Source organism: Escherichia sp. WS1265, from assembly GCF_046487585.1.
Lineage (GTDB): Bacteria > Pseudomonadota > Gammaproteobacteria > Enterobacterales > Enterobacteriaceae > Escherichia > Escherichia coli.
On sequence record NZ_JBJQJE010000030.1, the window covers coordinates 1 to 41,398 of the forward strand.

The following is a 41,398-nucleotide window of genomic DNA, read 5'->3' on the forward strand; positions in this document are numbered from 1 at the left end:
GTCTGATAAATTGTTAAAGAGCAGTTGCGACGCGGCTTTCAGCTCACTGTCGCGAGGTGGCGTATATTACGCTTTCCTCTTTCAGAGTCAACCCTGAATTTCAGGATTTTTTCTCTTTGTTGTTACGACCATCTTATGAAGTGTTTCACGTTGTCGTCTCAACGGAGGCGCATTATAGGGATCCCAATTTTTTGCACAAGTACTTTTTTGATCTTTTTTTCTGTTTGTTGCTTTTTCACCCTTTTTGCTGCATTCGCACACAAAACGGTGCTTTTTTGCATGCTAAAAGACTTGCACAAGGCCAATAATGCACCCAAAGTCATTAGTAAATCATTTATTGTTGAGGTAATTATGTCTGATGTTTTACGCCCATACCGCGATCTTTTTCCACAAATCGGTCAGCGCGTAATGATCGACGATAGCAGCGTCGTGATTGGTGACGTTCGTCTGGCTGATGATGTGGGGATCTGGCCGCTCGTTGTGATTCGTGGAGATGTACATTATGTACAGATCGGAGCACGCACCAATATCCAGGATGGCAGTATGTTGCATGTCACTCATAAATCCTCGTACAACCCAGATGGCAACCCATTAACCATTGGCGAAGATGTCACTGTTGGTCACAAGGTGATGCTCCACGGCTGCACCATTGGCAATCGAGTTTTGGTTGGGATGGGCTCAATTTTACTTGATGGCGCAATAGTAGAAGATGATGTGATGATTGGTGCGGGTAGCCTGGTCCCACAAAATAAACGGCTGGAGAGCGGATATCTGTATCTCGGTAGCCCCGTCAAACAGATCCGCCCGTTAAGTGATGAAGAGAAGGCTGGGTTACGCTATTCCGCAAATAACTACGTGAAATGGAAGGACGAATATCTGGATCAAGGTAACCAGACCCAACCTTGATCATCTTCACTTTGTTCCTGAATTAAGTTTTCCGCTTCTTCTTCCAGGTCCCAGCGATGCTGACGAAAACTCGCTAACCACTGTTCTGGCGTATCTCCAGTAAAGCGATACGCCAGACTCTCGCCAGAGATCGCACATGTCAGTTGCATACCATTCACGAGAGCGGGAAAACATACACATCTTTTATTCTCGTCCCACTCTTCCCTATCCGGAAACTGGATGGCCTGATTCACGCTGACAATTCCTGTTGCAATAGTTTGATGACCGGTTCTACATCAGGCAGAACGCCATGCCAAAGAAGGAAGGCATGAGCCGCCTGTGCCACCAGCATTCCTAAACCATCAGCATTACGCTTTGAGCCTCGCTGCTCACACCATGCCAGAAAAGGAGTTTTTCCTTTCTGATAGAACATGTCATAGCAATAAATGCCTGGGTGAATGAGCGATGACGGGATCGCCGGAATATCACCACTGATGCCACTGGATGTTGCATTAATAATGAGATCAAACTCATGACCTTCCAGTTTGTCCATACCCAACGCCTGAATACTGCCAGTGTGCGCAAACAATTTAGTCAACTCTTCCGCGCGAGATACCGTCCGATTAGTGATTGTCACCGCACAGTCCAGGGAAAGGAGTGGCAGTAGTACGCCGCGAGATGCTCCACCAGCGCCAATGAGCAGAATACGTAAACCAGGACGGATAAAAGACAGACGTTCCAGATCGCTTAACAAACCTATACCATCGGTATTGTCACCCAGCAGGCGTCCATCTTCTAACCGCTTGAGGGTATTAACAGCACCAGCCAACGCTGCCCGTTCAGTAAGCTCATCCGCTCTGGCAAAAGCCTCTTCTTTAAAAGGTACCGTCACATTCGCACCTTTACCACCAGCACTAAAGAAAGCGTTCAGTGTGTTGATGAAATCATTGATGGGTGCCAACACGCGCCCATAGGGATGTTCAATATTCAGTTGCTGAGCAAACTGCTGATGAATGAATGGCGATTTGCTGTGGGCTATCGGATTACCAAAAACAGCATAGGTTTCCATTATGTTACCCCTGTCGAAACAGTTCACCCGTCAGGGCATCGCGGATTTCTGAAGGATTTAAACGCCCCCCCGTTTCACCAGGCACAACCGGGAACGCCGCGCCAAATTGTGCGCGAACTTCGTCTACTGTTCGACAAGGTGGCAATCCACTCAAGTTGGCACTGGTAGAAACCAGCGGTTTACCATAAGCCTTGCACAAAGCAACCACCAACGGATGGTCGGTGACTCGTACAGCAAGCGAATCAAAGCGGCCCGTCAACCAGCGCGGTGTTGTCGCAGGCGCGGGAAAAACAAAGGTGACAGGACCTGGCCAGCGAGAAAATATAGTTTCACGCTGCGCGTCAGTCAGCATGGTGTCATCAATATAGGGTTTAAGCTGCTCGTAATTTGCGGCGATTAGAATCAGCCCCTTATCAACCGGACGCTGTTTTAACTCCAACAGTCGCATCACTGCTGTTTCGCTATCAGGATCGCACCCGACACCGAAAACGGCTTCCGTTGGATAGGCGATGACACGTTCTTCATTGAGGACATCTATCGCAGCTGCGATAGTGTCTCCTTGCAGGTTATTATTCACGTTATTATTCCGCCGAAACCGGCTTTCCACATTGTTTACTGGCACAAAAGTGTTTTACACCCTGCGCGGTTTTCTTTTCGATGAGTAGCGGATAATGACACTCAGGGCATTCTCCAGCTATGGGTTTGAAGTTAATGGCAAATTGACACTCCGGGTAGCGATCACAGGAGTGAAACGTTTTGCCATAACGGGAGCGGCGCTGGACCAGATGGCCCGTCCGGCATTGGGGGCATGTAATTGCTGTTTCGTCCGGTTTATCGATAAGTTCGGTATGTTCGCATTCAGGGTAGTTACTGCAACCAATAAACATACCAAAGCGTCCCTGGCGTAATACCAGATTTGCGCCACATGCAGGGCAAACCTGCCCCTCCAGAACTTTGACAATATGTCCATCCGCTGAAGATTTCAGAGGACGGACGTAGTCACACGCCGGATACTGTGAGCATCCAAGAAACGGACCGTGTTTCCCGGATCGAATAACCAGTTCAGCCCCGCACTTTGGGCAGGACTCATTATTACGCACCGTGAACAGTGCTGATTTCGCCATAACAACTTATGCTGAATTAAAGAAATGATTAATGCAGCATACCTTCATTCACTTCAAAGAGTAATTCTTCCATTTGCTGGTACGCATTTTCGCAGCCCGGAATATTGAACAACACCATCAGGATTACCCATTTCAGGTCTTCCAGGTCGAACTCTGCGGTATCCAGCGCGAGCACTCGCTCTATCACCATTTCACGGGTTTCAAGGTTAAGCACCTGAATTTGCTCAAGGAAAAGCAAAAAACCACGACAGCTGGCATCCAGTCTTTCACACTCTTCAGGGGTATAAATACGCATGGAGAGTGGATCAGAGGCCAGTTGCATCGGTTCTGCCAGTCCTTCCTGATAATCCGCAAGCTTTTCCAGCCAAAGCAGGGCATTGTAGATATCTTCTCGATCAAATCCTGCGTCGGTAAGATCCTGTTCAAGTTTGTCTTGATCCACACGCAACTCAGCTTCTGTGTGAATATAGGTTTCAAACAAATACATTAGTACGTCGAACATGGCATGCCCTCCTCAATCGGACATAGCCGCCGGGTACAGCTGCGATCCATCCTGCTAACTCCAGTTCGAGTAGTTGAGTAACTACCTCTGGCACAGGTTGGCCGGCACGTTCAGCGACGACGTCAACAGGTGTTACCTCATCTCCTACGTTAGCCAGGAGCTCAGGAAATGGCAATGCCACGTCTTCCTGATCTGGTGAATAAAATGAATTTTCAGGGGCGTCTGGCAACCAGTGCAATCCAAATTGCAAGTTTTCCAGAATTTCTTCCGGTTCCGTCACAAGAATCGCACCTTGTTTTATTAACCAGTGAGGCCCTTCGCTTCCCGGATTCCCTATTGGTCCTGGCAAGGCAAAAACTTCACGCCCCTGCTCAAGCGCACAACGTGCTGTCACCAGCGAACCACTGCGCAAAGCCGCTTCCACCACTAGTACACCTTTACTTAAACCACTGATAATGCGATTTCTTCGTGGGAAATTGTAAGCAAGGGGTGGAACATCGAGGGGAAATTCCGAGACAAGAGCCCCACCATGTTCAAGCAAACTGGTAGCCAGTCGGGCATGGCGACGCGGATGAATGGTATTAAGTCCATTCCCCAATACAGCAATGCTGACGCCATTTACCTGTAAGGCCGCTTTATGCGCCACACCATCGATTCCACGCGCCAGTCCACTCGTAATTGTCACTCCACGCGTCGCCAGAGTTTCGCAAAATAATCGTCCCCATCGCTCGTCATACCATGAATGCGCCCGACTCCCCACTACGGCAAGCTGAAATGAATGCAACGCGTGCAGTTCTCCTGCAACAAACAGTGCGCCGGGGTAATCTGTCGTCGCCAGAAGTTGAGGAGGATAAAATTCGCTGTCCGCAGGGATTAAATGATGGTTGGGTTGCTCCAACCAACAAAGTGAGCTTTCGATACTCTTTCGCGGAAATGAAAGAAAGCGTTGTGCCTGCCGCAATGTAAGCCCTGTTTGCTGCAATACAACCGCATCAATATACGACTGTTTTGCCAGCCAGTGAGCTATACGGACCATATTATCGCCGTACAAGCTGCTGATGCTCATTAAACGCAGCCAAATTTCTGTATCGACCATCCTTATCTCCCTGCCATAAGCAGCCTTAGCAATCTTTGCGATTGGTCAGTGATGCTGTCAATCAGAGGGGGATTTGTCTAGAATAGAAGAAATAATCTTTCTAACTCCTGAACACATCTCTGGAGATTTATGTCAGTTTTGCAAGTGTTACATATTCCGGACGAGCGGCTTCGCAAAGTTGCTAAACCGGTAGAAGAAGTGAATGCAGAAATTCAGCGTATCGTCGATGATATGTTCGAGACGATGTACGCAGAAGAAGGTATTGGCCTGGCGGCAACCCAGGTTGATATCCATCAACGTATCATTGTTATTGATGTTTCGGAAAACCGTGACGAACGGCTGGTGTTAATCAATCCGGAGCTTTTAGAAAAAAGCGGCGAAACAGGCATTGAAGAAGGTTGCCTGTCGATCCCTGAACAACGTGCTTTAGTGCCACGCGCAGAGAAAGTTAAAATTCGCGCCCTGGACCGCGACGGTAAACCATTTGAACTGGAAGCAGACGGTCTGTTAGCCATCTGTATTCAGCATGAGATGGATCACCTAGTCGGCAAACTGTTTATGGATTATTTGTCACCGCTGAAACAACAACGTATTCGTCAGAAAGTTGAAAAACTGGATCGTCTGAAAGCCCGGGCTTAAGGATAAGAACTAACGTGTCAGAATCACTACGTATTATTTTTGCGGGTACACCTGACTTTGCAGCGCGTCATCTCGACGCGCTGTTGTCTTCTGGTCATAACGTCGTTGGCGTGTTCACCCAGCCAGACCGACCGGCAGGACGCGGTAAAAAACTGATGCCCAGCCCGGTTAAAGTTCTGGCTGAGGAAAAAGCTCTGCCCGTTTTTCAACCGGTTTCCCTGCGTCCACAAGAAAACCAGCAACTGGTCGCCGATCTACAGGCTGATGTTATGGTTGTCGTCGCCTATGGCTTAATTCTGCCTAAAGCAGTGCTGGAGATGCCGCGTCTTGGCTGTATCAACGTTCATGGTTCACTGCTGCCACGCTGGCGCGGTGCTGCACCAATCCAACGCTCACTATGGGCGGGTGATGCAGAAACTGGTGTGACCATTATGCAAATGGATGTTGGTTTAGACACCGGTGACATGCTCTATAAGCTCTCCTGCCCGATTACTGCAGAAGATACCAGTGGTACTCTGTACGACAAGCTGGCAGAGCTTGGCCCACAAGGGCTTATCACCACATTGAAACAACTGGCAGACGGCACGGCGAAACCAGAAGTTCAGGACGAAACTCTTGTCACTTACGCCGAAAAGTTGAGTAAAGAAGAAGCGCGTATTGACTGGTCGCTTTCGGCAGCGCAGCTTGAACGCTGCATTCGCGCTTTCAATCCATGGCCAATGAGCTGGCTGGAAATTGAAGGACAGCCGGTTAAAGTCTGGAAAGCGTCGGTCATTGATACGGCAACCAACGCTGCACCAGGAACGATCCTTGAAGCCAATAAACAAGGCATTCAGGTTGCGACTGGTGATGGCATCCTGAACCTGCTCTCGTTACAACCTGCGGGTAAGAAAGCGATGAGCGCGCAAGACCTCCTGAATTCTCGTCGGGAATGGTTTGTTCCGGGCAACCGTCTGGTCTGATAGTCCACTCTTCTAAGCCCGGTCTTGCCGGGCATTTTTATACTTATGAAAAAACAACGTAATTTACGTAGCATGGCGGCACAGGCCGTTGAACAAGTCGTCGAGCAAGGGCAATCATTAAGCAACATTCTGCCACCGCTCCAGCAAAAAGTTTCCGATAAAGACAAAGCACTTCTTCAAGAGTTGTGCTTTGGCGTACTGCGTACGCTTTCACAGTTAGACTGGCTGATTAATAAGTTAATGGCCCGTCCGATGACCGGCAAACAGCGCACTGTGCATTACCTGATTATGGTTGGTTTGTATCAACTGCTTTATACCCGCATACCACCTCATGCTGCGCTGGCTGAAACGGTTGAAGGCGCTATCGCAATTAAGCGCCCGCAACTTAAAGGGTTGATAAACGGTGTATTACGCCAGTTCCAGCGTCAGCAAGAAGAGTTATTAGCCGAGTTTAATGCCAGTGATGCACGTTATCTGCATCCTTCCTGGTTGCTGAAGCGTCTGCAAAAAGCGTATCCAGAGCAGTGGCAATCCATCGTCGAAGCCAATAACCAGCGTCCGCCAATGTGGCTGCGCGTTAATCGTACGCATCATTCCCGCGACAGCTGGCTTGCATTGCTGGATGAAGCAGGAATGAAAGGTTTCCCGCATGCGGATTACCCTGATGCTGTACGTCTGGAAACACCTGCACCTGTTCATGCGCTACCTGGTTTTGAAGACGGATGGGTTACCGTTCAGGATGCCTCAGCACAAGGTTGCATGACCTGGCTTGCGCCACAAAACGGTGAACACATTTTGGATCTTTGTGCCGCCCCCGGCGGTAAAACAACGCATATCCTTGAGGTGGCACCAGAAGCGCAGGTTGTTGCGGTTGATATTGACGAACAGCGCCTCTCTCGCGTTTACGACAATTTAAAACGCCTTGGTATGAAAGCGACCGTGAAACAAGGTGATGGCCGCTACCCTTCCCACTGGTGTGGCGAGCAACAGTTTGATCGCATTTTATTAGATGCGCCTTGTTCAGCAACGGGGGTGATTCGTCGCCATCCGGATATTAAATGGTTACGTCGCGATCGCGATATCCCGGAACTCGCGCAATTGCAGTCTGAAATTCTCGACGCCATTTGGCCGCATTTAAAATCCGGTGGAACCCTGGTCTATGCCACCTGTTCGGTGTTACCGGAAGAGAATAGCCTGCAGATTAAAGCCTTTTTGCAACGTACCGCTGATGCCGAACTTTGCGAAACAGGAACACCAGAGCAACCGGGTAAACAAAATCTGCCTGGTGCCGAAGAGGGCGACGGCTTCTTTTACGCTAAGCTAATCAAAAAGTGATGAGATAACGGGTCGCGACTGATGAAAATTATCATTCTGGGTGCCGGCCAGGTTGGCGGCACACTGGCGGAAAACCTGGTTGGCGAGAACAACGATATTACTGTTGTCGATACCAACGGTGAGCGTCTGCGGACCTTACAGGATAAATTTGACCTGCGAGTCGTGCAGGGGCATGGCTCTCATCCACGTGTATTGCGGGAGGCAGGTGCCGACGACGCCGATATGCTGGTTGCTGTAACCAGTTCAGATGAAACCAATATGGTTGCCTGCCAGGTAGCCTACTCACTTTTCAACACCCCTAATCGCATCGCTCGCATCCGCTCACCAGACTACGTGCGCGATGCCGATAAGCTATTTCATTCAGATGCTGTACCGATTGATCATCTGATCGCACCAGAGCAGTTGGTTATCGATAATATTTACCGACTGATTGAATATCCCGGCGCATTGCAGGTGGTGAACTTCGCTGAGGGTAAAGTCAGCCTGGCTGTGGTTAAAGCCTATTATGGCGGCCCGCTGATTGGTAATGCACTTTCGACCATGCGCGAGCATATGCCACATATCGATACTCGTGTGGCAGCAATTTTCCGCCATGATCGCCCCATTCGTCCGCAAGGTTCGACCATTGTTGAAGCGGGTGATGAAGTGTTCTTTATTGCCGCTTCACAGCATATCCGCGCGGTGATGAGTGAATTACAGCGACTGGAAAAACCGTATAAGCGGATCATGCTGGTTGGTGGTGGTAATATCGGTGCAGGGCTGGCGCGTCGTCTGGAAAAAGATTACAGCGTCAAACTCATCGAACGTAATCAGCAGCGCGCTGCCGAACTGGCGGAAAAATTGCAGAATACGATCGTCTTTTTTGGTGATGCGTCGGATCAAGAACTGCTGGCCGAAGAACATATCGATCAAGTTGATCTGTTTATTGCTGTCACCAACGATGACGAAGCCAATATCATGTCCGCCATGCTTGCCAAACGTATGGGTGCGAAAAAGGTGATGGTATTGATCCAGCGTCGCGCTTATGTAGATCTGGTTCAGGGGAGCGTGATCGATATTGCGATTTCACCGCAACAAGCAACTATTTCTGCGTTGCTTAGCCATGTGCGAAAAGCAGATATTGTTGGTGTTTCCTCACTGCGCCGCGGCGTAGCAGAAGCTATTGAAGCCGTTGCTCACGGTGATGAAAGCACCTCACGCGTTGTCGGCAGAGTCATTGATGAAATCAAGCTACCGCCAGGAACGATTATTGGAGCGGTGGTACGTGGAAACGACGTGATGATTGCCAATGACAATCTGCGCATTGAGCAAGGCGATCACGTAATTATGTTCCTCACAGATAAAAAGTTTATTACCGACGTCGAAAGACTCTTCCAGCCAAGTCCTTTCTTCTTGTAATTAATAAGGCGTCTAATGACGCCTTATCATTTCCCTTTGATTATCAAGGATTAATTAAATCCATTCCTGGCAGGAAAATAGCTTAACATTTGTTAGACTTATGATTGTCGGCTTCATAGGGAGAATAACATGAGCATTATTAAAGAATTTCGCGAATTTGCGATGCGCGGGAACGTGGTGGATTTGGCGGTGGGTGTCATTATCGGTGCGGCATTCGGGAAGATTGTATCTTCACTGGTTGCCGATATCATTATGCCACCTCTGGGCTTATTAATTGGCGGGATCGATTTCAAACAGTTTGCTGTCACGCTACGCGATGCGCAGGGGGATATCCCTGCTGTTGTGATGCATTACGGTGTCTTCATTCAAAACGTCTTTGATTTTCTGATTGTGGCCTTTGCCATCTTTATGGCGATTAAGCTAATCAACAAACTGAATCGGAAAAAAGAAGAACCAGCAGCCGCACCAGCACCAACTAAAGAAGAAGTATTACTGACAGAAATTCGTGATTTGCTGAAAGAGCAGAATAACCGCTCTTAACAAACGCCTGAAAGCAGAAGGCCAGTGGTAAAAAAGTGATTTACTTTCTTGCCACTGGCCTCCCAGTTCCCCCGATTGCCATGTTTTCCTTTTCGCATGTAACTGCCTTTCCCTTTCTTATTTTTCTCTACTCGCTGTCGGAATAAGGGATCATGTAGTAATGCTTCTATCGCATTATCCTTTATCTGCCCTTTAGTATGCTGATATCGGCTCATAAAAACTCCAGTTGGTTATTTAACGGCGCGAGTGTAATCCTGTCAGTGCAAAAAATCAACAGCCACTCTTAACGCCACTCGCCCCTTGTTCAAGAGCTTCAAGAATCGAGCAATAAACACTGCTATGGGCGGTCCCACAACAGGCATCGTTAAGGCGTTGCAAGGAACGCTGCATACTCTGCAACTCGGCTATCCGTGCTTCGACTTCCTGCAATCTTTCCTGCACAATGCCTTTTGACTCCTGACAGGTATGGTGTTCAGGATCGATACGGATCGACAGCAACTCGCGGATCGACTCTAGACTGAAACCTAGTTGTCTGGCATGGCGGATAAATTTCAATCGCTGGAGATCGCTTTCGGTATACAGGCGAAACCCACCTTCAGTACGCACTTCATGCTCCATCATCTGCTGTTTTTCGTAATAACGAATCGTGTCGGGTGTTACTTCCGCCATTTTTGCCAGCTCACCAATGCGATACATACATACTCCACTAGTTATCGTTGATTTTATTCAACAACTTGTCAGCATAATCGCCGCGTAAAAAATCGGTACTCAGTCCAGCTTGTCGCAGCTTCAATTCCAGTAATGACAATCGACGACTAACCTCTTGATATTGCGGATCATCGTGACGGATACCTTTGAGGATATCCAGAAGCTGAATTGCTTCCCTCCGCTGCTCAAGTTCTGGCGGTAAGCAACCAGCATTCTTCAGCAAGCGATACCCCGCACGTAATTCTGGTGGCACGTGTGAATCATCATCCAGAATCAATGGCTCGCCACTTCCCGGAAGATTATCAAACTCACCTTTGGATTGTGCCTCAGTAATATGACGCTCTGCCCACTGGTCAAGTAACCACATAAATACTCCAGGGGATGAACAAAAAGAGTACTGCTATTGTAGATAAGTGGGGATACTACGGGTATAAAAAAACCCGCCGGGGCGGGTTTTTTTACGTTGCTTCAGATTACTCTGCAGCAGCTTCTGCTTTCTCTGAACGATCAACCAGCTCGATGTAAGCCATCGGCGCGTTGTCGCCTGCACGGAAGCCACACTTCAGAATACGAGTGTAACCACCGGCACGGCTCGCGAAACGCGGGCCCAGTTCGTTAAACAGTTTTGCCACGATCTCGTTATCACGAGTACGGGCGAATGCCAGACGACGATTAGCAACGCTATCAGTCTTGGCAAGAGTAATCAGCGGCTCAACTACGCGGCGCAGCTCTTTCGCTTTAGGCAGAGTCGTCTTGATGATTTCATGACGAACCAGTGAACCTGCCATATTGCGGAACATAGCCTGGCGATGGCTGCTGTTGCGGTTCAGTTGACGACCACTCTTACGATGGCGCATGACCTTATCCTTCTCAGTAAAACCTTAACCTGTGATCCGGTTACTCGTCAGCGATGCTTGCCGGTGGCCAGTTTTCCAGGCGCATGCCCAGAGACAGTCCACGGGAAGCCAGCACGTCTTTAATCTCAGTAAGAGATTTTTTACCAAGGTTAGGCGTTTTAAGGAGCTCAACCTCGGTACGCTGTACCAGATCACCGATATAGTGGATAGCTTCTGCTTTAAGGCAGTTAGCAGAGCGGACAGTCAATTCCAGATCGTCAACAGGGCGCAGCAGGATCGGATCGAACTCTGGTTTCTCTTCTTTCACTTCAGGCTGACGTACATCACGTAAGTCAACGAAAGCTTCCAGTTGTTCAGCCAGAATGGTTGCCGCACGACGAATCGCCTCTTCAGGATCGATTGTGCCGTTGGTTTCCATTTCGATGACCAGCTTGTCCAGGTCGGTACGCTGTTCTACACGCGCTGCTTCAACATTGTAGGCAATACGCTCCACAGGGCTGTAGCATGCGTCGACCAGCAGACGGCCGATTGGGCGCTCATCTTCTTCCGAATGAATTCGGGTAGAAGCCGGCACATAACCACGACCGCGCTGAACTTTGATACGCATGCTAATAGACGCGTTCTCATCGGTCAGGTGGCAGATCACGTGCTGCGGCTTGACGATTTCGACATCACCGTCGTGGGTGATATCGGCTGCAGTCACAGGGCCAATGCCAGATTTATTCAAGGTAAGAATAACTTCATCTTTGCCCTGAACTCTCACCGCCAGCCCTTTCAGGTTGAGCAGGATTTCCAGGATATCTTCCTGAACGCCTTCTTTGGTGCTGTACTCATGTAGTACACCATCAATCTCAACCTCGGTCACCGCGCAACCCGGCATCGATGAGAGCAGAATACGGCGCAGTGCGTTACCCAGAGTATGGCCAAAGCCACGCTCTAAAGGCTCAAGGGTCACCTTGGCGTGCGTCGAACTCACTTGCTCGATATCAACCAGGCGCGGTTTTAGAAACTCTGTCACAGAACCCTGCATTGTGTCCTCTCTTTGGTACTAAGCTTTACTTGGAGTAAAGCTCGACGATCAGGTGTTCGTTAATGTCCGCAGACAGATCAGAACGCTCCGGCTTACGCTTAAACGTACCTTCCATCTTGCCAGCATCAACTTCCAGCCAGGTTGGCTTTTCACGCTGCTCAGCCAGCTCCAGAGCGGCTTTCACGCGAGACTGCTTCTTCGCTTTCTCACGAATGCTTACAACGTCATTCGGACTAACCTGATAAGAAGCGATGTTAACAACACGACCGTTTACCATAATTGCTTTATGGCTAACCAGCTGACGTGCTTCTGCACGAGTGGCACCGAAGCCCATACGGTATACAACGTTGTCCAGACGACCTTCCAGCAGAGCCAACAGGTTTTCACCGGTGTTGCCTTTCAGACGTGCTGCTTCTTTGTAGTAGTTACGGAACTGACGCTCCAGCACACCATAGATACGGCGAACTTTTTGCTTTTCACGCAACTGCACACCATAGTCAGACAGACGCGGTTTACGCGCACCGTGCTGGCCAGGAGCTTGTTCAATTTTACACTTGGTATCGATCGCGCGAACGCCAGACTTAAGGAATAAGTCGGTGCCCTCACGACGGCTCAGCTTGAGCTTAGGACCCAAATATCTTGCCATTTTCTTTCTCCAACAAACCTGGAAAACGAGGCGTTATACGCGACGTTTTTTCGGCGGACGACAACCGTTATGAGGGATCGGAGTCACATCAGTAATGTTAGTGATGCGGAAACCTGCGGCGTTCAGAGCACGAATAGTAGATTCGCGGCCTGGACCCGGACCTTTAACCATAACTTCCAGATTCTTGATGCCGTATTCTTTCACGGCGTCAGCGCAACGCTCTGCTGCAACCTGAGCTGCAAACGGAGTGGATTTGCGAGAACCACGGAAACCGGAACCACCGGCTGTTGCCCAACCCAACGCGTTACCCTGACGATCAGTGATAGTCACGATGGTGTTGTTGAAAGAAGCATGGATATGAGCCACGCCGTCAGAGACTTGTTTTCTTACACGTTTACGTGCACGAATTGGTGCCTTTGCCATTATTCAATCACCCCGATTATTTCTTGATCGGTTTGCGCGGACCCTTACGGGTACGTGCGTTGGTCTTGGTACGCTGACCGCGAACCGGGAGACCACGACGATGACGCAAACCGCGATAGCAACCAAGATCCATCAGGCGCTTGATGCTCATGCTGATTTCACGGCGCAGATCACCTTCAACGACAAATTTGGCAACTTCGTCACGCAGCGTGTCGATTTGTCCTTCAGACAGCTCACTGATCTTAACATCTTCAGCGATACCCGCTGCAGCCAGGATGGCTTTAGAACGGGTCTTGCCGACGCCATAAATCGAAGTTAATGCGATTACGGCATGCTTATGATCAGGAATGTTAATGCCTGCTATACGGGCCACTATGCACTCCTACTATTTAATATGTACGTTCCATGCTGAAAAGCCCGTTTTCAGGATACTCAAATGGAAACGCACAGACATACAAAAGATTGGCTGGCTAATCTAGCCAGCTCAACCCAACTTTGCAAGAAAAATATGCGAAAAAATCAGCCTTGGCGCTGTTTATGCTTCGGCTCGGCACTGCAAATCACACGGATGACACCATCACGCTTAACGATTTTGCAGTTACGGCATAATTTCTTGACGGAAGCACGAACTTTCATTTTTACTCTCCGTAACTTCTCGGGCGACCAATTATCGGCCGTAGCCTTTCAGGTTCGCCTTCTTCAATGCAGACTCATACTGACTGGACATCATCAGAGTTTGCACTTGAGCCATAAAGTCCATAATCACGACAACAACGATAAGCAGTGAGGTCCCACCGAAGTAGAACGGTACTTTCATTGCATCACGCATGAACTCCGGGATCAGGCAGATAAAGGTAATATACAGCGCACCAACCAGGGTCAGGCGGGTCATTACTTTATCGATATACTTCGCCGTTTGCTCTCCCGGACGAATTCCTGGTACAAATGCACCGGACTTCTTCAGGTTATCTGCTGTTTCACGCGGGTTGAAAACCAACGCCGTGTAGAAGAAACAGAAGAAGATGATTGCAGACGCATAGAGTAACACATAAAGCGGTTGCCCAGGCTGCAAATACAGCGAAATTGTTGTCAGCCAGTTCCAACCAGTACCGCCCCCGAACCATGACGCGATGGTCGCCGGGAACAGAATAATACTGGAAGCGAAGATTGCCGGGATTACCCCCGCCATATTCACTTTCAGCGGTAAATGTGTGCTCTGTGCAGCATAGACACGACGACCTTGCTGACGTTTCGCGTAGTTTACCACAATGCGGCGTTGACCACGCTCAACAAATACAACAAAGAACGTCACTGCAAATACTAATACTGCAACCAACAGCAACACGAGGAAGTGCAGGTCGCCTTGACGCGCTTGCTCGATAGTATGGGCAATGGCTGGCGGGAGTCCCGCGACAATACCGGCGAAGATAATGATTGAAATACCGTTGCCGATACCTCGTTCAGTGATCTGTTCGCCCAACCACATCAGGAACATGGTTCCTGTGACCAGACTTACAACAGCGGTGAAGTAGAATGCAAAGCCCGGGTTAATCACCAGGCCTTGCATACCAGGCATATTCGGCAGACCGGTAGCAATACCGATCGACTGGAATATTGCCAGCACCAGAGTACCGTAGCGGGTGTACTGGCTGATCTTACGACGACCAGACTCCCCTTCTTTCTTAATTTCTGCCAACGTTGGGTGAACCACCGTCAGCAGCTGGATAATGATCGACGCCGAAATATACGGCATGATCCCCAGAGCAAAGATAGAAGCACGGCTGAGAGCACCACCAGAGAACATGTTAAACATTTCAATGATGGTGCCCCGCTGTTGCTCAAGCAGTTTGGCAAGTACAGCGGCATCAATACCAGGGATCGGAATAAAAGAGCCAATACGGAACACAATCAGCGCACCGATAACAAACAGCAGTCTGCGTTTCAGCTCGCCTAAGCCACCTTTGGCACTTTGAAAATCTAATCCCGGTTGTTTAGCCATCTGCTACTTATTCCTCGATTTTACCGCCAGCAGCTTCGATAGCAGCACGAGCGCCTTTAGTAACACGCAGGCCACGAACAGTTACCGGAGTAGTTACTTCGCCAGCCAGGATCACTTTCGCGAACTCGATCTGGATACCGATAATGTTAGCCGCTTTCAGCGTGTTCAGGTCTACAACACCGCCTTCTACTTTAGCCAGGTCAGACAGACGAACTTCGGCTGTAATCGCTGCTTTACGAGAAGTGAAGCCGAATTTCGGCAGACGACGGTACAGAGGCATCTGACCACCCTCGAAACCGCGACGTACGCCACCGCCAGAACGAGACTTCTGACCTTTGTGACCACGACCACCGGTTTTACCGAGGCCAGAACCGATACCACGACCCAGGCGTTTACCCGCCTTTTTGGAGCCTTCGGCCGGAGACAGAGTATTTAAACGCATCTCTTACTCCTCAACTTTAACCATGAAGGAAACCGCGTTGATCATACCGCGAATAGCAGGAGTATCCTCGCGCTCTACGGTGTGACCAATACGACGCAGACCCAGGCCAAGCAGCGTTGCCTTGTGTTTCGGCAGACGACCGATTGCACTGCGGGTTTGAGTAATTTTAATAGTCTTTGCCATGGTTTATTTCCCCAGAATTTCTTCAACGGATTTACCACGCTTGGCAGCGACCATTTCTGGAGAATTCATATTTTCCAGGCCATCGATAGTTGCACGAACCACGTTAATCGGGTTGGTGGAACCATACGCTTTAGCCAGTACGTTATGAACCCCAGCGACTTCCAGAACGGCGCGCATTGCACCACCGGCGATGATACCGGTACCTTCGGAAGCCGGCTGCATGAATACGCGAGAACCCGTATGAACACCTTTAACAGGGTGTTGCAGAGTGCCGTTATTCAGCGCGACGTTAATCATATTGCGACGGGCTTTTTCCATCGCTTTCTGGATCGCTGCTGGAACTTCACGCGCTTTACCGTAACCAAAACCAACGCGACCGTTACCATCGCCAACTACAGTCAGAGCTGTGAAGGAGAAAATACGACCACCTTTAACGGTTTTAGATACGCGGTTTACCGCGATCAGCTTTTCCTGCAGTTCGCCAGCTTGTTTTTCGATGTGAGCCATCTTACACCTCTACCTTAGAACTGAAGGCCAGCTTCACGGGCAGCATCTGCCAGTGCCTGGACACGACCATGATATTGGAACCCGGAACGGTCAAAGGATACATCTTTGATGCCTTTTTCCAGAGCGCGTTCAGCGACAGCTTTACCCACAGCTGCAGCCGCGTCTTTGTTACCGGTGTACTTCAGTTGTTCAGCGATAGCTTTTTCTACAGTAGAAGCAGCTACCAGAACTTCAGAACCGTTCGGTGCAATTACCTGTGCGTAAATGTGACGCGGGGTACGATGTACCACCAGGCGAGTTGCGCCCAGCTCCTGGAGCTTGCGGCGTGCGCGGGTCGCACGACGGATACGAGCAGATTTCTTATCCATAGTGTTACCTTACTTCTTCTTAGCCTCTTTGGTACGCACGACTTCGTCGGCGTAACGAACACCCTTGCCTTTATAAGGCTCAGGACGACGGTAGGCGCGCAGATCCGCTGCAACCTGGCCGATCACCTGCTTATCAGCGCCTTTCAGCACGATTTCAGTCTGAGTCGGACATTCAGCAGTGATTCCCGCTGGCAGCTGATGGTCAACTGGGTGAGAGAAACCTAAAGACAGGTTTACTACGTTCCCTTTAACCGCTGCACGATAACCTACACCAACCAGCTGCAGCTTCTTAGTGAAGCCTTCGGTAACACCGATAACCATTGAGTTCAGCAGGGCACGCGCGGTACCAGCCTGTGCCCAACCGTCTGCGTAACCATCACGCGGACCGAAGGTCAGGGTATTATCTGCATGTTTAACTTCAACAGCATCGTTGAGAGTACGAGTCAGCTCGCCGTTTTTACCTTTGATCGTAATAACCTGACCGTTGATTTTTACGTCAACGCCGGCAGGAACAACGACCGGTGCTTTAGCAACACGAGACATTTTTTCCTCCGATTAGGCTACGTAGCAGATAATTTCGCCACCAAGACCAGCCTGGCGCGCTGCACGATCAGTCATAACACCTTTAGAGGTAGAAACAACTGCGATACCCAGACCCGCCATAACTTTCGGCAGCTCATCTTTACGTTTATAGATGCGCAGACCTGGGCGGCTGACACGCTGAATGCTTTCTACAACAGCTTTGCCCTGGAAATACTTCAGAGTAAGTTCCAGTTCAGGCTTGGTGTCGCCTTCAACTTTAAAATCTTCAATAAAACCTTCTTCCTTCAGCACGTTGGCGATTGCCACTTTCAGCTTGGAGGAAGGCATGGTGACCGCAGCTTTGTTCGCGGCCTGACCGTTACGGATACGGGTCAGCATATCCGCGATCGGATCTTGCATGCTCATCTGTCTTTACTCCCGTGATTCAATTGGTGACAATTACCAGCTAGCCTTTTTCAGACCCGGGATTTCACCGCGCATAGCGGCTTCACGGACCTTAATACGGCTCAACCCGAACTTCCGCAGGAAACCATGCGGACGACCTGTTTGACGGCAGCGGTTACGCTGACGAGACGGGCTGGAATCACGCGGCAGAGTCTGCAGCTTGAGAACAGCGTTCCAACGATCTTCGTCGGAAGCGTTCACATCAGAGATGATCGCTTTCAGTTCAGCGCGTTTCGCGAAGTATTTATCAGCTAAAGCTACGCGTTTTACTTCGCGTGCTTTCATTGATTGCTTAGCCATTTAGTAACCCTACCTTACTTGCGGAACGGGAAGTCAAAGGCAGCCAGCAGAGCGCGGCCTTCTTCGTCAGATTTCGCAGTAGTGGTAATGGTAATATCCAAACCACGAACGCGGTCGACTTTATCGTAGTCGATTTCTGGGAAGATGATCTGCTCACGGACACCCATGCTGTAGTTACCACGACCGTCGAAAGACTTAGCGGACAGGCCACGGAAGTCACGGATACGAGGTACAGCAATAGTGATCAGGCGCTCAAAGAACTCCCACATGCGTTCGCCACGCAGAGTTACTTTACAGCCGATCGGATAGCCCTGACGGATTTTGAAGCCTGCAACAGATTTGCGTGCTTTGGTGATCAGCGGTTTTTGACCGGAGATTGCTGCCAGGTCTGCTGCTGCGTTATCCAGCAGTTTTTTGTCAGCGATCGCCTCACCAACACCCATGTTCAGGGTGATCTTCTCGACCCGAGGGACTTGCATGACAGAATTGTAGTTAAACTCAGTCATGAGTTTTTTAACTACTTCGTCTTTGTAGTAATCATGCAGTTTCGCCATCGTACTACTCCAAATTACTTGATAGTTTCGCTGTTAGACTTGAAGAAACGGACTTTTTTACCGTCTTCGAATCTAAAGCCTACACGGTCAGCCTTGCCGGTTGCCGCATTGAAGATTGCTACGTTGGAAACCTGAATAGCGGCTTCTTTTTCAACGATGCCACCCGGTTGGTTCAGGGCCGGAACCGGCTTCTGATGTTTCTTAACCAGGTTGATACCTTCAACAATGACCTTGCCGGAAGACAGGACATTCTTAACTTTACCGCGTTTACCTTTATCTTTACCGGTTAACACGATAACTTCGTCATCACGACGGATTTTCGCTGCCATGATTCGCTCCTTAGAGTACTTCTGGTGCCAGAGAGATAATTTTCATGAACTTCTCACTACGAAGCTCACGAGTTACCGGCCCAAAAATACGCGTACCGATAGGCTGCTCGCTGTTGTTGTTCAGAAGAACACAAGCATTACCATCGAAGCGAATGACAGAACCGTCCGGGCGACGAACACCCTTCTTGGTGCGCACCACTACCGCCTTCAGCACATCACCTTTTTTGACCTTACCACGCGGAATTGCTTCTTTGATGGTGATCTTGATGATGTCGCCTACGCCTGCGTAGCGACGGTGCGAGCCACCCAGAACCTTGATACACATTACGCGACGTGCACCGGAGTTGTCGGCGACGTTCAGCATAGTCTGTTCTTGGATCATTTTAGTGCTCCGCTAATGTCAACTACTACTGAGACCCGAAAATCAGGTCGTTAAAAATCCCCATATCGAGGGCGCGGCATTATAACACCGCTTCAAGGATATGGGTAGAAAAAATAAACGGCTCATTTCTGAGCCGTTTATTCGTATCGAGAGAGTGTACTGTATTACAGAACCGCTTTCTCTACAACGCGAACCAGCGTCCAGGATTTAGTCTTGGACAGCGGACGGCATTCGCGGATTTCAACCACGTCACCGATACCGCATTCGTTGTTCTCGTCATGTACGTGCAGTTTGGTCGTACGCTTGATGAATTTACCGTAGATCGGGTGTTTCACAAAACGTTCGATAGCAACAACAATGGATTTCTCCATTTTGTCGCTAACAACGCGACCTTGCAGAGTACGGATTTTATCGGTCATTACGCACCCGCCTTCTCGTTCAGTAAAGTCTTAACGCGTGCGACATCGCGACGCACTTGCTTCAACAGGTGAGACTGTTGCAGCTGGCCACTTGCAGCCTGCATACGCAGGTTGAACTGCTCACGCAGCAGGTTCAGCAGCTCGGTGTTCAGCTCTTCAACGCTCTTCTCACGCAGCTCTTTTGCTTTCATTACATCACCGTCTTAGTTACAAAGGTGGTTTTAATCGGCAGTTTCGCTGCTGCCAGCTTGAATGCTTCACGGGCCAGCTCTTCCGGAACACCGTCCATTTCATACAGGACTTTACCCGGCTGAATCAAGGCAACCCAATACTCCACGTTACCTTTACCTTTACCCATACGCACTGCCAGCGGCTTTTCAGTGATCGGTTTGTCCGGGAACACACGGATCCAGATCTTACCTTGACGCTTAACTGCACGGGTCATAGCACGACGTGCTGCTTCGATCTGACGTGCAGTCAGACGACCACGGCCAACAGCTTTCAGACCGAAGCTGCCGAAGCTAACATCCGTACCCTGCGCCAGACCGCGGTTACGGCCTTTGTGCATTTTACGGAATTTTGTACGCTTTGGTTGTAACATCAGCGACGCTCCTTATTTACGGCCTTTACGCTGCTGCTTTTTAGGCTGAGCAGCCGGTTTTTCCGGTTGTTCAACAGCAGCCATACCACCCAGGATCTCGCCTTTGAAGATCCACACTTTAACGCCGATTACACCGTAAGTGGTGTGCGCTTCAGAGGTGTTGTAGTCGATGTCAGCACGCAGAGTGTGCAGCGGTACGCGACCTTCGCGGTACCATTCGGTACGTGCGATTTCCGCGCCGCCCAGACGGCCGCTAACTTCAACTTTGATACCTTTAGCGCCCAGACGCATTGCGTTCTGTACAGCACGCTTCATAGCACGACGGAACATAACGCGACGTTCCAGCTGAGAAGTGATGCTGTCAGCAACCAGTTTTGCGTCCAGTTCAGGCTTACGAACTTCGGCGATGTTGATCTGTGCAGGAACGCCAGCGATGTCCGCTACGACCTTACGCAGTTTTTCTACGTCTTCACCTTTTTTACCGATAACGATACCCGGGCGAGCAGTGTGAATGGTTACACGGATGCTCTTAGCCGGACGCTCGATAACGATACGAGATACGGACGCTTTAGCCAGTTCCTTAGTCAGGTACTGACGTACTTTAAAATCGCTGTCCAGGTTGTCAGCGAATTCTTTGGTGTTCGCAAACCAGGTAGAGTTCCATGGTTTTACAATACCCAGGCGAATACCATTAGGATGTACTTTCTGACCCATTGCTAGTCTCCAGAGTCTCAGCGATCGGACACAACCACAGTGATGTGGCTGGTGCGCTTCAGGATGCGATCTGCACGACCTTTTGCACGCGGCATAATGCGCTTCATGCTCGGGCCTTCGTCTACGAAAATTTTCGTAACTTTCAGATCGTCAATGTCAGCGCCATCGTTGTGTTCAGCGTTAGCAATGGCAGATTCCAGAACTTTCTTGACCAGTACAGCCGCTTTCTTGTTGGTGTAGGTCAAAATATCCAGAGCCTGCGACACTTTCTTACCGCGAATCAGGTCAGCAACAAGGCGAACCTTCTGAGCAGAAGAACGAGCATGGCGATGTTTAGCGATAGTTTCCATCTCTTCCTCCTACCTTATTTCTTCTTCGCTTTTTTATCAGCAGCGTGGCCGCGATAAGTACGAGTCGGTGCGAATTCACCCAGTTTGTGACCGACCATTTCGTCGGTTACAAATACCGGAACGTGCTGACGACCATTATGGACAGCGATGGTCAAACCGATCATGTTAGGAAAGATCGTTGAACGACGGGACCAAGTGCGCAGGGGCTTCTTGTCTCCGCTTTCCACCGCTTTCTCTACCTTCTTCAGCAAGTGCAGGTCAATAAAAGGACCTTTCTTGAGAGAACGTGGCATGGCTTATCCTCTAAAATTATTTGCTACGGCGACGTACGATGAATTTATCAGTACGCTTGTTGCTGCGGGTCTTCTTACCTTTGGTCTGAACGCCCCACGGAGTTACCGGGTGCTTACCAAAGTTACGACCTTCACCACCACCATGTGGGTGGTCTACCGGGTTCATCGCGGTACCGCGAACGGTCGGACGAACACCACGCCAGCGTGCAGCACCTGCTTTACCCAGAACGCGCAGCATATGCTCAGCATTGCCAACTTCGCCCAGAGTTGCACGGCAGTCTGCTTCTACTTTACGCATTTCACCAGAACGCAGACGCAGGGTGACATAAGCACCATCACGAGCAACGATCTGAACGTAAGTACCAGCGGAACGTGCCAGCTGACCGCCTTTACCTGGTTTCATTTCTACGTTATGAACAGTAGAACCAACCGGGATGTTGCGCATCGGCAGGGTGTTACCTGGTTTGATTGCAGCATCAACGCCAGACTGAATCTGGTCGCCAGCTTTTAGGCCTTTAGGGGCCAGGATGTAACGGCGTTCACCGTCTTTGTACAGAACCAGCGCGATGTTCGCGGAACGGTTCGGATCGTACTCAAGACGTTCAACAACTGCCGGGATACCGTCTTTGTTGCGTTTGAAGTCAACAATACGGTAAGCCTGCTTGTGGCCACCACCGATATGACGAGTGGTGATACGGCCATTGTTGTTACGACCACCGGATTTGCTGTTTTTTTCCAGCAACGGAGCAAAAGGTTTGCCCTTGTGCAGCTCAGGGTTAACCACTTTAACAACGTGGCGACGACCCGGAGATGTCGGTTTACATTTAACAACTGCCATTGTATTACTCCTCCGACTTACTCAGCGCCGCCAACGAAGTCCAGATTCTGGCCTTCTTTCAGGGTGACGTAAGCTTTTTTCCAGTCGCTACGACGACCGATACGCTGTCCGTGACGTTTAACTTTCCCTTTAACTACCAGGGTGTTAACGACTTCGACTTCGACTTCAAACAGTTTCTGCACAGCAGCTTTGATTTCTGCTTTGGTCGCGTCTTTAGCAACTTTGAGTACGATGGTGTTGGATTTTTCCATCGCAGTAGACGCTTTTTCAGAAACGTGCGGTGCACGCAGCACCTTCAGCAGACGTTCTTCACGAATCATGCCAGCATCTCCTCAACTTGCTTAACAGCATCAGCAGTCATTACGACTTTGTCGAAGGCGATCAGGCTAACCGGGTCGATACCAGTTGCATCGCGTACGTCAACCTTGTGCAGGTTGCGCGCAGCCAGGAACAGGTTTTCGTCCAGCTCACCGGTGATGATCAGCACATCTTCCAGAGCCATGTCTTTCAGTTTCTGTGCCAGCAGCTTAGTTTTCGGCGCTTCTACAGAGAACTTCTCGACAACGATCAGACGATCCTGACGTACCAGTTCGGACAGGATGCTTTTCAGCGCGCCGCGGTACATCTTCTTGTTAACTTTTTGACTGTGGTCCTGCGGACGAGCAGCAAAGGTCACGCCACCAGAACGCCAGATCGGGCTCTTGATAGAACCAGAACGCGCACGGCCGGTGCCTTTCTGGCGCCACGGTTTTTTACCGGAACCAGTTACTTCAGCACGAGTCTTCTGAGCACGAGTACCCTGACGAGCACCAGCTGCATAAGCAACAACAACCTGGTGAACCAGCGCTTCGTTGAAATCACGACCGAAGGTAGTTTCGGAAACAGTCAGCGCGCTCTGCGCGTCTTTCAATACTAATTCCATTGCTATCTCCTTACGCCTTCACAGCTGGTTTAACGATCAGGTCGCTACCGGTTGCACCCGGGACAGCACCTTTAACCAGCAGCAGGTTGCGCTCAGCGTCAACGCGTACTACGTCAAGGCTCTGAACGGTTACACGTTCGTTACCCATCTGACCTGCCATTTTCTTGCCTTTGAACACTTTGCCCGGAGTCTGGTTCTGACCGATAGAACCCGGAACGCGGTGAGACAAGGAGTTACCGTGAGTAGCGTCCTGGGTACGGAAGTTCCAGCGCTTAACGGTACCTGCGAAACCTTTACCTTTAGAGGTGCCAGTTACGTCAACTTTTTTAACGTCAGCAAACAGTTCAACGCTAATGCTCTGACCTACAGTGAACTCTTCGCCTTCAGCCAGGCGGAATTCCCACAGACCACGGCCAGCTTCTACGCCAGCTTTAGCGAAGTGGCCAGCTTCAGGCTTGGTCACACGGTTAGCTTTTTTAGCACCGGTGGTCACCTGAATAGCACGGTAGCCATCGTTAGCCAGGTCTTTAACCTGAGTAACGCGGTTTGCTTCAACTTCGATTACGGTTACTGGGATAGAAACGCCGTCTTCTGTGAAGATACGGGTCATACCCACTTTTTTACCGACTAAACCAATCATTGTTTCAACCTCTCAATCGCTCAATGACCTGATTAACCCAGGCTGATCTGCACGTCTACACCGGCAGCCAGATCCAGACGCATCAGAGCATCAACGGTTTTCTCGGTTGGCTCAACGATGTCAACCAGACGCAAGTGAGTACGGATTTCGTACTGATCGCGCGCGTCTTTGTTGACGTGCGGGGAGATCAGAACAGTGAAGCGCTCTTTGCGTGTCGGCAGCGGGATCGGACCACGGACCTGCGCACCAGTGCGCTTGGCAGTCTCGACGATTTCCGCGGTTGCTTGATCGATCAGACGATGATCAAACGCTTTCAGGCGGATACGGATTCTTTGGTTCTGCATGAGACCAGAGCTCCAATTATTTTATAAACGAAAATGATTACTCCTCAGACCCATTACGATTGATGGGAGAGTGTAACCGTTCTTACGTAGCTCCCCGATTGGGAGCATTGTTAGGTAGCCAAATTCGGCTAACTGAGGTTCAGATTGAACCTGCTGTCAACTACGACAAGCCCGCGCATTATACATACTTAACCACCGAACGCAAGCGTATTGCTAGTAAAGTAAACAGCCTTCGGGTTATCTCTCAAGTTCGTTCAGCGCATTTTTGACACGCTCTCTTAAACCGGCTTTCTCGTCGCTTTCTTCTACAGTATTTTCTTCGTCTTCAGAAGAAGAGGGGGCATTCTCAACCGCGACGCCTGGGTCATCTTCCTCCTCGACGGATTCGACGACGGGGAGTGGCTGTTTTTTGAAGAAATAGTGTTGTGTTGATTGTTTAAAAGCAGGCGTTTCAGCATCTACTGTGACTTCTGCTTTTACTATCCAAAGCGCCCATAGCTGCCTGGCATACCCACCAACCAACACCATTCCTGCAAACCACAGGCAAATCAGCAATAAACAAATGACATATATTATGGTGCTGTGTTTTTGTCGGGAGAAGATACCAGGGTGACCTGTTTCTTTCTGCTCACGCGCGGCGATATAGAATTCAAACATGTCATTTCCCCTTCACTGTTGTTTCCGGGGAAATATTTGCTTCATCCCGATATAAGTAGGCACTCTCCCCTGCCACCTGCCAGAGATGTACTAACGTTGAAAAGCCAACAACACCGTCAGTTTTCAAGTGGTGGCTTTTTTGAAATTGCTTTATTTTTTCTACCAACAAGGGACGCCACTCTGCCGAAGGTTCTGTCGAAATATGCAATGCGCGGTTTAACATCGTTTCCAGCCAGAGAATCTCTTCCTCGCTGCTATCACGCGTAATGGTACTCTCCCCTTCCGGCGACATTTTCCATAACAGAAGATAATCACCCGTCCATACCGACTCAAACCATTGATGTGTCAGCGTCCAGGTTTGCTGCCCTACGAGGACATCAACGGTAGCATCACCGACGCGAACGACCACAACAGGCAATTTTTTGTCCCCGACTTTAAGCGATGCGATCCAGGGCAAATTCTGATCTACCAATGTTTGTAAAGAAGCATTCCCACTTTTACATGCCAGCCCCGCTCTTACTGCCTGATCGCACCAGGCCGAATCAGCTGGGACCTCGTACCCCCATACGCCGTATAACACGCTTAGCGCCTCACTATCGCGCATCACTACATGAGCAATATCCTTAGTCATATCTTGTTTAACTACTGGCGTTACGGGTACCAGCCACGCAGGAACGGGGAACGGATCTGTGAAAGAGGACAGCAGTAGCCAACCACAGGTAAGTGCGATAATGGTTCCACTCATCACCACGGCAAGCTGCATTTTCCGGGGGCGGTTATCACCCAATATGCGGTAAATCATTCGCCATTGTTTTGCTGTGAAAACGCTGGTCTGCTCGGCTTGCTGTAATAAGCGAATTGTTTCGCCGGCAAGCGCCAGCTTTCTGCGATCGCCCCGACATAATAAAGCTATCCGTTTCAGAACTCTGGCGGTTAAAAGGAGATCGGGTTGGTCAATATTCTGACCTTCAAGGATGCTTGCCTTAAGTTCGTGCTCCGTCAGACGTCCTGTCGAGACAAGTTCAATGCCCTGTTTTTTAAAATCACGTTCGACTTTTCGATCGGGTCTGCCGATCAGCAAAAATTGACCGTCAGGAATAAGAGATATCGCGCGTTGGAGATCATCAAGTATGCGGCGGTGATTCAGGTGAGCATTTTCAATAATAATAAGAGGGCAGCGACTATCAGTTCGATGAAGCGCATGCAGTAATTGCCCCGCCATCTCATCTCGCGTCCAGGCGCTGTCACGGCAGCCCTGTTCAGCCGCGTTATCGTCGGTAACGATCCATGCGGCCTTACCTTGCCAGGAAACAACGAGGCTTAAAGTAATCACACGGCGATGTTTATCTTTTTGTAGTTGCTGCGCCAACCAGGTTTTTCCACTTCCAGCCTCACCCAACAAATAGCACAGACGCCAGGTCTGACGTTTCTCACGCAACCAGGAAAGAATAACTTCTCTTCTCGTAGACATAGAACTTCCTGTTTTAATTATTGATTATCCTTAATCATAAAAATAATGTATGCATTTATTAATTAAATACATATTACTAATATAAATAAATTTTGCTTGATTCATGCAAGCGGCATTAATACTATTTATACTAACGTCAATATACAACCCACCCAATCTATTTTATTAGAACATACATCGTGCCCACACTACGTTTCCCCTTCCATCTGGCGAATCATAATAAAGATGCTGCCATCAACATATTGATTATATTTATAAGCATAGGGCTGATTATTTTTAATGTGAATTATTTCCATACAACTATAGTTAAAAATGGACAGATCATTAATCAACCAACAAATGCATTTCAGTCTGAGTTCAGCCTTGCCGCTTTATGGCGCAACGATAATCATGCTGGGGTAAAAGATGCAAATCCCGTGGCAGTTAATCAGGAAACACCTAAGCTCTCTATAGCGCTTAATGGCATTGTACTCACATCGAATGATGAGACTTCTTTTGTCTTAATTAATGAGGGGAGCGAACAAAAGCGATACTCCCTCCACGAAGCCCTTGAGTCAGCGCCGGGAACGTTTATTAGAAAAATAAATAAAACCAGCGTTGTGTTTGAAACTCACGGGCATTACGAAAAAGTAACACTCCATCCAGGGCTACCTGATATCATCAAGCAGCCTGATTCGGAAAGTCAAAATGTACTCGCTGATTATATTATCGCCACGCCTATACGTGATGGAGAACAGATATACGGGCTTCGATTGAACCCTCGTCAGGGCCTCAACGCATTTACCACCAGCTTGCTACAACCAGGGGATATCGCCCTCAGGATCAATAATCTTTCGCTGACCCACCCTGATGAGGTTTCACAGGCATTAAGTTTACTGCTAACTCAACAAAGTGCTCAGTTTACAATTCGTCGCAACGGCGTACCCCGCTTGATAAATGTTTCCGTCGCGGAACTTACAGGAATGAATGGACAGCATCATGAAAGGACTCAATAAAATCACTTGCTGCTTGCTGGCAGCACTACTCATGCCTTGTGCAGGGCACGCTGAGAACGAACAATACGGCGCTAACTTCAATAACGCCGATATCCGCCAGTTCGTGGAAATAGTGGGTCAGCATCTTGGCAAAACGATCCTGATCGACCCTTCGGTACAGGGAACCATTTCCGTACGCAGTAATGATACGTTTAGCCAACAGGAGTACTACCAGTTCTTTTTAAGTATTCTTGATCTTTACGGTTATTCCGTGGTCACGCTGGACAATGGTTTTCTGAAAGTGGTGCGCTCAGCTAATGTAAAAACATCGCCAGGGATGATTGCTGACAGTTCTGGTCCAGGCGTAGGTGATGAGTTGGTCACCCGAATCGTACCGCTTGAGAACGTTCCTGCTCGTGACCTGGCTCCCCTGCTCCGCCAGATGATGGATGCGGGTAGCGTCGGTAATGTTGTGCATTATGAACCCTCCAACGTTCTTATTCTGACCGGTCGTGCCTCCACCATTAATAAACTGATTGAAGTCATAAAGCGCGTTGATGTCATCGGCACAGAGAAGCAGCAAATTATTCATCTGGAATATGCGTCAGCGGAAGATCTCGCAGAGATTCTTAATCAATTAATCAGCGAAAGCCATGGTAAAAGCCAGATGCCTGCCCTCCTTTCCGCGAAGATTGTGGCGGATAAGCGAACCAACTCTCTTATCATCAGCGGGCCGGAAAAAGCACGCCAGCGCATCACTTCATTACTGAAAAGCCTTGATGTAGAAGAGAGCGAGGAAGGAAATACCCGGGTCTATTACCTGAAATATGCTAAAGCCACGAATCTGGTGGAAGTGCTAACCGGTGTTTCCGAAAAGCTGAAAGATGAAAAAGGGAATGAGCGTAAGCCCTCCTCTTCTGGCGCGATGGATAACGTCGCCATTACCGCCGATGAACAGACTAACTCTCTGGTCATTACCGCTGACCAGTCCGTCCAGGAAAAACTCGCCACGGTAATTGCGCGTCTGGATATTCGCCGTGCACAGGTGCTGGTTGAGGCGATCATCGTCGAAGTTCAGGATGGAAATGGACTTAATCTGGGCGTGCAATGGGCGAATAAAAACGTTGGCGCACAGCAATTTACCAATACGGGATTACCGATTTTTAACGCTGCACAAGGTGTGGCTGATTATAAAAAGAATGGTGGGATCACCAGCGCGAATCCTGCCTGGGATATGTTTAGCGCCTACAATGGCATGGCCGCAGGCTTCTTCAATGGCGACTGGGGCGTATTGTTGACTGCGCTGGCCATTAACAATAAAAATGACATCCTCGCCACCCCGAGCATCGTAACGCTGGATAATAAACTCGCGTCCTTCAACGTTGGGCAGGATGTGCCGGTGCTATCCGGCTCCCAGACCACTTCTGGGGATAACGTCTTTAATACAGTCGAACGCAAAACGGTGGGGACAAAACTCAAAGTCACTCCGCAGGTCAATGAAGGCGACGCGGTGTTGCTCGAAATAGAGCAGGAAGTCTCCAGCGTTGACTCTTCGTCTAATTCGACGCTCGGCCCGACATTTAACACCCGAACTATTCAAAATGCCGTGCTGGTCAAAACCGGTGAAACGGTGGTCCTGGGCGGATTGCTGGATGATTTCTCTAAAGAACAAGTGTCAAAGGTTCCTCTGCTTGGCGATATTCCTTTAGTGGGGCAACTTTTCCGCTATACCTCGACCGAGCGCGCTAAACGCAACCTGATGGTGTTTATCCGCCCGACGATTATTCGTGACGATGATGTTTATCGCTCGCTATCGAAAGAGAAATACACCCGTTACCGTCAGGAGCAGCAACAGCGGATCGACGGGAAATCAAAAGCGCTGGTAGGCTCGGAAGATTTGCCGGTGCTGGATGAGAACACGTTCAACAGCCATACCCCTGCGCCATCGGCACGGTAAGGCATTCTTATGAGAATTCACTCACCGTACCCCGCCAGTTGGGCGCTGGCACAGCGAATTGGCTATCTCTATTCAGAGGGCGAGATTATTTATCTCGCCGGTACGCCATTCGAGCGGTTACTCGATATTCAGCGTCAGGTTGGTCAGTGCCAGACCATGACCAGTTTGTCACAGGCTGATTTCGAAGCCCGGCTGGAAGCGGTATTCCATCAGAATACCGGTGAGTCGCAACAGATTGCGCAGGATATCGATCAATCCGTCGATCTTCTCTCGCTTTCGGAAGAGATGCCCGCAAATGAAGATCTCCTGAATGAAGATTCAGCGGCACCGGTTATCCGCTTGATCAATGCGATTTTGAGTGAGGCCATCAAAGAAACCGCCTCCGATATCCACATTGAAACCTATGAAAAAACAATGTCGATCCGTTTTCGCATCGACGGCGTTTTGCGGACAATTTTACAGCCAAACAAAAAACTGGCGGCACTGCTTATCTCCCGAATTAAGGTCATGGCTCGTCTTGATATCGCCGAAAAACGTATTCCACAGGATGGACGTATTAGTTTGCGTATCGGGCGACGTAACATAGATGTCCGCGTATCCACACTGCCGTCCATCTATGGTGAACGCGCCGTGCTCCGTCTGCTGGATAAAAACAGCCTCCAGCTTTCATTGAACAACCTAGGGATGACGGCAGCGGATAAACAGGATTTAGAAAATCTCATCCAGCTTCCACACGGTATTATCCTGGTGACCGGACCGACAGGCTCCGGTAAAAGTACCATGCTCTACGCCATTCTTTCGGCGCTGAATACTCCCGGCCGCAATATTCTGACGGTAGAAGATCCCGTGGAATATGAACTGGAAGGCATAGGACAAACGCAGGTGAATACCCGTGTGGATATGTCTTTCGCTCGCGGCCTGCGCGCCATACTTCGCCAGGACCCGGATGTCGTCATGGTGGGGGAAATTCGTGATACAGAGACCGCACAGATTGCGGTTCAGGCCTCGCTCACCGGCCATCTGGTGCTCTCAACACTCCACACCAACAGTGCATCAGGCGCAGTCACCCGGCTCCGCGACATGGGCGTCGAATCATTCCTGCTTTCGTCTTCACTGGCAGGGATTATCGCGCAACGTCTGGTTCGTCGTCTGTGTCCGCAATGCCGACAATTCGCGCCCGTATCCCCTCAACAAGCGCAGATGTTTAAATATCATCAGCTCGCGGTGACAGCAATTGGCACTCCCGTAGGCTGCCCTCATTGCCATCAATCCGGCTATCAGGGGCGCATGGCGATCCACGAAATGATGGTGGTGACGCCGGAATTGCGGGCCGCTATTCATGAAAATGTGGATGAACAAGCACTGGAGCGACTGGTCCGGCAACAACACAATGCCTTAATCAAAAATGGCCTGCAAAAAGTGATAAGCGGTGACACCTCCTGGGATGAGGTTATGCGCGTCGCCAGTGCCACGCTGGAGAGCGAAGCATGAATTATCGCTATCGCGCCATGACCCAGGATGGTCAAAAATTGCAAGGGATCATTGATGCTAACGATGAACGTCAGGCACGACTGCGGCTGCGTGAAGAAGGGCTTTTCCTGCTGGATATTCGCCCCCAAAAAAGTTCGGGAGTAAAAACACGTCGCCCGAGGATCAGCCATAGTGAACTGACGCTTTTCACCCGGCAGTTGGCAACCTTAAGCGCAGCGGCATTACCCCTGGAAGAGAGCCTTGCCGTAATTGGTCAACAAAGCAGTAATAAACGACTGGCTGACGTGTTAAATCAGGTACGCAGCGCCATCCTTGAAGGGCATCCCCTTTCCGATGCATTACAGCATTTTCCCACGCTTTTCGATTCGCTCTATCGTACCCTGGTTAAAGCGGGCGAAAAGAGCGGGCTGCTGGCCCCGGTGTTGGAAAAGCTGGCTGATTACAATGAAAACCGGCAGAAAATCCGCAGCAAGCTTATTCAGTCACTGATCTACCCCTGCATGCTCACTACGGTGGCGATTGTGGTCGTGATTATTCTCCTCACTGCTGTCGTGCCCAAAATTACCGAACAGTTCGTGCATATGAAGCAGCAACTGCCGCTGAGTACACGCATTCTTTTAGGTCTGAGCGACACGTTGCAACGTACCGGCCCGACATTATTAGCGACGGTGTTTATTGTCGCTGTAGGTTTCTGGCTCTGGTTAAAACGCGGCAATAACCGCCACCGTTTTCATGCCATGTTGCTGCGCGTTGCGCTCATCGGCCCGCTGATTTGCGCCATTAACAGCGCACGCTATCTCCGCACTTTAAGTATTTTGCAATCCAGCGGCGTCCCTCTGCTGGATGGGATGAATTTGTCCACCGAAAGCCTCAACAACCTCGAAATTCGCCAGCGTCTGGCAAATGCAGCAGAGAACGTCCGCCAGGGTAACAGCATTCATCTTTCGCTGGAACAAACCGCAATTTTCCCGCCGATGATGCTCTACATGGTGGCCTCTGGCGAAAAAAGCGGGCAGCTCGGCACGTTAATGGTCAGAGCCGCAGATAACCAGGAGACACTCCAACAAAATCGGATCGCCTTAACGCTCTCCATCTTCGAGCCAGCACTCATTATTACGATGGCACTGATCGTCCTGTTTATTGTCGTCTCGGTACTCCAACCTCTTCTTCAACTTAACTCAATGATTAATTAAGGAAAGTATATGCGCGCAACGGATAAGCAACGCGGTTTTACATTACTGGAAATTATGGTGGTGATCGTCATTATCGGCGTACTTGCCAGCCTGGTGGTTCCCAACCTGATGGGCAATAAAGAAAAGGCGGATAAGCAAAAAGCCGTCAGCGATATTGTGGCGCTGGAAAACGCCCTGGATATGTACAAGCTCGTCAATCATCGCTATCCAACCACAAATCAGGGACTTGAATCCTTAGTCGAAGCACCGACACTACCACCGCTGGCCGCAAACTATAACAAAGAAGGTTATATCAAGCGTCTGCCTGCCGATCCCTGGGGCAATGATTATGTCCTCGTTAATCCTGGTGAACATGGTGCATACGATCTGCTTTCAGCAGGGCCCGATGGTGAAATGGGAACCGAGGACGACATCACCAACTGGGGTTTGAGCAAGAAGAAAAAGTAAGTCAGCGATGAATCAGCAACGCGGGTTTACCCTGCTGGAGATGATGCTGGTGCTGGCGCTGGTCGCTATCACGGCAAGTGTGGTGCTCTTCACATATGGTCGGGAAGATACCGCCAGCACTCGTGCGCGCGAAACAGCGGCGCGGTTTACCGCTGCACTTGAATTAGCCATCGACCGCGCCACGCTCAGTGGTCAGCCTGTCGGTATCCATTTCTCTGATTCAGCATGGCGCATTATGGTACCGGGCAAAACACCATCAGCCTGGCGCTGGGTTCCATTACAAGAAAATGCCGCAGACGAGAGCAAAAATGACTGGGGTGAAGAACTCTCAATTCAACTTCAGCCATTTAAACCTGATGACAGCAACCAACCGCAGGTGGTGATTCTGGCCGACGGACAAATCACGCCCTTCTCTTTGTTGATGGCTAATACCGGGACCGGTGAGCCGCTCCTGACGTTAGTCAGTTCAGGCTCATGGCCCCTGGATCAAACGCTCGCCAGAGATACCCGCCCATGAACAAACAATCAGGGATGACACTGCTTGAAGTCTTACTGGCGATGAGTATTTTCACCGCTGTTGCTCTGACTTTAATGAGCAGTATGCAAGGGCAACGAAATGCCATCGAGCGAATGCGCAACGAGACGCTGGCATTGTGGATAGCGGATAACCAGCTTCAGTCACAAGATTCATTCGGCGAGGAAAACACGTCCAGTTCTGGCAAAGAGTTAATAAATGGCGAAGAGTGGAACTGGCGCAGCGATATCCACTCAAGCAAAGACGGCACGCTTCTGGAACGCACCATAACGGTGACATTACCCAGCGGTCAGACAACCTCGCTTACGCGTTATCAAAGCATCGATAATAAATCCGGGCAGGCACAAGATGATTAATCGCCAGCAGGGTTTCACATTGCTGGAGGTCATGGCGGCGCTGGCGATTTTCTCAATGCTTAGCGTGCTGGCGTTTATGATTTTTTCGCAAGCTTCCGAGTTGCATCAACGTTCACAGAAAGAAATCCAGCAGTTCAATCAGCTACAGCGCACCATCACCATTCTTGATAACGATCTCCTGCAACTGGTCGCTCGCCGAAATCGGAGTACGGATAAAATCATGGTGTTGGGTGAAGAGGCTATTTTTACCACGCAAAGTCGCGATCCGCAGGCCCCGCTCAATGAAGCGCAAACCTTACAAACGGTTCACTGGTATCTGCGAAATCATACGCTTTACCGTGCTGTTCGTACTTCTGTGGATGGCAGGAAGGATCAACCTGCCCAGGCGATGCTGGAACATGTCGAGAGCTTTCTTCTGGAAAGTAACAGCGGGGAAAGCAAAGAACATCCTCTCTCAGTCACGCTACATCTGAAGACTCAGCAATATGGGGCACTACAGCGTCGTTTTGCATTACCTGAGCAATTAGCAAGAGAAGAGTCGCCAGCTCAGACTCAGGCCGGGAATAATAACCATGAATAATGAACAACGCGGCGTCGCGCTGCTCATTGTACTCATGTTACTGGCGCTCATGGCTGCTCTGGCAGCAGACATGACGCTCAGTTTTCACAGCCAGCTTCAGCGAACCCGCCAGGTAAACCATCATTTGCAACGGCAATATGATATTGAACTGGCGGAGAAACTTGCGCTTGCCAGCCTCACCCAGGACGTTAAAGATAACGACAGACAAACCACGTTGCAGCAGTACTGGGCACAACCGCAACAGTTGCAGCTGGAAAATGGCAATACAGTGAAGTGGCAGTTACGCGATGCCCAGCACTGTTTTAATCTCAATGCGTTAGCAAAAATCTCTGACGACCCGCTGGCTTCCCCTGATTTCCCCGCCCAGGTATTCAGTGCGCTGCTGATTAACGCCGGTATCGATCGCGGAAACACCGATGAGATCGTGCAATCAATCGCTGACTATATTGATGTCGATGACTCACCACGCTTTCACGGCGCAGAAGATAACTTTTACCAAAGCCAGACGCCGCCCCGGCATAGTGCCAATCAGATGCTTTTTCTGACCGGCGAATTGCGTCAGATAAAAGGCATAACCGAAAACATCTATCAGCGGCTTATCCCGTATGTCTGCGTTCTCCCGACCACGGAACTTAGGATCAATCTTAATATGCTAACGGAGAACGATATTCCGCTCTTCAGAGCGTTATTCCTCAATAACATCACGGATGCTGACGCTCGGGTCTTATTGCAAAAAAGGCCGAGGGAAGGCTGGCTAACCACGGATGCATTTCTTTACTGGGCGCAGCAGGATTTCTCCGGCGTGAAGCCTCTGGTAGCTCAGGTGAAAGGGCATCTTTTTCCCTATAGCCGCTATTTTACGCTGAGTACGGAAAGTATCAGCGACGAACAATCCCAGGGATGGCAAAGCCATATTTTTTTCAACCGTAAACAGCAGAGCGCCCAAATCTATCGGCGTACGCTGCAACTCTACTAATCATAAGGATCGTGATGCCTGAATCGTTGATGGTTATACGTTCTTCCTCGACGCTGCGTAAGCATTGGGAATGGATGACGTTCTCCGCAGATAGCGTATCTTCGGTACATACGCTCACAGACGATCTTCCGCTGGAGTCGCTGGCCGATCAGCCCGGTGCCGGAAATGTTCATCTTTTGATCCCACCAGAGGGTCTTTTATATCGTTCCCTCACGCTGCCCAACGTCAAATACAAACTCACCGCACAAACATTGCAATGGCTGGCAGAGGAGACGTTACCCGATAACACCCAGGACTGGCACTGGACGGTTGTCGATAAACAAAACGAAAGTGTCGAGGTGATAGGCATTCAGTCGGAGAAACTCAGTCGTTATCTTGAGCGTTTACATACTGCCGGACTCAACGTGACGCGGGTTTTGCCAGATGGCTGCTATCTTCCCTGGGAAGTAGATAGCTGGACTCTGGTTAACCAGCAAACAAGCTGGCTTATTCGCAGTGCCGCACATGCCTTCAACGAACTGGATGAACACTGGTTACAGCATCTTGCTGCCCAGTTTCCGCCTGAGAATATGCTTTGTTATGGTGTAGCACCTCATGGCGTTGCAGCGGCCAATCCACTTATCCAGCATCCTGAAATACCATCACTGAGTTTGTATTCTGCCGATATTGCATTCCAGCGCTATGACATGCTGCATGGTGTTTTTCGTAAACAGAAAACTGTAAGCAAATCGGGAAAATGGCTCGCCCGCCTGGCAGTAAGCTGTCTCGTTCTCACCATTCTTTCTTTTGTTGGCAGCCGGGGCATCGCGCTCTGGCAAACGCTTAAGATTGAAGATCAACTTCAGCATCAACAGCAAGAAACCTGGCAACGTTATTTCCCGCAGATCAAACGCACGCACAACTTTCGTTTTTACTTTAAGCAGCAACTCGCTCAGCAATATCCTGAAGCTGTGCCGTTGCTCTATCATTTACAAACACTTCTGCTGGAACACCCTGAACTGCAGTTAATGGAGGCTAACTATAGCCAGAAGCAAAAGTCGCTGACCTTAAAAATGAGTGCTAAGAGTGAAGCCAATATCGATCGTTTCTGTGAATTAACACAGTCCTGGCTTCCGATGCAAAAAACAGAAAAAGATCCGGTCAGTGGTGTATGGACAGTAAGGAGCTCAGGGAAATGATTAAATCATGGTGGGCAGAAAAATCCACATCGGAAAAACAGATCGTTGCGGCACTGGCGGTTCTCTCGCTCGGCGTTTTTTGTTGGCTTGGGGTGATAAAACCGATAGATACCTACATTGCAGAGCATCAGTCCCACGCGCAAAAAATTAAGAAGGACATCAAATGGATGCAGGATCAAGCGAGCACCCATGGTTTACTTGGTCATCCTGCGCTTACGCAGCCCATCAAAAATATCCTTCTCGAGGAAGCAAAACGTGAGAATTTGACTATCACGCTGGAAAACGGTCCGGACAATACTCTGACAATTCATCCTGTCACAGCTCCCCTCGAAAACGTCTCCCGCTGGCTCACTACGGCACAGATAACATACGGTATTGTTATTGAAGATCTTCAGTTTACTCTTGCCGGAAACGAAGAGATCACCCTCAAGCATTTGTCCTTCAGGGAGCAACAATAATGACAATGCTACTGCCGCTCTTCATTCTGGTTGGTTTTATGGCAGGTTATTTTGTTAATGCTATGGCCTATCACCTCTCGCCTTTGGAGGATAAAACGGCGTTAACGTTTCGCCAGGTATTGATTCATTTCAGGCAAAAAAAATATGCCTGGCATGATACAGTGCCCCTGATACTTTGCGTTGCTGCTGCTATCGCCTGCGCCCTGGCACCTTTCACGCCCATCGTGACTGGCGCACTCTTTCTCTATTTCTGTTTCGCACTCACGCTCAGTGTTATTGATTTTCGCACTCAACTCCTGCCCGACAAACTCACCTTACCGCTGCTCTGGCTTGGCTTGGTATTTAATGCGCAGTCTGGATTAATTGATTTACATGATGCGGTTTACGGCGCGGTAGCGGGCTATGGGGTGCTGTGGTGTGTTTACTGGGGCGTCTGGTTAGTTTGTCACAAAGAGGGATTGGGCTACGGTGATTTCAAGCTACTGGCCGCTGCAGGCGCGTGGTGTGGCTGGCAAACGTTGCCAATGATACTGCTGATTGCCTCACTGGGTGGCATTGGTTACGCCATCGTTTCACAACTTCTGCAACACCGGACTATAACCACTATCGCATTCGGCCCGTGGCTTGCGCTCAGCAGCATGATAAACCTGGGGTATCTGGCCTGGATCTCTTATTAACCGGGAGGGTTCTCCCTCCCGACACGGCTCACCCTTCTTCGCGGATTTGTGCTTGCAGATAATTTTGCAGGCCCATCTTCTGAATCAGATCAAGTTCCGTTTCCAGCCAGTCGATATGGCCTTCTTCATCACGCAAAATTTCTATCATCATATCGCGGCTGACGTAATCATGAACGCTATCGGCATAACCAATTGCCTCACGCAAATTCTTCGCGCCATCCAGCTCAAGTGCCAGATCAGAACGCAGCATTTCCTCAACATCCTCACCAATGTTCAGTTTGCCCAGGTCCTGTAAATTTGGAAGACCTTCCAGAAAAAGAATGCGCTCAATATAACGATCGGCGTGTTTCATCTCATCAATGGATTCATGATACTCCACATCATTGAGACGTTTGAGACCCCAGTTTTTAAACATCCGGGCATGGAGAAAGTACTGATTGATTGCGACAAGCTCATTTCCCAACAGTTTGTTGAGATAATTTATAACCTTAGTATCACCTTTCATTTTTTGACTCCTTCGCTTCCACTCTTTGAAGCGTAGAACGGCTTACGAGTAAGTCAAAAAACACACTCCGTTTATGCGGACTCCTTAAACTCCGGCAACTGCATTAATTCATCCTCCATCACTTCACGCGCGGCCCGGACACATTTACCGCACTGATTGCCGACCGGAATAAATTTTTTTAATTGCTGGAACGAGTGGGGGGAAAACTGGCGCACAGCCTGACGAATTTTTTTATCGCTGATACCATTACAAAGACAAACGTACATAGAGACTCCCGTATACTTTCCTCAAAAATAAATGAAAATAGTTCTTATTTCAATTACGGAAAGACTCTTTTTTAAGCAAAGAATAGAAATATGAATAAAAATAATGGGCTACCAAAAGTAGCCCATTGACAAAAAATGCGGCGATACCGGAAGGTATCGCCAACACATTTATTGCTTAGTAAACGGCGCGAAGATTTCGCTAAATGCGTACTTCGGTGCCTGTTCTTTAGTCAGGCCGTGGAATTCCGGAGACAGGTTAGTGCCGCCCGGCAGGTCGCGCGCGATTGACCAGATACCAACCATACCGAGATTACGCTTCTGCGCATCCTGCATGACCAGACGAGCATCAGAGAGATAGAACACCTCGCCCTGAACGTCGTTCACGCCAACCATCGGCGTGGTACCCATCATAGCGTCAATTTCTGCATCGCTCTTGTTGGGATGGAGGCCTTTCAATTGTGAATGCAGGTTGGCAATCGCAGACGTTGCACACTTACCGTGAATGTTCTGGCCTTCGGTATTTGCAGACTGACAAATCGCGTTACCGTAGTCCATTGTCATCACGTTCACACCCGCCAGCTCAACACCTTTCGCTTTGGCATCGCTCAGGACATTCATCCCTTCCGGCGTCAGGCCAGTCGGTAGAATTGGCAAGGTGTACCAGATAGCAATATCTTTGCCTTCTGACTTCCATTTATCCTGCACTTTCTTCACAGCAAGGTTACGGCGTTCAATAGATGCCTGATCCGCAACCCAGGTGCCTTCGATATCGAAGTCCAGGACTCTGAGGTTCAGGTTATCAACGATGTCATAATAATGCTGCATCAGATCGTCTACGTTCTTACAGGAAGCAGCCAGCGGAGCGTTGTTAGCACCACCGATAGACAGCATCACATCGCCGCCAGCCTCACGCAGAGCTTTGATTTTGCTGTACTGAGCGTAATTCTGCATACCGTAAGCGGTACCCCATGTCGGCAGACAGGTGTTCGCATCTTTACTCACCACAAACGCCAGCGTGAAGTGGTTGACGTTATGATTCTTAGCCAGCGCAGCCAGATCCGGGATCGTATTCAGCGTAAAGTCAACATACGGTGCATAAACGTGTTTCGGCCACGCTTTCTTCGGCGTACCTACACGTTCTTTGGTTCCGGTCCAGTCAACAAAAACACGCCACGGGTTGCTGTCAGAAGGAGAAACTTTCTGCACTTTACTCTGAGAAATGTAGTTCGCACCGTTAAAGCGAATCAGCGTATCGCTGGCATAAAGCGTTTCTGGATTAAACTGCGGCGCATTATTCAGCTCTTCGTTACTATAGCTCTGAGCCTTACCTAACGGCTTCCACGGGCGGCTATTGCTACCGGTGGCGTTTTGGTTCGCAACCAGAGCAGGGTTGTCACTTTGCGTCCAGAACAGCGCTTCATAAGCCTGCCCATCAACAACAACGCGATCACCTTTCACGTACACAGTGGATGCGGACCATGCTTTCGCCGGTTCGTATTTCTTCCACGGGTTATCACCGCCTGGGACAAAGCCCCATGCGTCTTGATCGACAGAAGTTTTATAATGTGCATCGTTATAATCTACGATGCTGTCCGCGCTGTACGCTTTGCTGGCCTGGAAACCATCCGCAACAATGACGCCGCCGTTATCAATTTCACAGGTAGTCGGGTTACCGTACTGACTCATTTCCGCAGCGGTAGCTGTACGCACGAGACGCCATGGGTTATTGGAGTTTTCTGCACTAGTGCCACGTGGGCAATCTTCAGAACCAACCCACCAGGCATTCTGATAAATATTACCATTGAAGATAACATGGTAAATTTCGCTACCTTCCTGGCCACTCCACGCCTGCAGTGAGTAATCGTTACTGCTATCCGCTGGTGTTGATGACTCGTTATTATCCGGAGTTGGAGTAACTGGAGTTACCGGTGTTTCCGGAGTTGGATCAACCGGAGTCACAGCATCGCCATTATTATCCGGCTTAACGGAACAGGAGCCTGGGTTACCATACTGGCTGATTTCTGTTGCTGTTGCCGCGCGAACATAACGCCATGGGTTGCTGGCATCGTTTTCTTTCGCATCGCCTGGGCAATTTGCCGCGCCTACCCACCAGGCGTTCTTATAAATGCTGCCGTTGTAGATAACGTACAATGTAGAAGAACCTTCCTGACCTTTCCAGGCTACGACAGCATAGTTGTCGTTTGACTTATCAGCTGGGGCTGGCTGAACATCAGGAGCCGGTTTAACGTCCGGTGCCGGTTTCACATCCGGTGCAGGCTGTGGTGCTGAAGTACAGGACTGTGGATTACTGGTTTCTGAGATTTCCGTTGCCGTAGCGGCACGAACATAACGCCATGGGTTGCTGGCATCATTGCCTTTCGCATCACCCGGGCAGTTAGAAGAGGCTACCCACCAGGCATTTTTATATACCGCACCATTAAAGACGACATACCAGGTCTGACCGCCCTGCTGTTTATTCCAGGCAACTACAGAAGAATTAGACGGAACAGTGCCCTGTGCTGGTGTAGCCGAACCGCCATTAGCCGGCGTATTGGATGCAGGCGTATTCGAAGTTGAAGAAGATGAGCTACCGCTCTTTTCGCAGGAAAGTGTATTGCCAAACTGACTAATTTCAGCAGCTGTCGCGGTACGCTTTAAACGCCACGGGTTAGTTGCATCATTTGCTTTCGCTTTTCCCGGGCAATTTGTAGAAGAAACCCACCAGGCATTTTCATAAATTTTGCCATCGAAAATAACCTGATATTTATTGCCACCTTGTTGGTTATTCCATGCTTCCATTGCCAATGCTGGCAGAGCGGAACACACCAGCCCCATACCAATCATAGATTTGGTAAATATATTTAATTTCATTATAATCCCTTGTGACGTAAAAACTGCAAAACAAAAGTCCTACGCAGGAATTATTTACGTTTTACGAGAACCCTTCAATATGAATTAAAGCACGGCATTAAAAATAAGAAAAAAGCCTGACAAATGAAGCATTTAAAAACAGAAATATTCATATTTTAAATATTAAATTGAATTGATATTTTAAATATGAATAATTTATTCGTTCTGACAGTACGAATAAGATATGCAGTCAACAAATGCAAAAAGGGCGCCGAAGCGCCCTTTTTAATTCGAAACTAATTAACGTGTAATTAGCCCAGAACTTTAGCAACAACGCCCGCGCCAACGGTACGGCCGCCTTCACGGATTGCGAAACGCAGACCGTCGTCCATCGCGATCGGGTGGATCAGGGTAACAACCATTTTGATGTTGTCGCCCGGC

The 41,398-nt window shown here is 49.4% G+C and carries 60 protein-coding genes and 1 pseudogene; 18 read left to right on the plus strand and 43 right to left on the minus strand.

Annotated features, from left to right (window positions below):
• The first annotated feature begins 351 nt into the window (after positions 1-351).
• Positions 352-906: a gamma carbonic anhydrase family protein gene (locus tag ACJHX3_RS22705; protein WP_001286216.1), complete on the plus strand. Its 555-nt coding sequence runs from the start codon at positions 352-354 to the stop codon at positions 904-906.
• On the opposite strand, the gene ACJHX3_RS22710 is transcribed toward ACJHX3_RS22705, so the two are convergent.
• From ACJHX3_RS22710 to dprA, 6 genes are read right to left on the minus strand one after another with little or no spacing between them, the layout of a single operon-like run.
• The gene (locus tag ACJHX3_RS22710; protein WP_001070567.1) at positions 882-1,139 is read right to left on the minus strand and encodes a DUF1488 domain-containing protein; all 258 of its coding nucleotides are present in this window, start codon (positions 1,137-1,139) and stop codon (positions 882-884) included. The two genes, ACJHX3_RS22705 and ACJHX3_RS22710, sit on opposite strands and share 25 nt — an antisense overlap.
• Positions 1,136-1,954, minus strand: coding sequence for a shikimate dehydrogenase (aroE, locus tag ACJHX3_RS22715; protein WP_000451231.1), 819 nt, complete (start codon positions 1,952-1,954; stop codon positions 1,136-1,138). Before aroE ends, ACJHX3_RS22710 begins: the two co-directional genes overlap by 4 nt.
• Positions 1,955-1,958: 4 nt before the next feature.
• Positions 1,959-2,531, minus strand: a complete 573-nt coding sequence (gene tsaC, locus ACJHX3_RS22720; RefSeq protein WP_001366671.1) for an L-threonylcarbamoyladenylate synthase type 1 TsaC — start codon at positions 2,529-2,531, stop codon at positions 1,959-1,961.
• Between the two features lie 4 nt (positions 2,532-2,535).
• Complete coding sequence (locus ACJHX3_RS22725; protein ID WP_001129723.1) at positions 2,536-3,078, minus strand: type I DNA topoisomerase; 543 nt, start codon at positions 3,076-3,078, stop codon at positions 2,536-2,538.
• Positions 3,079-3,106: 28 nt separating this feature from the next.
• Positions 3,107-3,580, minus strand: a complete 474-nt coding sequence (smg, locus tag ACJHX3_RS22730) for a DUF494 family protein Smg (RefSeq protein WP_000460672.1) — start codon at positions 3,578-3,580, stop codon at positions 3,107-3,109.
• On the minus strand, positions 3,552-4,676 hold the full coding sequence (dprA, locus tag ACJHX3_RS22735) for a DNA-protecting protein DprA (protein WP_094308104.1): 1,125 nt from the start codon (positions 4,674-4,676) through the stop codon (positions 3,552-3,554). Before dprA ends, smg begins: the two co-directional genes overlap by 29 nt.
• A gap of 129 nt (positions 4,677-4,805) precedes the next feature.
• Between dprA and def the strand changes: the two genes are divergently transcribed.
• The 5 genes from def to mscL all read left to right on the plus strand — a co-directional run bounded on the left by def (position 4,806) and on the right by mscL (position 9,550).
• Positions 4,806-5,315, plus strand: coding sequence for a peptide deformylase (gene def, locus ACJHX3_RS22740; protein WP_000114984.1), 510 nt, complete (start codon positions 4,806-4,808; stop codon positions 5,313-5,315).
• Between the two features lie 14 nt (positions 5,316-5,329).
• Positions 5,330-6,277 (plus strand): methionyl-tRNA formyltransferase, encoded by a 948-nt coding sequence (gene fmt / locus ACJHX3_RS22745; RefSeq protein WP_000004443.1) that lies wholly within the window; start codon positions 5,330-5,332, stop codon positions 6,275-6,277.
• A gap of 45 nt (positions 6,278-6,322) precedes the next feature.
• Positions 6,323-7,612 (plus strand): 16S rRNA (cytosine(967)-C(5))-methyltransferase RsmB, encoded by a 1,290-nt coding sequence (gene rsmB / locus ACJHX3_RS22750; RefSeq protein WP_001469469.1) that lies wholly within the window; start codon positions 6,323-6,325, stop codon positions 7,610-7,612.
• Between the two features lie 21 nt (positions 7,613-7,633).
• The gene (trkA, locus tag ACJHX3_RS22755) at positions 7,634-9,010 is read left to right on the plus strand and encodes a Trk system potassium transporter TrkA (RefSeq protein ID WP_000691382.1); all 1,377 of its coding nucleotides are present in this window, start codon (positions 7,634-7,636) and stop codon (positions 9,008-9,010) included.
• 129 nt (positions 9,011-9,139) lie between these two features.
• The gene (gene mscL / locus ACJHX3_RS22760; protein WP_000022442.1) at positions 9,140-9,550 is read left to right on the plus strand and encodes a large-conductance mechanosensitive channel protein MscL; all 411 of its coding nucleotides are present in this window, start codon (positions 9,140-9,142) and stop codon (positions 9,548-9,550) included.
• On the opposite strand, the gene arfA is transcribed toward mscL, so the two are convergent.
• The 33 genes from arfA to gspA form a co-directional block, all read right to left on the minus strand.
• Positions 9,547-9,765, minus strand: coding sequence for an alternative ribosome-rescue factor ArfA (gene arfA / locus ACJHX3_RS22765; protein WP_000092699.1), 219 nt, complete (start codon positions 9,763-9,765; stop codon positions 9,547-9,549). The two genes, mscL and arfA, sit on opposite strands and share 4 nt — an antisense overlap.
• Before the next feature lie 55 nt (positions 9,766-9,820).
• Entirely contained in the window at positions 9,821-10,246 is a 426-nt protein-coding gene (zntR, locus tag ACJHX3_RS22770; protein ID WP_000285607.1) for a Zn(2+)-responsive transcriptional regulator, read from the minus strand.
• A gap of 10 nt (positions 10,247-10,256) precedes the next feature.
• Positions 10,257-10,625 carry a DUF1992 domain-containing protein gene (locus tag ACJHX3_RS22775; protein ID WP_000266533.1) on the minus strand — a complete coding sequence of 123 codons (369 nt, stop codon included), beginning with the start codon at positions 10,623-10,625 and terminating at the stop codon, positions 10,257-10,259.
• A gap of 106 nt (positions 10,626-10,731) precedes the next feature.
• Positions 10,732-11,115: a 50S ribosomal protein L17 gene (rplQ, locus tag ACJHX3_RS22780; protein WP_001216368.1), complete on the minus strand. Its 384-nt coding sequence runs from the start codon at positions 11,113-11,115 to the stop codon at positions 10,732-10,734.
• 40 nt (positions 11,116-11,155) lie between these two features.
• On the minus strand, positions 11,156-12,145 hold the full coding sequence (locus tag ACJHX3_RS22785) for a DNA-directed RNA polymerase subunit alpha (protein WP_001162094.1): 990 nt from the start codon (positions 12,143-12,145) through the stop codon (positions 11,156-11,158).
• A 25-nt stretch (positions 12,146-12,170) separates the two neighbouring features.
• Complete coding sequence (rpsD, locus tag ACJHX3_RS22790; protein WP_000135224.1) at positions 12,171-12,791, minus strand: 30S ribosomal protein S4; 621 nt, start codon at positions 12,789-12,791, stop codon at positions 12,171-12,173.
• A 33-nt stretch (positions 12,792-12,824) separates the two neighbouring features.
• Positions 12,825-13,214 carry a 30S ribosomal protein S11 gene (gene rpsK / locus ACJHX3_RS22795; protein WP_001029684.1) on the minus strand — a complete coding sequence of 130 codons (390 nt, stop codon included), beginning with the start codon at positions 13,212-13,214 and terminating at the stop codon, positions 12,825-12,827.
• 16 nt (positions 13,215-13,230) lie between these two features.
• Positions 13,231-13,587, minus strand: a complete 357-nt coding sequence (rpsM, locus tag ACJHX3_RS22800; RefSeq protein WP_000090775.1) for a 30S ribosomal protein S13 — start codon at positions 13,585-13,587, stop codon at positions 13,231-13,233.
• A gap of 146 nt (positions 13,588-13,733) precedes the next feature.
• Complete coding sequence (rpmJ, locus tag ACJHX3_RS22805; protein ID WP_000868187.1) at positions 13,734-13,850, minus strand: 50S ribosomal protein L36; 117 nt, start codon at positions 13,848-13,850, stop codon at positions 13,734-13,736.
• A gap of 31 nt (positions 13,851-13,881) precedes the next feature.
• Positions 13,882-15,213 carry a preprotein translocase subunit SecY gene (gene secY / locus ACJHX3_RS22810; RefSeq protein ID WP_001118861.1) on the minus strand — a complete coding sequence of 444 codons (1,332 nt, stop codon included), beginning with the start codon at positions 15,211-15,213 and terminating at the stop codon, positions 13,882-13,884.
• 7 nt (positions 15,214-15,220) lie between these two features.
• Positions 15,221-15,655 carry a 50S ribosomal protein L15 gene (gene rplO, locus ACJHX3_RS22815; RefSeq protein ID WP_001238917.1) on the minus strand — a complete coding sequence of 145 codons (435 nt, stop codon included), beginning with the start codon at positions 15,653-15,655 and terminating at the stop codon, positions 15,221-15,223.
• A gap of 3 nt (positions 15,656-15,658) precedes the next feature.
• Positions 15,659-15,838: a 50S ribosomal protein L30 gene (gene rpmD, locus ACJHX3_RS22820; protein WP_001140433.1), complete on the minus strand. Its 180-nt coding sequence runs from the start codon at positions 15,836-15,838 to the stop codon at positions 15,659-15,661.
• A 3-nt stretch (positions 15,839-15,841) separates the two neighbouring features.
• On the minus strand, positions 15,842-16,345 hold the full coding sequence (gene rpsE, locus ACJHX3_RS22825; RefSeq protein WP_000940121.1) for a 30S ribosomal protein S5: 504 nt from the start codon (positions 16,343-16,345) through the stop codon (positions 15,842-15,844).
• Positions 16,346-16,359: 14 nt separating this feature from the next.
• Positions 16,360-16,713 carry a 50S ribosomal protein L18 gene (gene rplR, locus ACJHX3_RS22830; protein WP_000358960.1) on the minus strand — a complete coding sequence of 118 codons (354 nt, stop codon included), beginning with the start codon at positions 16,711-16,713 and terminating at the stop codon, positions 16,360-16,362.
• Between the two features lie 9 nt (positions 16,714-16,722).
• Positions 16,723-17,256 carry a 50S ribosomal protein L6 gene (gene rplF, locus ACJHX3_RS22835; RefSeq protein WP_000091947.1) on the minus strand — a complete coding sequence of 178 codons (534 nt, stop codon included), beginning with the start codon at positions 17,254-17,256 and terminating at the stop codon, positions 16,723-16,725.
• Between the two features lie 12 nt (positions 17,257-17,268).
• Positions 17,269-17,661 (minus strand): 30S ribosomal protein S8, encoded by a 393-nt coding sequence (gene rpsH / locus ACJHX3_RS22840; protein ID WP_000062611.1) that lies wholly within the window; start codon positions 17,659-17,661, stop codon positions 17,269-17,271.
• A gap of 33 nt (positions 17,662-17,694) precedes the next feature.
• Positions 17,695-18,000, minus strand: a complete 306-nt coding sequence (gene rpsN / locus ACJHX3_RS22845) for a 30S ribosomal protein S14 (RefSeq protein WP_001118930.1) — start codon at positions 17,998-18,000, stop codon at positions 17,695-17,697.
• A gap of 14 nt (positions 18,001-18,014) precedes the next feature.
• A complete protein-coding gene (gene rplE / locus ACJHX3_RS22850; RefSeq protein WP_001096200.1) occupies positions 18,015-18,554 on the minus strand; it encodes a 50S ribosomal protein L5 in 540 nt (179 codons plus the stop codon).
• Between the two features lie 14 nt (positions 18,555-18,568).
• Complete coding sequence (gene rplX, locus ACJHX3_RS22855) at positions 18,569-18,883, minus strand: 50S ribosomal protein L24 (protein WP_000729185.1); 315 nt, start codon at positions 18,881-18,883, stop codon at positions 18,569-18,571.
• A 10-nt stretch (positions 18,884-18,893) separates the two neighbouring features.
• Positions 18,894-19,265, minus strand: coding sequence for a 50S ribosomal protein L14 (gene rplN, locus ACJHX3_RS22860; RefSeq protein ID WP_000613955.1), 372 nt, complete (start codon positions 19,263-19,265; stop codon positions 18,894-18,896).
• Between the two features lie 164 nt (positions 19,266-19,429).
• Entirely contained in the window at positions 19,430-19,684 is a 255-nt protein-coding gene (gene rpsQ, locus ACJHX3_RS22865; RefSeq protein WP_000130100.1) for a 30S ribosomal protein S17, read from the minus strand.
• Positions 19,684-19,875: a 50S ribosomal protein L29 gene (rpmC, locus tag ACJHX3_RS22870; protein WP_000644741.1), complete on the minus strand. Its 192-nt coding sequence runs from the start codon at positions 19,873-19,875 to the stop codon at positions 19,684-19,686. The genes rpsQ and rpmC overlap by 1 nt, the downstream gene beginning before the upstream one ends.
• On the minus strand, positions 19,875-20,285 hold the full coding sequence (gene rplP / locus ACJHX3_RS22875; protein WP_000941212.1) for a 50S ribosomal protein L16: 411 nt from the start codon (positions 20,283-20,285) through the stop codon (positions 19,875-19,877). Before rplP ends, rpmC begins: the two co-directional genes overlap by 1 nt.
• 12 nt (positions 20,286-20,297) lie before the next feature.
• Entirely contained in the window at positions 20,298-20,999 is a 702-nt protein-coding gene (gene rpsC / locus ACJHX3_RS22880) for a 30S ribosomal protein S3 (protein WP_000529945.1), read from the minus strand.
• A gap of 17 nt (positions 21,000-21,016) precedes the next feature.
• Positions 21,017-21,349 (minus strand): 50S ribosomal protein L22, encoded by a 333-nt coding sequence (rplV, locus tag ACJHX3_RS22885; RefSeq protein ID WP_000447529.1) that lies wholly within the window; start codon positions 21,347-21,349, stop codon positions 21,017-21,019.
• 14 nt (positions 21,350-21,363) lie between these two features.
• Positions 21,364-21,642: a 30S ribosomal protein S19 gene (gene rpsS / locus ACJHX3_RS22890; RefSeq protein ID WP_001138117.1), complete on the minus strand. Its 279-nt coding sequence runs from the start codon at positions 21,640-21,642 to the stop codon at positions 21,364-21,366.
• Between the two features lie 16 nt (positions 21,643-21,658).
• Positions 21,659-22,480 (minus strand): 50S ribosomal protein L2, encoded by an 822-nt coding sequence (rplB, locus tag ACJHX3_RS22895; protein ID WP_000301864.1) that lies wholly within the window; start codon positions 22,478-22,480, stop codon positions 21,659-21,661.
• A gap of 17 nt (positions 22,481-22,497) precedes the next feature.
• Positions 22,498-22,800 (minus strand): 50S ribosomal protein L23, encoded by a 303-nt coding sequence (rplW, locus tag ACJHX3_RS22900; RefSeq protein ID WP_000617544.1) that lies wholly within the window; start codon positions 22,798-22,800, stop codon positions 22,498-22,500.
• Positions 22,797-23,402: a 50S ribosomal protein L4 gene (gene rplD, locus ACJHX3_RS22905; RefSeq protein ID WP_000424395.1), complete on the minus strand. Its 606-nt coding sequence runs from the start codon at positions 23,400-23,402 to the stop codon at positions 22,797-22,799. Before rplD ends, rplW begins: the two co-directional genes overlap by 4 nt.
• A 10-nt stretch (positions 23,403-23,412) precedes the next feature.
• Positions 23,413-24,042 carry a 50S ribosomal protein L3 gene (gene rplC / locus ACJHX3_RS22910; protein ID WP_000579833.1) on the minus strand — a complete coding sequence of 210 codons (630 nt, stop codon included), beginning with the start codon at positions 24,040-24,042 and terminating at the stop codon, positions 23,413-23,415.
• 32 nt (positions 24,043-24,074) lie between these two features.
• A complete protein-coding gene (rpsJ, locus tag ACJHX3_RS22915) occupies positions 24,075-24,386 on the minus strand; it encodes a 30S ribosomal protein S10 (RefSeq protein ID WP_001181004.1) in 312 nt (103 codons plus the stop codon).
• Positions 24,387-24,623: 237 nt separating this feature from the next.
• Positions 24,624-25,043, minus strand: coding sequence for a putative general secretion pathway protein GspB (gspB, locus tag ACJHX3_RS22920; RefSeq protein WP_000461440.1), 420 nt, complete (start codon positions 25,041-25,043; stop codon positions 24,624-24,626).
• Between the two features lies 1 nt (position 25,044).
• Positions 25,045-26,514, minus strand: a complete 1,470-nt coding sequence (gene gspA, locus ACJHX3_RS22925; protein WP_000107585.1) for a type II secretion system protein GspA — start codon at positions 26,512-26,514, stop codon at positions 25,045-25,047.
• Between the two features lie 179 nt (positions 26,515-26,693).
• Between gspA and gspC the strand changes: the two genes are divergently transcribed.
• From gspC to gspO, 12 genes are read left to right on the plus strand one after another with little or no spacing between them, the layout of a single operon-like run.
• Positions 26,694-27,509 (plus strand): type II secretion system protein GspC, encoded by an 816-nt coding sequence (gene gspC / locus ACJHX3_RS22930; protein ID WP_094322039.1) that lies wholly within the window; start codon positions 26,694-26,696, stop codon positions 27,507-27,509.
• Positions 27,493-29,445 (plus strand): type II secretion system secretin GspD, encoded by a 1,953-nt coding sequence (gspD, locus tag ACJHX3_RS22935; RefSeq protein WP_024216252.1) that lies wholly within the window; start codon positions 27,493-27,495, stop codon positions 29,443-29,445. Before gspC ends, gspD begins: the two co-directional genes overlap by 17 nt.
• Positions 29,446-29,454: 9 nt before the next feature.
• Positions 29,455-30,936, plus strand: a complete 1,482-nt coding sequence (gspE, locus tag ACJHX3_RS22940) for a type II secretion system ATPase GspE (RefSeq protein ID WP_024216251.1) — start codon at positions 29,455-29,457, stop codon at positions 30,934-30,936.
• Positions 30,933-32,129 carry a type II secretion system inner membrane protein GspF gene (gspF, locus tag ACJHX3_RS22945; protein ID WP_001109564.1) on the plus strand — a complete coding sequence of 399 codons (1,197 nt, stop codon included), beginning with the start codon at positions 30,933-30,935 and terminating at the stop codon, positions 32,127-32,129. The genes gspE and gspF overlap by 4 nt, the downstream gene beginning before the upstream one ends.
• Before the next feature lie 9 nt (positions 32,130-32,138).
• Positions 32,139-32,576, plus strand: coding sequence for a type II secretion system major pseudopilin GspG (gene gspG / locus ACJHX3_RS22950; RefSeq protein ID WP_094308102.1), 438 nt, complete (start codon positions 32,139-32,141; stop codon positions 32,574-32,576).
• Between the two features lie 7 nt (positions 32,577-32,583).
• A complete protein-coding gene (gene gspH / locus ACJHX3_RS22955) occupies positions 32,584-33,093 on the plus strand; it encodes a type II secretion system minor pseudopilin GspH (RefSeq protein WP_024216250.1) in 510 nt (169 codons plus the stop codon).
• Complete coding sequence (gspI, locus tag ACJHX3_RS22960; protein ID WP_001041743.1) at positions 33,090-33,467, plus strand: type II secretion system minor pseudopilin GspI; 378 nt, start codon at positions 33,090-33,092, stop codon at positions 33,465-33,467. The genes gspH and gspI overlap by 4 nt, the downstream gene beginning before the upstream one ends.
• On the plus strand, positions 33,460-34,047 hold the full coding sequence (gene gspJ / locus ACJHX3_RS22965; RefSeq protein ID WP_001600564.1) for a type II secretion system minor pseudopilin GspJ: 588 nt from the start codon (positions 33,460-33,462) through the stop codon (positions 34,045-34,047). Before gspI ends, gspJ begins: the two co-directional genes overlap by 8 nt.
• Positions 34,040-35,023 (plus strand): type II secretion system minor pseudopilin GspK, encoded by a 984-nt coding sequence (gene gspK / locus ACJHX3_RS22970; RefSeq protein ID WP_024216249.1) that lies wholly within the window; start codon positions 34,040-34,042, stop codon positions 35,021-35,023. Before gspJ ends, gspK begins: the two co-directional genes overlap by 8 nt.
• Positions 35,024-35,037: 14 nt before the next feature.
• Entirely contained in the window at positions 35,038-36,201 is a 1,164-nt protein-coding gene (gene gspL, locus ACJHX3_RS22975) for a type II secretion system protein GspL (protein WP_024216248.1), read from the plus strand.
• Positions 36,198-36,659 (plus strand): type II secretion system protein GspM, encoded by a 462-nt coding sequence (gspM, locus tag ACJHX3_RS22980; RefSeq protein WP_024216247.1) that lies wholly within the window; start codon positions 36,198-36,200, stop codon positions 36,657-36,659. Before gspL ends, gspM begins: the two co-directional genes overlap by 4 nt.
• Entirely contained in the window at positions 36,659-37,336 is a 678-nt protein-coding gene (gene gspO, locus ACJHX3_RS22985) for a prepilin peptidase GspO (protein ID WP_024216246.1), read from the plus strand. The genes gspM and gspO overlap by 1 nt, the downstream gene beginning before the upstream one ends.
• Before the next feature lie 28 nt (positions 37,337-37,364).
• Here the strand turns inward: gspO and bfr are convergent, their stop codons facing one another.
• The 4 genes and pseudogenes from bfr to tuf form a co-directional block, all read right to left on the minus strand.
• On the minus strand, positions 37,365-37,841 hold the full coding sequence (gene bfr / locus ACJHX3_RS22990) for a bacterioferritin (protein WP_000675504.1): 477 nt from the start codon (positions 37,839-37,841) through the stop codon (positions 37,365-37,367).
• A 71-nt stretch (positions 37,842-37,912) separates the two neighbouring features.
• Positions 37,913-38,107, minus strand: coding sequence for a bacterioferritin-associated ferredoxin (gene bfd, locus ACJHX3_RS22995; protein ID WP_000289085.1), 195 nt, complete (start codon positions 38,105-38,107; stop codon positions 37,913-37,915).
• A gap of 168 nt (positions 38,108-38,275) precedes the next feature.
• Positions 38,276-40,978: a bifunctional chitinase/lysozyme gene (chiA, locus tag ACJHX3_RS23000; RefSeq protein ID WP_024216245.1), complete on the minus strand. Its 2,703-nt coding sequence runs from the start codon at positions 40,976-40,978 to the stop codon at positions 38,276-38,278.
• Between the two features lie 290 nt (positions 40,979-41,268).
• A pseudogene (gene tuf, locus ACJHX3_RS23005) lies at positions 41,269-41,398 on the minus strand (elongation factor Tu); the annotation flags it as partial.

Bases quoted from the DNA above. Each gene is read 5' to 3' on its own strand.
- ACJHX3_RS22705 (WP_001286216.1), top strand. From the start codon at position 352: ATGTCTGATGTTTTACGCCCATACCGCGATCTTTTTCCACAAATCGGT.
- aroE (WP_000451231.1), bottom strand. From the start codon at position 1,954: ATGGAAACCTATGCTGTTTTTGGTAATCCGATAGCCCACAGCAAATCG.
- ACJHX3_RS22725 (WP_001129723.1), bottom strand. From the start codon at position 3,078: ATGGCGAAATCAGCACTGTTCACGGTGCGTAATAATGAGTCCTGCCCA.
- smg (WP_000460672.1), bottom strand. From the start codon at position 3,580: ATGTTCGACGTACTAATGTATTTGTTTGAAACCTATATTCACACAGAA.
- dprA (WP_094308104.1), bottom strand. From the start codon at position 4,676: ATGGTCGATACAGAAATTTGGCTGCGTTTAATGAGCATCAGCAGCTTG.
- def (WP_000114984.1), top strand. From the start codon at position 4,806: ATGTCAGTTTTGCAAGTGTTACATATTCCGGACGAGCGGCTTCGCAAA.
- rsmB (WP_001469469.1), top strand. From the start codon at position 6,323: ATGAAAAAACAACGTAATTTACGTAGCATGGCGGCACAGGCCGTTGAA.
- trkA (WP_000691382.1), top strand. From the start codon at position 7,634: ATGAAAATTATCATTCTGGGTGCCGGCCAGGTTGGCGGCACACTGGCG.
- mscL (WP_000022442.1), top strand. From the start codon at position 9,140: ATGAGCATTATTAAAGAATTTCGCGAATTTGCGATGCGCGGGAACGTG.
- arfA (WP_000092699.1), bottom strand. From the start codon at position 9,765: ATGAGCCGATATCAGCATACTAAAGGGCAGATAAAGGATAATGCGATA.
- zntR (WP_000285607.1), bottom strand. From the start codon at position 10,246: ATGTATCGCATTGGTGAGCTGGCAAAAATGGCGGAAGTAACACCCGAC.
- ACJHX3_RS22775 (WP_000266533.1), bottom strand. From the start codon at position 10,625: ATGTGGTTACTTGACCAGTGGGCAGAGCGTCATATTACTGAGGCACAA.
- rplQ (WP_001216368.1), bottom strand. From the start codon at position 11,115: ATGCGCCATCGTAAGAGTGGTCGTCAACTGAACCGCAACAGCAGCCAT.
- ACJHX3_RS22785 (WP_001162094.1), bottom strand. From the start codon at position 12,145: ATGCAGGGTTCTGTGACAGAGTTTCTAAAACCGCGCCTGGTTGATATC.
- rpsD (WP_000135224.1), bottom strand. From the start codon at position 12,791: ATGGCAAGATATTTGGGTCCTAAGCTCAAGCTGAGCCGTCGTGAGGGC.
- rpsK (WP_001029684.1), bottom strand. From the start codon at position 13,214: ATGGCAAAGGCACCAATTCGTGCACGTAAACGTGTAAGAAAACAAGTC.
- rpmJ (WP_000868187.1), bottom strand. From the start codon at position 13,850: ATGAAAGTTCGTGCTTCCGTCAAGAAATTATGCCGTAACTGCAAAATC.
- secY (WP_001118861.1), bottom strand. From the start codon at position 15,213: ATGGCTAAACAACCGGGATTAGATTTTCAAAGTGCCAAAGGTGGCTTA.
- rplO (WP_001238917.1), bottom strand. From the start codon at position 15,655: ATGCGTTTAAATACTCTGTCTCCGGCCGAAGGCTCCAAAAAGGCGGGT.
- rpmD (WP_001140433.1), bottom strand. From the start codon at position 15,838: ATGGCAAAGACTATTAAAATTACTCAAACCCGCAGTGCAATCGGTCGT.
- rpsE (WP_000940121.1), bottom strand. From the start codon at position 16,345: ATGGCTCACATCGAAAAACAAGCTGGCGAACTGCAGGAAAAGCTGATC.
- rplR (WP_000358960.1), bottom strand. From the start codon at position 16,713: ATGGATAAGAAATCTGCTCGTATCCGTCGTGCGACCCGCGCACGCCGC.
- rplF (WP_000091947.1), bottom strand. From the start codon at position 17,256: ATGTCTCGTGTTGCTAAAGCACCGGTCGTTGTTCCTGCCGGCGTTGAC.
- rpsH (WP_000062611.1), bottom strand. From the start codon at position 17,661: ATGAGCATGCAAGATCCGATCGCGGATATGCTGACCCGTATCCGTAAC.
- rpsN (WP_001118930.1), bottom strand. From the start codon at position 18,000: ATGGCTAAGCAATCAATGAAAGCACGCGAAGTAAAACGCGTAGCTTTA.
- rplE (WP_001096200.1), bottom strand. From the start codon at position 18,554: ATGGCGAAACTGCATGATTACTACAAAGACGAAGTAGTTAAAAAACTC.
- rplX (WP_000729185.1), bottom strand. From the start codon at position 18,883: ATGGCAGCGAAAATCCGTCGTGATGACGAAGTTATCGTGTTAACCGGT.
- rplN (WP_000613955.1), bottom strand. From the start codon at position 19,265: ATGATCCAAGAACAGACTATGCTGAACGTCGCCGACAACTCCGGTGCA.
- rpsQ (WP_000130100.1), bottom strand. From the start codon at position 19,684: ATGACCGATAAAATCCGTACTCTGCAAGGTCGCGTTGTTAGCGACAAA.
- rpmC (WP_000644741.1), bottom strand. From the start codon at position 19,875: ATGAAAGCAAAAGAGCTGCGTGAGAAGAGCGTTGAAGAGCTGAACACC.
- rplP (WP_000941212.1), bottom strand. From the start codon at position 20,285: ATGTTACAACCAAAGCGTACAAAATTCCGTAAAATGCACAAAGGCCGT.
- rpsC (WP_000529945.1), bottom strand. From the start codon at position 20,999: ATGGGTCAGAAAGTACATCCTAATGGTATTCGCCTGGGTATTGTAAAA.
- rplV (WP_000447529.1), bottom strand. From the start codon at position 21,349: ATGGAAACTATCGCTAAACATCGCCATGCTCGTTCTTCTGCTCAGAAG.
- rpsS (WP_001138117.1), bottom strand. From the start codon at position 21,642: ATGCCACGTTCTCTCAAGAAAGGTCCTTTTATTGACCTGCACTTGCTG.
- rplB (WP_000301864.1), bottom strand. From the start codon at position 22,480: ATGGCAGTTGTTAAATGTAAACCGACATCTCCGGGTCGTCGCCACGTT.
- rplW (WP_000617544.1), bottom strand. From the start codon at position 22,800: ATGATTCGTGAAGAACGTCTGCTGAAGGTGCTGCGTGCACCGCACGTT.
- rplD (WP_000424395.1), bottom strand. From the start codon at position 23,402: ATGGAATTAGTATTGAAAGACGCGCAGAGCGCGCTGACTGTTTCCGAA.
- rplC (WP_000579833.1), bottom strand. From the start codon at position 24,042: ATGATTGGTTTAGTCGGTAAAAAAGTGGGTATGACCCGTATCTTCACA.
- rpsJ (WP_001181004.1), bottom strand. From the start codon at position 24,386: ATGCAGAACCAAAGAATCCGTATCCGCCTGAAAGCGTTTGATCATCGT.
- gspB (WP_000461440.1), bottom strand. From the start codon at position 25,043: ATGTTTGAATTCTATATCGCCGCGCGTGAGCAGAAAGAAACAGGTCAC.
- gspA (WP_000107585.1), bottom strand. From the start codon at position 26,514: ATGTCTACGAGAAGAGAAGTTATTCTTTCCTGGTTGCGTGAGAAACGT.
- gspD (WP_024216252.1), top strand. From the start codon at position 27,493: ATGAAAGGACTCAATAAAATCACTTGCTGCTTGCTGGCAGCACTACTC.
- gspE (WP_024216251.1), top strand. From the start codon at position 29,455: ATGAGAATTCACTCACCGTACCCCGCCAGTTGGGCGCTGGCACAGCGA.
- gspF (WP_001109564.1), top strand. From the start codon at position 30,933: ATGAATTATCGCTATCGCGCCATGACCCAGGATGGTCAAAAATTGCAA.
- gspG (WP_094308102.1), top strand. From the start codon at position 32,139: ATGCGCGCAACGGATAAGCAACGCGGTTTTACATTACTGGAAATTATG.
- gspH (WP_024216250.1), top strand. From the start codon at position 32,584: ATGAATCAGCAACGCGGGTTTACCCTGCTGGAGATGATGCTGGTGCTG.
- gspI (WP_001041743.1), top strand. From the start codon at position 33,090: ATGAACAAACAATCAGGGATGACACTGCTTGAAGTCTTACTGGCGATG.
- gspJ (WP_001600564.1), top strand. From the start codon at position 33,460: ATGATTAATCGCCAGCAGGGTTTCACATTGCTGGAGGTCATGGCGGCG.
- gspK (WP_024216249.1), top strand. From the start codon at position 34,040: ATGAATAATGAACAACGCGGCGTCGCGCTGCTCATTGTACTCATGTTA.
- gspL (WP_024216248.1), top strand. From the start codon at position 35,038: ATGCCTGAATCGTTGATGGTTATACGTTCTTCCTCGACGCTGCGTAAG.
- gspM (WP_024216247.1), top strand. From the start codon at position 36,198: ATGATTAAATCATGGTGGGCAGAAAAATCCACATCGGAAAAACAGATC.
- gspO (WP_024216246.1), top strand. From the start codon at position 36,659: ATGACAATGCTACTGCCGCTCTTCATTCTGGTTGGTTTTATGGCAGGT.
- bfr (WP_000675504.1), bottom strand. From the start codon at position 37,841: ATGAAAGGTGATACTAAGGTTATAAATTATCTCAACAAACTGTTGGGA.
- bfd (WP_000289085.1), bottom strand. From the start codon at position 38,107: ATGTACGTTTGTCTTTGTAATGGTATCAGCGATAAAAAAATTCGTCAG.
- chiA (WP_024216245.1), bottom strand. From the start codon at position 40,978: ATGAAATTAAATATATTTACCAAATCTATGATTGGTATGGGGCTGGTG.